46 protein-coding genes, 1 pseudogene and 1 riboswitch (1 of these 48 cut by a window edge) are annotated in these 48908 nt (G+C 62.9%); of the genes and pseudogenes, 19 read left to right on the plus strand and 28 right to left on the minus strand.

The window, feature by feature from the left end; translation table 11 throughout:
• The 7 genes from odhB to mdh all read right to left on the minus strand — a co-directional run.
• Positions 1-40, minus strand: partial view of a 2-oxoglutarate dehydrogenase complex dihydrolipoyllysine-residue succinyltransferase gene (gene odhB / locus KKP04_RS10825; protein ID WP_215030799.1) — the start only. Its footprint begins 1241 nt before the window's first position; only the first 40 of its 1281 coding nucleotides appear in the window; the start codon lies at positions 38-40; the stop codon falls past the left edge of the window.
• Positions 41-224: 184 nt separating this feature from the next.
• Positions 225-3221, minus strand: a complete 2997-nt coding sequence (locus tag KKP04_RS10830; protein ID WP_251134049.1) for a 2-oxoglutarate dehydrogenase E1 component — start codon at positions 3219-3221, stop codon at positions 225-227.
• 128 nt (positions 3222-3349) lie between these two features.
• The gene (sucD, locus tag KKP04_RS10835; protein WP_215030802.1) at positions 3350-4225 is read right to left on the minus strand and encodes a succinate--CoA ligase subunit alpha; all 876 of its coding nucleotides are present in this window, start codon (positions 4223-4225) and stop codon (positions 3350-3352) included.
• Positions 4226-4228: 3 nt separating this feature from the next.
• The gene (locus tag KKP04_RS10840; RefSeq protein ID WP_215030804.1) at positions 4229-4699 is read right to left on the minus strand and encodes a PIN domain-containing protein; all 471 of its coding nucleotides are present in this window, start codon (positions 4697-4699) and stop codon (positions 4229-4231) included.
• A complete protein-coding gene (locus tag KKP04_RS10845; RefSeq protein WP_215030806.1) occupies positions 4608-4922 on the minus strand; it encodes a hypothetical protein in 315 nt (104 codons plus the stop codon). The genes KKP04_RS10840 and KKP04_RS10845 overlap by 92 nt, the downstream gene beginning before the upstream one ends.
• A 54-nt stretch (positions 4923-4976) precedes the next feature.
• Positions 4977-6176 carry an ADP-forming succinate--CoA ligase subunit beta gene (gene sucC / locus KKP04_RS10850; protein WP_215030808.1) on the minus strand — a complete coding sequence of 400 codons (1200 nt, stop codon included), beginning with the start codon at positions 6174-6176 and terminating at the stop codon, positions 4977-4979.
• 109 nt (positions 6177-6285) lie between these two features.
• Complete coding sequence (gene mdh / locus KKP04_RS10855; protein WP_215030810.1) at positions 6286-7257, minus strand: malate dehydrogenase; 972 nt, start codon at positions 7255-7257, stop codon at positions 6286-6288.
• Between the two features lie 273 nt (positions 7258-7530).
• Here mdh and KKP04_RS10860 point away from each other — a divergent pair, with 273 nt between their 5' ends.
• The 4 genes from KKP04_RS10860 to KKP04_RS10875 all read left to right on the plus strand — a co-directional run bounded on the left by KKP04_RS10860 (position 7531) and on the right by KKP04_RS10875 (position 10278).
• On the plus strand, positions 7531-8157 hold the full coding sequence (locus KKP04_RS10860) for a WcaF family extracellular polysaccharide biosynthesis acetyltransferase (protein WP_215030812.1): 627 nt from the start codon (positions 7531-7533) through the stop codon (positions 8155-8157).
• Between the two features lie 130 nt (positions 8158-8287).
• Positions 8288-9202: a thioredoxin gene (gene trxA, locus KKP04_RS10865; protein WP_215030815.1), complete on the plus strand. Its 915-nt coding sequence runs from the start codon at positions 8288-8290 to the stop codon at positions 9200-9202.
• 21 nt (positions 9203-9223) lie between these two features.
• Positions 9224-9901, plus strand: coding sequence for an LON peptidase substrate-binding domain-containing protein (locus tag KKP04_RS10870; protein ID WP_215030817.1), 678 nt, complete (start codon positions 9224-9226; stop codon positions 9899-9901).
• Between the two features lie 185 nt (positions 9902-10086).
• On the plus strand, positions 10087-10278 hold the full coding sequence (locus KKP04_RS10875) for a Trm112 family protein (protein WP_215030820.1): 192 nt from the start codon (positions 10087-10089) through the stop codon (positions 10276-10278).
• Between the two features lie 299 nt (positions 10279-10577).
• Here KKP04_RS10875 and KKP04_RS10880 read toward each other — a convergent pair whose 3' ends face one another.
• From KKP04_RS10880 to KKP04_RS10890, 3 genes are read right to left on the minus strand one after another with little or no spacing between them, the layout of a single operon-like run.
• On the minus strand, positions 10578-11954 hold the full coding sequence (locus KKP04_RS10880) for a sensor histidine kinase (RefSeq protein ID WP_215030823.1): 1377 nt from the start codon (positions 11952-11954) through the stop codon (positions 10578-10580).
• Positions 11951-12616, minus strand: a complete 666-nt coding sequence (locus KKP04_RS10885; RefSeq protein WP_215030826.1) for a response regulator transcription factor — start codon at positions 12614-12616, stop codon at positions 11951-11953. Before KKP04_RS10885 ends, KKP04_RS10880 begins: the two co-directional genes overlap by 4 nt.
• Positions 12617-12925 (minus strand): PepSY domain-containing protein, encoded by a 309-nt coding sequence (locus KKP04_RS10890; protein WP_251134050.1) that lies wholly within the window; start codon positions 12923-12925, stop codon positions 12617-12619.
• A gap of 141 nt (positions 12926-13066) precedes the next feature.
• On the opposite strand from KKP04_RS10890, the gene KKP04_RS10895 reads away from it, so the two are divergent.
• Complete coding sequence (locus KKP04_RS10895; RefSeq protein ID WP_215030829.1) at positions 13067-13354, plus strand: PepSY domain-containing protein; 288 nt, start codon at positions 13067-13069, stop codon at positions 13352-13354.
• Complete coding sequence (locus tag KKP04_RS10900) at positions 13354-13935, plus strand: cytochrome b/b6 domain-containing protein (RefSeq protein WP_215030832.1); 582 nt, start codon at positions 13354-13356, stop codon at positions 13933-13935. Before KKP04_RS10895 ends, KKP04_RS10900 begins: the two co-directional genes overlap by 1 nt.
• Before the next feature lie 124 nt (positions 13936-14059).
• On the opposite strand, the gene KKP04_RS10905 is transcribed toward KKP04_RS10900, so the two are convergent.
• The gene (locus KKP04_RS10905) at positions 14060-15553 is read right to left on the minus strand and encodes a glycoside hydrolase family 3 N-terminal domain-containing protein (protein WP_215030835.1); all 1494 of its coding nucleotides are present in this window, start codon (positions 15551-15553) and stop codon (positions 14060-14062) included.
• A gap of 576 nt (positions 15554-16129) precedes the next feature.
• On the opposite strand from KKP04_RS10905, the gene KKP04_RS10910 reads away from it, so the two are divergent.
• Positions 16130-17503, plus strand: a complete 1374-nt coding sequence (locus KKP04_RS10910) for a 26S protease regulatory subunit (protein ID WP_215030837.1) — start codon at positions 16130-16132, stop codon at positions 17501-17503.
• Between the two features lie 554 nt (positions 17504-18057).
• Positions 18058-19194, plus strand: a complete 1137-nt coding sequence (locus KKP04_RS10915) for a tetratricopeptide repeat protein (protein ID WP_215030839.1) — start codon at positions 18058-18060, stop codon at positions 19192-19194.
• 30 nt (positions 19195-19224) lie between these two features.
• On the opposite strand, the gene ligD is transcribed toward KKP04_RS10915, so the two are convergent.
• Together ligD and KKP04_RS10925 are read right to left on the minus strand one after the other, a co-directional pair.
• Positions 19225-22011 (minus strand): DNA ligase D, encoded by a 2787-nt coding sequence (gene ligD / locus KKP04_RS10920; RefSeq protein WP_215030842.1) that lies wholly within the window; start codon positions 22009-22011, stop codon positions 19225-19227.
• Complete coding sequence (locus tag KKP04_RS10925) at positions 22011-22982, minus strand: Ku protein (RefSeq protein WP_215030845.1); 972 nt, start codon at positions 22980-22982, stop codon at positions 22011-22013. The genes ligD and KKP04_RS10925 overlap by 1 nt, the downstream gene beginning before the upstream one ends.
• A gap of 264 nt (positions 22983-23246) precedes the next feature.
• Here KKP04_RS10925 and KKP04_RS10930 point away from each other — a divergent pair, with 264 nt between their 5' ends.
• On the plus strand, positions 23247-23948 hold the full coding sequence (locus KKP04_RS10930) for an SDR family NAD(P)-dependent oxidoreductase (protein ID WP_215030847.1): 702 nt from the start codon (positions 23247-23249) through the stop codon (positions 23946-23948).
• A gap of 188 nt (positions 23949-24136) precedes the next feature.
• Here the strand turns inward: KKP04_RS10930 and cybH are convergent, their stop codons facing one another.
• Genes cybH through KKP04_RS10950 form a run of 4 tightly spaced genes read right to left on the minus strand, consistent with a single transcriptional unit; the run spans position 24137 to position 28373 of the window.
• Positions 24137-24910 (minus strand): Ni/Fe-hydrogenase, b-type cytochrome subunit, encoded by a 774-nt coding sequence (gene cybH / locus KKP04_RS10935; protein ID WP_215030850.1) that lies wholly within the window; start codon positions 24908-24910, stop codon positions 24137-24139.
• A gap of 10 nt (positions 24911-24920) precedes the next feature.
• Entirely contained in the window at positions 24921-25493 is a 573-nt protein-coding gene (locus tag KKP04_RS10940) for a HupE/UreJ family protein (protein WP_215030853.1), read from the minus strand.
• 13 nt (positions 25494-25506) lie between these two features.
• On the minus strand, positions 25507-27303 hold the full coding sequence (locus KKP04_RS10945) for a nickel-dependent hydrogenase large subunit (protein WP_215030865.1): 1797 nt from the start codon (positions 27301-27303) through the stop codon (positions 25507-25509).
• On the minus strand, positions 27303-28373 hold the full coding sequence (locus tag KKP04_RS10950) for a hydrogenase small subunit (protein WP_215030867.1): 1071 nt from the start codon (positions 28371-28373) through the stop codon (positions 27303-27305). Before KKP04_RS10950 ends, KKP04_RS10945 begins: the two co-directional genes overlap by 1 nt.
• Positions 28374-28765: 392 nt before the next feature.
• Here KKP04_RS10950 and KKP04_RS10955 point away from each other — a divergent pair, with 392 nt between their 5' ends.
• Both KKP04_RS10955 and KKP04_RS10960 read left to right on the plus strand, forming a co-directional pair.
• Entirely contained in the window at positions 28766-29080 is a 315-nt protein-coding gene (locus KKP04_RS10955) for a hypothetical protein (protein ID WP_215030869.1), read from the plus strand.
• A gap of 143 nt (positions 29081-29223) precedes the next feature.
• The gene (locus tag KKP04_RS10960; RefSeq protein WP_215030871.1) at positions 29224-29823 is read left to right on the plus strand and encodes an HdeD family acid-resistance protein; all 600 of its coding nucleotides are present in this window, start codon (positions 29224-29226) and stop codon (positions 29821-29823) included.
• A 106-nt stretch (positions 29824-29929) separates the two neighbouring features.
• Here the strand turns inward: KKP04_RS10960 and KKP04_RS10965 are convergent, their stop codons facing one another.
• On the minus strand, positions 29930-31972 hold the full coding sequence (locus KKP04_RS10965) for a TonB-dependent siderophore receptor (RefSeq protein ID WP_215030874.1): 2043 nt from the start codon (positions 31970-31972) through the stop codon (positions 29930-29932).
• A 105-nt stretch (positions 31973-32077) separates the two neighbouring features.
• Positions 32078-32269: riboswitch (cobalamin riboswitch) on the minus strand.
• A 186-nt stretch (positions 32270-32455) separates the two neighbouring features.
• Between KKP04_RS10965 and KKP04_RS10970 the strand changes: the two genes are divergently transcribed.
• Together KKP04_RS10970 and rph are read left to right on the plus strand one after the other, a co-directional pair.
• Positions 32456-32779 carry a hypothetical protein gene (locus tag KKP04_RS10970; protein WP_215030877.1) on the plus strand — a complete coding sequence of 108 codons (324 nt, stop codon included), beginning with the start codon at positions 32456-32458 and terminating at the stop codon, positions 32777-32779.
• A 257-nt stretch (positions 32780-33036) separates the two neighbouring features.
• Complete coding sequence (rph, locus tag KKP04_RS10975) at positions 33037-33750, plus strand: ribonuclease PH (protein ID WP_215030880.1); 714 nt, start codon at positions 33037-33039, stop codon at positions 33748-33750.
• 74 nt (positions 33751-33824) lie between these two features.
• Here the strand turns inward: rph and pyk are convergent, their stop codons facing one another.
• The 6 genes from pyk to KKP04_RS11005 form a co-directional block, all read right to left on the minus strand.
• A complete protein-coding gene (gene pyk / locus KKP04_RS10980) occupies positions 33825-35258 on the minus strand; it encodes a pyruvate kinase (protein ID WP_215030883.1) in 1434 nt (477 codons plus the stop codon).
• Positions 35255-35800 carry a DUF1036 domain-containing protein gene (locus tag KKP04_RS10985; RefSeq protein ID WP_215030886.1) on the minus strand — a complete coding sequence of 182 codons (546 nt, stop codon included), beginning with the start codon at positions 35798-35800 and terminating at the stop codon, positions 35255-35257. Before KKP04_RS10985 ends, pyk begins: the two co-directional genes overlap by 4 nt.
• A 38-nt stretch (positions 35801-35838) precedes the next feature.
• Entirely contained in the window at positions 35839-37143 is a 1305-nt protein-coding gene (locus tag KKP04_RS10990; RefSeq protein ID WP_215030889.1) for a glycerate kinase, read from the minus strand.
• A gap of 167 nt (positions 37144-37310) precedes the next feature.
• Positions 37311-38180 (minus strand): carboxylating nicotinate-nucleotide diphosphorylase, encoded by an 870-nt coding sequence (gene nadC / locus KKP04_RS10995; protein WP_215030891.1) that lies wholly within the window; start codon positions 38178-38180, stop codon positions 37311-37313.
• Positions 38181-38280: 100 nt separating this feature from the next.
• A complete protein-coding gene (locus KKP04_RS11000; RefSeq protein ID WP_215030894.1) occupies positions 38281-38805 on the minus strand; it encodes a DUF1499 domain-containing protein in 525 nt (174 codons plus the stop codon).
• 151 nt (positions 38806-38956) lie between these two features.
• Positions 38957-39520 carry a hypothetical protein gene (locus KKP04_RS11005; RefSeq protein WP_215030897.1) on the minus strand — a complete coding sequence of 188 codons (564 nt, stop codon included), beginning with the start codon at positions 39518-39520 and terminating at the stop codon, positions 38957-38959.
• Positions 39521-39868: 348 nt separating this feature from the next.
• Between KKP04_RS11005 and gap the strand changes: the two genes are divergently transcribed.
• From gap to KKP04_RS11020, 3 genes are all read left to right on the plus strand, one after another.
• The gene (gene gap / locus KKP04_RS11010) at positions 39869-40876 is read left to right on the plus strand and encodes a type I glyceraldehyde-3-phosphate dehydrogenase (protein WP_215030900.1); all 1008 of its coding nucleotides are present in this window, start codon (positions 39869-39871) and stop codon (positions 40874-40876) included.
• A 16-nt stretch (positions 40877-40892) separates the two neighbouring features.
• Positions 40893-41471 (plus strand): thiamine phosphate synthase, encoded by a 579-nt coding sequence (locus tag KKP04_RS11015; RefSeq protein WP_215030903.1) that lies wholly within the window; start codon positions 40893-40895, stop codon positions 41469-41471.
• An 81-nt stretch (positions 41472-41552) separates the two neighbouring features.
• Entirely contained in the window at positions 41553-42518 is a 966-nt protein-coding gene (locus tag KKP04_RS11020) for a tetratricopeptide repeat protein (protein ID WP_215030906.1), read from the plus strand.
• A 78-nt stretch (positions 42519-42596) separates the two neighbouring features.
• Here the strand turns inward: KKP04_RS11020 and KKP04_RS11025 are convergent, their stop codons facing one another.
• Positions 42597-43223: an acetate uptake transporter family protein gene (locus KKP04_RS11025; RefSeq protein ID WP_215030909.1), complete on the minus strand. Its 627-nt coding sequence runs from the start codon at positions 43221-43223 to the stop codon at positions 42597-42599.
• A 528-nt stretch (positions 43224-43751) separates the two neighbouring features.
• Here KKP04_RS11025 and rpmF point away from each other — a divergent pair.
• The 3 genes from rpmF (at position 43752) to KKP04_RS11040 (ending at position 46242) form a co-directional block, all read left to right on the plus strand.
• Positions 43752-43937, plus strand: a complete 186-nt coding sequence (rpmF, locus tag KKP04_RS11030) for a 50S ribosomal protein L32 (protein ID WP_013418306.1) — start codon at positions 43752-43754, stop codon at positions 43935-43937.
• A 342-nt stretch (positions 43938-44279) separates the two neighbouring features.
• Positions 44280-45347, plus strand: a complete 1068-nt coding sequence (locus KKP04_RS11035; RefSeq protein ID WP_215030912.1) for an NAD regulator — start codon at positions 44280-44282, stop codon at positions 45345-45347.
• A gap of 334 nt (positions 45348-45681) precedes the next feature.
• A complete protein-coding gene (locus KKP04_RS11040; protein ID WP_215030915.1) occupies positions 45682-46242 on the plus strand; it encodes a CarD family transcriptional regulator in 561 nt (186 codons plus the stop codon).
• Positions 46243-46541: 299 nt separating this feature from the next.
• Here KKP04_RS11040 and KKP04_RS11045 read toward each other — a convergent pair whose 3' ends face one another.
• The 3 genes and pseudogenes from KKP04_RS11045 to KKP04_RS11055 all read right to left on the minus strand — a co-directional run.
• Positions 46542-47381, minus strand: a complete 840-nt coding sequence (locus KKP04_RS11045; RefSeq protein ID WP_215030917.1) for a thermonuclease family protein — start codon at positions 47379-47381, stop codon at positions 46542-46544.
• Positions 47382-47626: 245 nt separating this feature from the next.
• A complete protein-coding gene (locus KKP04_RS11050; RefSeq protein WP_215030919.1) occupies positions 47627-48178 on the minus strand; it encodes a hypothetical protein in 552 nt (183 codons plus the stop codon).
• Between the two features lie 637 nt (positions 48179-48815).
• A pseudogene (locus KKP04_RS11055) lies at positions 48816-48908 on the minus strand (IS5/IS1182 family transposase); the annotation flags it as partial.

Consider the following 48908-nt stretch of genomic DNA (forward strand, 5'->3'; position numbering starts at 1 on the left):
CTGATTCGCCAAGCGTGGGAACGACGATTTCCGTGGTCATGCATAAATCCTTCAACAGCCTCATGCCGAGGCGCATTTGCCGCACCGAGCTGTATCGCGCCCGGAAGCCCCCTGAAAACCAGACCGCGACCGCCCCTCCACTGGAGAGCGCCCGCGGCCTCAAATCCCCCTGCCGACCGAATCGCGACGTGTTTCCGCTCGCGGATCGATCTCGTGCGCCGGCCTCAGCCTTGCAGCGTCAACGCCTCATCAAGAAATGCGTGCAGCTCCGCCGTGTGCTTGCTCATCAGACCGGCGGCCGTGGATGCGCAAGCCGGCCGCCCGATATAGCGGGGACGCCGCGTATCCGCGCCGATGTGGTCGAGCACCCACTCGATGTTGCTCTCGACGAAAGTCCAGGCGCCCTGATTCTTCGGCTCTTCCTGACACCAGACGATTTCGGCGTTCGGAAAGCGCGACAATTCCTGAATGAGCGCGCGCGCCGGGAACGGGTAGAGCTGCTCCAGACGCATCAGATAGATATCGCTGGTTCCGCGGCTCTCGCGCTCTTCGAACAGGTCGTAATAGACCTTGCCGCTGCACAACACGACACGCTTGATGTCCTCGTCGCGCACGAGCTTCACGGTCTCGCTCTTGCCGACCTGCGCGCTGTCCCAGAGAACCCGGTGGAACGTCGTCCCCGGCCCGAACTTTTCGAGCGACGAGACAACGCGCTTGTGCCGAAGCAGCGACTTCGGCGTCATCAGGATCAGCGGTTTCCTGAAGCTGCGATGAAGCTGGCGGCGGAGAATGTGGAAGTAGTTCGCGGGCGTGGTGCAATTGGCAACCTGCCAATTGTCCTCGGCGGAAAGCTGAAGATAGCGTTCGAGACGCGCGGAGGAATGCTCCGGCCCTTGGCCTTCATAGCCGTGCGGCAGCATGAGCACGAGCCCCGACATGCGGAGCCACTTGCGTTCGCCGCTCGCGAGAAACTGGTCGATGACCACCTGAGCACCGTTCGCAAAGTCGCCGAACTGCGCTTCCCAGAGCACGAGCGCGTTCGGCTCCGCGAGGCTGTAGCCATATTCGAAACCAAGCACCGCCTCTTCGGACAGCATCGAGTTCACGATTTCAATGCGCGCCTGGGAGTCGGAAAGGTGGTTCAGCGGCGTGAACGGCTCCTCGTTCTCCTGATCGGTGAGCACAGCGTGGCGCTGCGAGAAGGTGCCGCGCTCAACGTCCTGCCCGGACAGGCGCACGGGATAGCCTTCATCGAGAAGGGTGCCGAAGGCGAGCGCCTCCGCCATCGACCAGTCGATGCCCTTGCCCTCCTCGATCATCTTGCGGCGGTTGGCGAGGAAGCGTTCGATTGTCTTGTGCGCGGTGAAGCCCTTCGGCACCTCGGTCAGCGTCTCGCCGATGCGGCGCAGACGGTCGAGATGGACGCCGGTATTGCCGCGACGCGGACCTTCCTCGGGCAGCGTGATCGACGACCAGCGCCCGTCGAGCCAGTCGGCCTTGTTCGGCCGGTAGCTTTCGGATGCGATGAATTCCTGTTCGAGCTGGTCCCAAAAGGAAGACTTCAGCGCCTCGGCCTCTTCCTCCCTGACGAGGTTCTCGTCCGCGAGCCGCTTCGAGTAGATCGAAACCACGCTCGGCTGCTGGCGGATCTTCTTGTACATCAGCGGCTGCGTGAAGGACGGCTCGTCGCCCTCATTATGGCCATGACGCCGGTAGCAGATCATGTCGATCACGACCGGCTTGTGGAAGCGCTGGCGGAACTCGGTCGCGACGCGCGCGCAATAGACCACGGCTTCCGGATCGTCGCCGTTCACATGGAAGATCGGGGCCTCGATCATGCGCGCGATGTCCGACGGATAGGGCGAGGAGCGCGAGAAGCGCGGCGCGGTGGTGAAGCCGATCTGGTTGTTGACGATAAAGTGGATCGAGCCGCCGGTGCGATGCCCCTTGAGGCCCGAAAGGCCGAAGCACTCCGCGACAACGCCCTGTCCCGCGAAGGCCGCATCGCCGTGCAAGAGCAGCGGCAGAACCTCCGAGCGGGTCTTGTCGCCGAGTTGGTCCTGCTTCGCGCGGACCTTGCCGAGAACGACCGGATCGACAATTTCGAGATGCGACGGGTTCGCGGTGAGCGAGAGATGCACGGAATTGCCGTCGAACTCGCGGTCGCTCGAAACGCCGAGATGATATTTCACGTCGCCGGAGCCTTCGACGTCCTCCGGGTTGGCGGAGCCGCCCTTGAACTCGTGAAAGAGCGCGCGGTACGGCTTCCCCAACACGTTGGTCAGCACGTTGAGGCGGCCGCGATGCGGCATGCCGATGACGATTTCCTTCACGCCGAGTTGGCCGCCGCGCTTGATGATCTGTTCGAGCGCGGGGATAGCCGCTTCGCCGCCTTCGAGTCCGAAGCGCTTCGTGCCCGTGTATTTCTTGTCGAGGAAGCGCTCGAAGCCCTCGGCATGGACGAGCTTGGTCAGGATCGCCTTCTTGCCGAGCGCGGTGAACTCGACTTCCTTGTCCGGACCTTCGATGCGCTCCTGAATCCAGAGCTTCTGCTCCGGCGACGAGATGTGCATGAACTCGAAGCCGATCGTGCCGCTATAGGTGCGCTTCAGGATCTCGATGATCTGGCGCAGACTCGCGGTTTCGAGGCCGAGCACTTTGTCGATGTAGATCTGGTGATCGAGGTCGGCGGCGGTGAAGCCGTAGGTGTTCGGGTCAAGCTCCGGATGCGAACCGGGAGGCGCGATGTGGAGCGGATCGAGATTGCCGATAAGGTGGCCGTTCACGCGATAGGCGCGGATGAGCATGAGCGCGCGCACGCTTTCGCGCGTAGCCTTGAACGCCTCCTCGCGGGTGATCTCGACGCCCTGCTGCTGGGCTTTCGCGAGAATTTGCCGGTTGATCGCGAGGCCCTCTTCCGGTCCCCAGTCGGCGGCGAGAGCGTTCAGGATATCGCCGTCCTCGTCGCCATGCCCGTTTTTCGGCTTCCATGACGGGCCAAGAGCCTCGGCGTCGACAGTGTCGCGGCGTTCTTTCAGATCGTTGAAAAAGGCGCGCCAGTCCGCTGTAACCGCGCCGGGATTTTCCTGAAAGCGCTCGTACAGGTCTTCAATATAGGCTGCGTTCGCACCGTGGAGAAACGATGTCCTCGCGAACGCTTCGTTGAGGCTTTCCCGTCTCACTTCGATCACCATCACCCAAAAGGCTTTTAGAGCGGACATAGAGCAAATTTCGCGCGCAGTTGCGCAAAATTTGCTCTCACATTCCGGTTACCGAATAGGCGGCACACCGAAAGAAACGGGTGGTGCGCCGCCATCGGCGAATGGCTGTCCGCCCGCCTTCCGGCGGATCAGCCCTTGAGAACTTCGACGAGCGTGCTCCCGAGTGCGGCAGGCGAAGGGGACACCACGATGCCAGCGGATTTCATCGCTTCGATCTTGTCGCCAGCTGAACCTTTGCCGCCAGCAATAATCGCGCCAGCATGGCCCATGCGTCGGCCGGGAGGCGCGGTGACGCCCGCGATGAAGCCTACCACAGGCTTCTTGCGCGAAGATTTCATGTAGAACTCCGCCGCTTCCTCCTCCGCTGAACCGCCGATTTCACCGATCATAATGATCGATTGTGTCTCGTCGTCGGCGAGCAGCATTTCGAGCACATCGAGATGTTCGGTCCCCTTCACCGGATCGCCGCCGATGCCGATGCAGGTCGTCTGCCCCAGCCCCGCGAGCGTCGTCTGATGGACCGCCTCATAGGTAAGCGTGCCCGAGCGAGAGACAATACCGACACTGCCGCGCTTGTGGATATGACCGGGCATGATGCCGATCTTGCACTCGCCGGGCGTGATGACGCCGGGGCAGTTCGGCCCGATGAGGCGCGACTTCGAACCGGCGAGCGCGCGCTTCACCTTGATCATGTCCTCGACCGGGATACCCTCGGTGATGGTCACGATGAGCGGGATTTCCGCGTCGATGGCTTCGAGGATGGCGTCGGCCGCAAACGGGGGCGGCACGTAGATCGCGGTCGCGTTCGCGCCTGTCTTCTGGACGGCGTCGAGCACGGTGTCGAACACGGGGAGGCCGAGATGGGTGGAGCCGCCTTTGCCCGGCGTGACACCGCCGACCATCTTCGTGCCATAGGCGATTGCCTGCTCGGAGTGGAAGGTGCCCTGCGCGCCGGTGAAGCCCTGGCAGATCACCTTTGTATTCTTGTCGACGAGGATGGCCATGTTCTAATCCTTCAAGAGAAGCGACTGTTCGGTGTCGTGGAAGCCCGTCGCGCGGGGCGCGGGCAGAAAGGGGTTTTCGACCGTGACGGAGCCGTAAGCCTGTCCGTGACTCAGGTCTTCCGAGTAGACCGTGGTCGCGCCGAGCGCTTCGGCCGCCGCCAGGATCGCCGCATCCCAGTACGAAATTCGGTAGCGTGCCGAAAGCGCCACTGCCGCCTTGACGAGGTCGACATCGGTCGGGACGCATGCGAATTCCTCAAGGTTTTCGATCCATTCGAGAGCCTTGGCGGGCGGCATGTCGAAATCGGTCTTCCGGGTGGCGTTCACGTAGAATTCCTGCAGAACCTGCGCCGAAAGACCGAATTGCTCCTCCGCGATAAGTTTAATCGCTATCGTCTTTTTTGAATGGTGTGCCGGGTTCTTCGAGGCCGCGTAAAGCAGGACGTTCGTGTCGAGAAAACACTCCACGGTCATACAGCGCCTCCCTGTCCCACTTCCAGTTTTCGCCAGGATCGCAATTAGACTGTTCCGCGAGCGCGATCAGTTGCTTCCTGGCCTCCGCCGCCCGCCCATGATGACGGGCGAGCTTGCCGAGATATTCCCTTACGAGGCCGTTCACGGTTGTGTCGTTGGCGGCGGCGTATTTGCGCACCTCCGCCAGGACTTCATCCTCGACAGCCAGAGTTATATTTTTCATGGCGCACCTCCGCATATCCCGCACTACACAGGTTATGTGGAACTGCGTGCGCCGTCAAGCCGCCTTCTTCACCTCGGCGACAATCTTCTCGGCCGCGTCCGCGAGGTTGTCCGCCGGGATCACGGCGAGCCCCGAATTGCGGATGATCTCCTTGCCGAGTTCGACGTTCGTGCCTTCGAGGCGCACGACGAGCGGCACCTTGAGGCTCATCTCGCGAGCAGCGGCGAGAATGCCTTCCGCGATGATGTCGCAGCGCATGATTCCGCCGAAGATGTTGACGAGGATGCCCTTCACGTTCGGATCGGACAGGATGATCTTGAAGGCTTCCGTCACCTTTTCCTTCGTGGCGCCGCCGCCGACGTCGAGGAAGTTCGCGGGCTCCGAGCCATAAAGCTTGATGATGTCCATCGTCGCCATGGCGAGGCCGGCGCCGTTCACGAGGCACCCGATGCTGCCGTCGAGCTTGACGTAGGAGAGGTCGTAGCGCGAGGCCAGAACTTCCGCCGGGTCTTCCTCTTCGAGGTCGCGCAGCGCCACGATTTCGGGGTGACGGTAGAGCGCGTTACTGTCGAAGCCGAGCTTTGCGTCGAGGCACACGAGGTCGCCCTTTTCCGTCACGATCAGCGGATTGATTTCGAGCTGGCTCATGTCCTTCTCGACGAAAGCCTTGTAGAGGCTGCCGATCAGCTTCACGCACTGCTTGACCTGATCGCCTTCGAGGTCGAGCGCGAAGGCCACCTTGCGGCCGTGAAACTGGGAATAGCCCGACGCCGGATCGATGGAGAAGGTGAGGATCTTCTCGGGGGCGTCGTGCGCCACTTCCTCGATGTCCATGCCGCCTTCGGTTGAGGCGATCACGGCGACGCGGCTCGTTGCGCGGTCCACGAGGAGGGAGAGGTAGAGTTCGCGCTTGATCGCGGCGCCCTCTTCGATGAGGAGACGCTTCACCACGCGGCCTTCCGGGCCGGTCTGCACGGTCACGAGCGTGCGGGTCAGCATCTCGTCCGCGAAGGTGCGCACGTCGTCGAACGACTTGGCGATGCGAACGCCGCCCTTCTCGCCTGCTTCAGGCTCCTTGAACGAGCCCTTGCCGCGCCCGCCCGCATGGATCTGCGCCTTCACGACGCTGATGGGGCCGCCGAGTTCCTTCGCAATTGCGAAGGCTTCCTCCGGCGTGAAGGCGGCATGGCCCTTCGGTACCGGCACGCCGTATTCTTTCAGGATGGCTTTCGCCTGATATTCATGAACGTTCATGATGCACTCTCGAATGGGTGGGAGTGGGCCGGCGGCATTGTGCACCGCAATAAATCCGGGATACACAGCCGCAAAAAAAAGCCGCCCGCAAGGACGGCTTTCGTCTAGGTCAGGCGGTTTGGGCGAGGCCCGGCGCGATGCGGACGCAAGCTTCGACGAGGTTCTTCACCGCTTCGACGGAGCGGTTGAAATCGAGGCGCTCGTGCGTGTTGAGGTCGATCTCGATGACGCGTTCCATGCCCTTCGCGCCGATCACGGTCGGCACGCCGATATAGAGCCCCTTCACGCCGTATTCGCCAGTCAGATACGCGGCGCAAGGCAGCACGCGCTTCTTGTCCTTGAGATAGGATTCGGCCATCTCGATCGCGGAAGCGGCGGGGGCATAATAGGCCGAGCCGGTCTTGAGCAACTTCACGACTTCGGCACCGCCGTCGCGCGTGCGCTGCACGATCTCGTTCAGACGCTCATGCGTGATCCAGTTCATCTTGATGAGGTCGGGAAGCGGGATGCCCGCAACCGTGGTGTAGCGCGTGAGCGGAACCATGGTGTCGCCGTGGCCGCCGAGCACGAAGGCCGTGACATCTTCCACCGACACGTCGAATTCGCGCGCAAGGAAGTGGCGGAAGCGCGACGAGTCGAGCACGCCCGCCATGCCGACGATCTGGTTCTTGGGCAGGCCGGAAACGCGCTGGAGCGCCCACACCATGGCGTCGAGAGGGTTGGTGATACAGATGACAAAGGCGTCGGGGGCGTACTTCTTGATGCCCGCGCCCACCTGCTCCATTACCTTGAGGTTGATTTCGAGAAGGTCGTCGCGGCTCATGCCGGGCTTCCTCGGTACGCCGGCGGTCACGATGACCACGTCCGCGCCCTTGATGTCGGCATAGTCGTTAACGCCCTGGAAGGCCGCGTTGAAACCGTCGACCGGCGCGGATTGGGCGATGTCGAGCGCCTTGCCCTGCGGCAGGCCCTCGGCGATGTCGAACAGCACAACGTCGCCAAGTTCCTTGAGGCCGATCAAATGGGCGAGCGTGCCGCCGATCATGCCCGACCCGATGAGTGCGATTTTGGCCCGTGCCATGCCGTTCTCCTGTCTAAGTGTGGCTCGCGTGCGTCTCCGCCGCGTGAAAATGCTGCGCTCGCGTTCCGTTACTCGCATTTCGCGCGTGCGGCAAGACAAGCGACCGCAAGTTTACCACTGCGCGAGCGGTGCCCGGTAGGACGAATTGAAGCCGCGTCGCCCGATGAACGCCGCCGTTATTCACAATGAAATTGCAAAAGTGTTTCGCCTTATCCTCAATTTCGCCGAAAATGCCCGCGCGATTGGCATGATATGGAGCGGGGGACTGACACGATGACGGCAGCCAAAGATCGCTTTCCGAATCTTGCCGACTTCAGCGCGCCCGGCTTCGTTCGGGGACGCTCACGCCCCGTCGAGGCCCTTTGGCTCGCGGTCCAATGGGCTCTCATCTCATCATGGTTGCCGGGTTCGGCGCATCGCCGCGCGGTCCTGCGCCTGTTCGGGGCGAAGATCGGCGCGGGCGTCGTCATCAAGCCCGGCGTGCGCGTGAAATTTCCCTGGCGGCTTGAAATCGGTGCCGATAGCTGGATCGGCGAGGACGTCTGGATCGACAATCTCGCCCCTGTCGCCATCGGCCGCGATTGCTGCCTCTCGCAGGGCGCGTATCTCTGCACCGGCAGCCACGACTGGACGAGCCGCACCTTCGATCTCATCACGAAAGGCATCCGCGTGGAGGACGGCGCGTGGATCGCGGCGAAAGCTGTGGTCGCGCCCGGCGTCGTTGTCGGCGAGGGCGCGGTGCTCGGGCTTGGCGGCGTGGCCATGCGCGATCTCGCTCCATGGGGCATCTATCGAGGCAACCCGGCCGAGCGCATTGCAGAGCGGCGGCCCGACACGTTCGCTTTTCCGCCCGCGGAGCTTCGGCGGACAGCCGAGGGTGCCGAATTCGACGCGGTCTGAGGAATGTCGCAAATGACTTTCCGCCGGATTTCGCGCTTGTCGGCGGTTCGTGAAAAGCCCATGTAAGACGCGAAATTCCCGGCGGTTGAACTGCCGCTCATCAGTTGCACAATTTTCAGGTGATCCAGCGATGGCGATTTCGCTTCTCGGCGGCGGTGCCGCTCAACCGGCGGACAACACGAGCGACATCATCAAGAACACCACCACGGCAACCTTCGTGGCGGACGTGATCGAGGCGTCGCGCAAGGTGCCTGTGATCGTCGATTTCTGGGCGCAATGGTGCGGTCCCTGCAAGCAACTCACACCCATCCTCGAAAAGGTCGTCCGCGCCTCCAAGGGCAAGGCGCGGCTCGTCAAGATGAACATCGACGAGCACCCGGAAGTGGCGGGCCAGCTTCAGATCCAGTCGATTCCGGCCGTCTTCGCCTTCTCGCAGGGCCAGCCCGTCGACGGGTTCATGGGCGCGCTGCCCGAAAGCCAGGTGAAGGCTTTCGTCGACCGGCTCATCGGTCCCGATGCGGACGATGTGGCGGGCATCGAGGAAGCGCAGCGTGTGTTCGACGAGGGCGATATCGCTGGCGCCGCGCAGCTTTACGGCGCCGTGCTCAAGAACGATCGCGAAAACGTGGACGCCATCGGCGGGCTGTCGAAATGCTACGTCCGCCTCGGCGACCTCACCCGCGCCGAGCAGGTGCTTTCCATGGCGCCGCCCGCGAAGCAGACCGCCGAAGCCTACCTTTCGGCAAAAGCGGCGCTTGAACTGGCGAGAAAAGCCGAGCCCTTGGCCGACACCGCGCCGCTGGAACAGGCAATCGCGGCCAATCCGCGCGACTGGGATGCGCGCTTCAAGCTCGCGCTCGCACTCGTCGCGAAAGGCAAACGCGAGGCTGCCCTCGACCATCTCTTCGAGATCGTGCGAAAGGATCGCGGCTGGAACGACGATGCGGCAAGACAACAGCTTGTGGAACTTTTCGAAGCATGGGGCCCTAAGGATCCGTTGACACAAGCCGGGCGTCAGCGTCTGTCATCGATTCTTTTCGCCTGACGCGTGAAGAGGGAGGTTGCCGTGGGCATCACCGAAAGATACCGGACGCTCTCCGACCTCCCGGCGCGGATCCCCGTATTCCCGCTGCAAGGCTGCATCCTGCTGCCGCGCTCCAATCTGCCGCTGAACGTCTTCGAGCCGCGCTATCTCGCCATGGTTGAGGATGCGATCGCGGGCGACCGCCTCATCGGCATCGTCCAGCCGCTTCCCGCCGAGGAAGAATCGCCATCGGCGAAGGGATTCCCGCTGCGGGCGACCGGTTGCGCCGGCAGGCTCTCCGCTTTCTCCGAAACCGACGACGGGCGCCTCCTCGTCACGCTGACGGGCGTTTGCCGGTTCGATATCGTGGGCGAAGCGCAAACCGCGAAGCCCTACCGGATCTGCGACGCGAATTATCGCCCGTATGCGAACGATCTCGTTCGCGGATACGGTCAGGACGCGGTCGACTGGCCGAAATTCGTCGAGGTGCTCCGCGCCTATCTCGATGCGAGAAAGCTCACCGCCGACTGGGACAGCATCCAGCGGTCTCCGACGGAACTTCTCATCAACACGCTGTCGATGATCAGCCCATACGGCCCGGAAGAGAAACAGGCGCTGCTCGAAGCCGCCGATCTCAAGGCGCGCGCCGAGGTTCTGATGGCGCTGGCGGAGATGGAAATTGCCGCACCCGGATCGGGCACCGGTACGAGTCTGCACTGAAGTCCGACGCAATGCACATTTCTGTGCTGTGACCTGCTCCTATCCAGCGCTTTTTAAGCGAGTGCGCCTGCGTTAAGCACGAACATCTGGATATTCGCTCGCAAAATTGCGTAACTTGTGTCGTAGAGCTATTCTAACGCCAGCTTCGGGCCCCGCCCGACTGAACCGAGCTGAAAGGGTCAACGATGGACGTCGCAATAAAAGAAGAACTCGATCCCGTCCTCCTCGAAATCCTTGTGTGCCCGATCACCAAGACGCCTCTCGTTTACGACCGAAAAGCGGAGGAACTTGTAAGTCAGGCCGCGGGGCTCGCCTATCCCGTGCGCAAGGGCATTCCCGTGATGCTCCCCGAAGAGGCGCGCAAACTCTCCGCCTGAATTCGCAACGAGCAGCGGACGTCCATTGCGATGGCGCCCGCTTCATGGTTCGCGGCTTGTGGCTCGCGCGGCTATTGAAGTTCGACCCAGCTGGCCGAAAGCCACCCATATCAAGCTCGCCGCGTTGTGACGCCACGAGCGTCCGCCACCGGCTTTCTGTGAGAGGGAGGCGGTTCCGCGCGCCAGTCAGCCGCAGCGATCGCTCGGCTGACGATCACGATCTTGCCTCTGCACCTATGCCACGCTCACGTCACAGATTTGCGACACCGCAGCGCGGCGGCGCGCCGCACGCTTGCCGCTCATAGTCCAGCTTGCCGCCCGCTCTCGATCGTCGCCCGCAATCCGCCAAGCGCCGACGATGCGTCGAGCGAAAGCCGCCAGCCATAGGCATCGAGCACGTCCTGCACGATGGCGAGGCCCAACCCCGTGCCCCGCTCTCGCTCGTCGAGGCGGACACCGCGCGCCATCACCCAGTCGCGCACCTCCGGCGCGATCCCGACGCCATCGTCCTCCACTGTGATCAGCACCCGCGCGCCTGCCTCATCGGCAGCGGCCGATACGAGCACGCGCGTCGAGGCGTGCCGCGCAGCGTTCTCAAGCAGATTGCCGAGCACTTCCGCAAGGTCGGTCCGGTCCATGGGAATGGCGAAATCGCGAGGGAGGCTCGTATCGAAGACGACGCGCGCACCTTCGGGCGTTCGCCCGAGCGTTGCGATCAGCGACGCCAGCAGCGGCGCCAGCGGGGTCGGGCGGCTCGCGCTGCGTCCGGCGACGCCGCGCACCCGCGCCCGCGCCAACTCGCGATCCACGTGACGCCCCATCGCCGCCACCACGCTTTCGATGTCGTCCGCGATATGCTTTTCGCCCTGCCCTCGCAAGCGGCGCGCGTCAGCCGAAAGCGCGGCGAGCGGGGTCTTGAGGCCATGAGCGAGGTCGGCGGCACGACCGCGCGAGCGCTCGATCTCGCGCTCCTGGCTGTCGATCAGCGCGTTCATTTCCTCGACAAGCGGATGCACCTCCGAAGGCACTGTCGTCGGCAGGTTCACGATGCGGCCCGCGCGGATGTCCGCCACCCCGCGACGCAGCCTGTCGAGCGGGCGAAGCCCGAGACCCACCTGAAGGATGGTTGCCCCGGTCAGGACCGCGCCGAGAATTGCAAGCGCGATGGCAAGGTCGCGCGTGAAGGCCGCGGAAGCTTTCGAGACGCCGTGGAGGCTCGCCGCCACGGCGACGCGCACCGGCATCTTGCGGTCGCCCACGGTGAGTACCACGCTTCGCTCCACCGCGAGCACTCTGTCCCGCCCCGGCCCCGGCATGACATGGCGATGTTCCTCCCCCGGCGAGATGGCGTCGGCCGCGATCGGCAGCGTCGCGTCCCAAAGCGAGCGCGACCTCAGAAGCTGTTCGCGGTCGTCGCCGACCTGCCAGTAAAGGCCGGATAGCGGCACCTCGAAGCGAGGATCGCCCGGCTTCCTCGTCAGCACGAGCGAACCGTCGGGGTTCACGTCGAGCGCCGCGAGGATCTGGCTCAGATGCAGGTTGAGGTCGTCGGCGATGGTGCGCGCGACATGACGCTTGAAAAGATGCACGAGCCCGCCGCCCGCGACCGTCAGCGCGAGGAGAATGGCCGCCATCCCGCCGACGATGAGCCGCAGTCGAAGCGACGATCCCGTCATGGCCCCGGTTCTTCGACGATGTAACCGAAGCCGCGCCGCGTTCTGATCAGCGGCACCGCAAGCTTGCGCCGCACACGCCCGACCAGCACTTCGAGAGCGTTCGAATCGTGGTCCTCGTCGTGGCCATACACCGCTTCCTCAAGCTCGTGCTGCGGCACGACGCGACCGCGATGCAGGACAAGATAGGCGACGACGCGATATTCCAGCGCCGAGAGCCCCACGGGCACGCCGCGCACGCTCACGCGCATCTGGCGGTCGTCCACGGTGAGGTCGCCAATGGTCACGAGCGAGGACGCAGCCCCCGCCGAGCGGCGGATGATCGCGCGCAGCCGCGAGAGAAGCTCCTCCATGTGGAACGGCTTCGGCAGATAGTCGTCCGCGCCCGCGTCGATGCCGTCGACGCGTTCGGCCCAGCTTCCGCGCGCGGTGAGGATGAGAACCGGCATGCGACGGTCGGCGGCGCGCCAACGCTTCAGCACGGAAAGCCCGTCCATGCGCGGCAGGCCGAGATCGAGAATCACGGCGGCGTAATCTTCCGTGTCGCCGCGAAACCAGGCGTCTTCACCCTCGCCCGCCGTTTCAACCACATAGCCGTTCGCCTCGAGCGCCCGCTCCACATCCTCGGCGATCCGCCTGTCGTCCTCGACAAGAAGCACGCGCATCTACTTTTCCTTGATCTTCGCGATTTCGGCGGTCTTCGCATCGACATAGACCTCGAAAATCCGGCCCGCCTTGTTCACGGTGCGAAATTCATAATACCACACGCCGTGCTTTCGTTCGATCTCGATGCCAACCACTTCGCCCGGAAGCCGGTCCTTTACGGCGCCCAGAATATCGGCGAGTTGCCTGATATCGTTCTTTTCGACGGCTTCGCGCGCTGTGTCGTGATCGTCGTCGGAATGCGCGTGCGTCTGCACCGGCGCGGCGAACGCAACCAGAGCAGCAAACAGAAACCGAAGCGGCGACATCATGAGAGGTTCTCCGGTCTTATTCATCGCATTTGCCTGCTGACAAACCACTGACATCGCGCAACAGGCTTGGGTCACCGCCTCTCTGCCATTGATCGTCCATCGCCGGGCAATAGTGCCCGTGCAATCCATCTGGAGACCGAGATGCGGAAAATTCCTCTTGTTCTGTCTGTCTTTGCCGTCTGCGCCGCAGCCACCGCCGCCAATGCGAGCGACCCGTCCCGCGCCTGCACGACAGCGCCCGAAAGCCAATGGCTCAAGATCGCCGATCTTCAGGCGAAGGTCGAGGAGCAAGGCTACAAGGTGCGCAAGGCCAAGCTGAAGAAGGGCTGCGGCGAGTTGTACGCCGTCGACAAGTCCGGTGAGCGCATCGAGCTGTTCGTCGATCCGACGAACGCGAAGATCGTCGAGACGAAGAAGGACGAGGACTGATGTCGCTCGCCCATCAAACGATCGAAGCTGGCGGCGTGACGCCGCCAGCAACGGTCAAGGTGTGGGATCCGTTCGTGCGGGTCTTCCACTGGTCGCTCGTCGGCTTGTTCATCGCGGCTTTCGCGACGGGCGACGAGGTCGAGCGCGTCCATGTGTTGGCAGGTTATGCCATCGCGGCGCTGGTTGGTCTGCGCATCGTGTGGGGCTTTATGGGCCCTAAACACGCGCGCTTCTCCGATTTCGTGAAATCGCCCGCGACCGTCGTCGCCTATCTTCGCGGCGCCACTTCGCTCAACGGTCGGCGCTATCTCGGTCATAATCCGGCGGGCGGCATCATGGTCGTGTTGCTGCTGGCGGCGCTCATCGGCACATGCGCCACGGGTTACATGATGACGACGAAATCGGGCTGGGGCTCGCATGATCTGGAAGAAATGCATGAAGCCTTCGCCAACGGCATGCTGGTGCTGATCGGTCTCCATATCGTCGGCGTCATCTGGGCGAGCGTGGAGCACGGCGAAAACCTCGCCCGCGCGATGATCACCGGCCGCAAGAAAAGCGAATCGGACGGTTCGAGCGCGTAGCGCAGAGTCAGAGCGCTAGAGCCCATTCCGATCTGATTGAATCGCAGTCAGATCGGTAAAACGGTCTCTTCTTCGAAGTTTAGAGCCGGATCCGCTCGGGTTGAGAGCCTGAGCGGCTTCTGCCCTATCGCGAGACCGTCGCAGTTTGCATCCGCCGGCGGAAGGTGTCGAGGCGCGCTTTGAGCGAAAGCACGTGACGCCACGCATCCTCGACCCGCGCGCGAGGGAGCCGGCCTGACACCACCGCCGCTTCCACCGCTTCATAAACGGTCTCGTCGAGGTCTTGCGGCACGTCCGGCGTTGCGCGGACGAGCACGAGATCTGCGCCTGCGATCAGTGCCGACGCGACCGCATCGCCGTGATGCAAGGGGGCGCCGCCGAGATCGAGGTCGGCGATGATCGCGCCGCCGAAAGCCATGTCGCGCCGGACTGCGCTCTCGCCGAGCCGCGAGGCTGACGACGGGCTCGACACGGTTGCCGTCAAAACCCGCTCTCCCGCCCTCAAGCGCAGGATTACGGCGTCAGCCGCGTCGAACTTCACCACATTTCGCAGCATTGCCGCGCTCGCGCGCTCGCGCCGCAACGATGCCGCGCGGCGAGCGCCGAATGCCTCCGCGCGAAGCGCCGTCAGAACCCCCCGGTCATGATGGCCTCGGGTGAATGCGGCCGCGAACGCTCTGGCGCGAGGCTCGGCCGCGGCGAAGCAGGGCGCGGAAAAATCCGCTCGCCTGTCGTCGCAAGCGCCGAGCGCCGGGCCGAGATTGAGGGTGACGCCGAGCGAAGACATCTCGGCCGCCATCTCCCGATAAAGCGCCCGCGCCTCGCCAAGGCTGCGGCTCTGCCCGACGGTCTTGGCAGAGGGATAGAATGAAAAGCCTTTTTCCTCCCCGAGAGCGGCTTCCGGGCCGCCTTCCTGATCCAAGGCGACGAGCGGAAGCGTGGCTCCGTTGCCTTCTGCCAGATAGCGAAGCAGTTCGCGAAGCTGTTCCGACGATGAGATGTTGCTGGTGGCCACGATTACACCCGCGAGCCGCCCGGCCGCCAGCGCCGCGCGAACCCGGACAACGTCCCGCTCGGTCGCGTGTCGCCCGGAAAAGCCGGAAATAAGCAGGTGCCCCGTCATCGCGCGCAGTGAGGCGGGCGGCCTTTGCACGGCGGCTTTCCCGGCATCGCTTTGCCTGGTGCTGACTTTAGACGCGCTGGCTTTCAGCATCTCGGTTTTCGGCGGCGCAGTCACGACCCGCGAAGTCTGCATCACCAACGGCTTTGCTGCCGGAGCGACACCGTGGCCTACGGCGGCGGCGCGCGAAGGGCCGACACCCGGAGCGTTCGGCTTGGGCGACGCCTTCGGCTTGAGCGCCGGAGCCGCTGCTTTCGGCTTCGGGGCGCGCGGCGAAACCGCTGTCTTCGGCTTGGCCTGCGGCTGGATTGGAGGCTTTCCCTCTGACGCGACGGGCGGTCTCTCGACCACGCAAACGCCGCTGCTATAGTGCAGCGCGCGGGCGCGGCATTCAGCGGGCGTAGCGCGGCGCGGTGCCGCCGTGCCCATCAAACCGTCGAGTTCGTTGACGAAGGCGACGGTGGCCGGAGGAACGCCGAGCGGCATCGGGGCGGGCATAGCGGCTGCCGCACTCGAAAAACCGAAAACTCCAAGCGCGATAAGCCCTGATCGCACCGTACCCCCCCAGACGCCTTACCAGCTTCTCAACCTGCGGCACGATATTGCATGGCTGGGTTGCGTTCCAGCACGCGGGACGGGAGATTCATACTTCTTTTGCCGTAGATGCGTTTGTGTTTCGCTTCAGATCGACACAGTTGCTTCGCATCTCTTGCGGTTGATAGCCCGATCCGACCGGCGCGAGCGCGGCAGCGAATGTATCCGCGCCGAGACACGCTGTCTCACCCGAGCTTAGTCCCCCGTTTTCACGGTTCACGCCTTGAGACCGACACCATCGCGTTTGCATGACGTCTCGGACGTGGACGGGAAATGCTTCCGGTCATTGTGCAGCGGGGGTTGTGGTTGACGAGCCACAAGGCGGGCGAAAACGAGAAGTTCCCCTCCTTTATCGGTTCGGCCGCCTTGCGTTTTGCACGTTTGGCCTTTGTTATCTGCGGTAAAGACGGGGTAGTGGTAAATGTCGCTCAATCTGCAACGCAGCGCGGGCGTGCCCAGAAGGTGATGGGCACTCCGCATATGGATCAAGAGACGCTGCAAGCGCTGATCAAGGTCTACAGGGCTCGCGCGAGCAGCGACCTGCTCTCGATCATCATGGACGAAGCCGAGGGGCAGGAAGGGCAGTCGGCCGTTCTTGAACTGCTTCGCGCGCTTTCGCAGGACACGCTGGCGAGCGAGCGCTTCGCCGGCGTCAGACGCAAGGCATGCCGTTTCAGCCTGGATGCCGAGGATTTCGACCTCGCGGAAACGCTTGCCCGCGCTTCGGATCATCCGGAGGAACAGGCGCTCCGGGCGCGCGCGCTGTTCGCGCTCAACCGCGAGCAGGAGGCGCAGGCGCTTTACCGGCAGGCGGTGCAGCAGGACGCTGCCATCCGCAATCGCGATCTCGAGCGCCTTCTCGGCATTCGGCCCGGCACCCCGATCGTGGCCACGCCCGCCAAGGTCATCTCGTTGAACACATATAACCTGCGCCGGGAAGCGAAAGCCGAGCAGGAGCGCCGCGAGGTTTTCTCCGACGTCTTCCTCGACGATTTCGACGACGTCGCTTTCACATTCGGCGATGTGGCCGGTCTCGACGACGTCAAGATGGAGGTGCGTCGGCGCATCGTTCTTCCCTATTTGAAGCCGAGCATTTTCGAGCGCTACAAGCAGAAGGCCGGGGGCAACATCTTCCTTTACGGCCCGCCCGGCTGCGGCAAGACGCTGGTCGCCCGCGCCACCGCAGGGGAGAGCGACGCGCGCTTTCTGTGCGTGAACCCGGAAGACCTCATCGACAAATATCCGGGCGAGGCCGAGAAGCGTCTGCGCGTGATGTTCGACGAAGCGCGCTCCGACACACCCGCCATTCTCTTCTTCGACGAATTCGATGTCGTCGCTCAACGCGCGAAGTCTTCCCGCGAGAGCGTGAGCGCACTCGTTTCCGCCTTCGCTTCGGAAATCGACGGGACTCAGCGCAACAACAGTGGCGTTCTGGTCATCGTCGCATCGAATGCACCCTGGCTTCTCGACCGCGCGCTGTTCCGCTCGATGCGGCTGGAGAGCCTTTTTTTCGTGCCTCCGCCAGACTATGAAGCACGCAGGAAAATCCTGTCCATGGCCGTCGCGGGCATACCCGGCGCGGAAACGGTCGCCACCGATCGCATCGCGCGGAAGACGGACGGATTTTCAGGAGCGGATCTGCGCTCGCTGACCGACCTCGTCAGTAACGCGTCGTTAACGAAGGCGTTATCGGGTTCGGGCGAGGGGGCGCTTTCCACCGCTGCCTTCGAGGATGCACTGAGGCATTTCGCCCCCTCCACGACTCCATGGCTTTCGCAAGCGCGCGAGGAGTTCAAGGCGCTTCAGCGTCATGACGTGTTGTCGCGGCTGTTCGTCCCGCTCGGCAGATTTTGATTTAAAGCTTTTACGACACGGTTCCGCAATGGTTACCGTTTAGTCGCTCCTGTTGCCCAAACAGCACGGGAAGAGACGTCCCTGCCCCGTTTAGGCCATAAACCCGAACCACATTGTTCTAAGTCGAAAACGAAAGCAATCCGCCCGGTTTTCTAGAAGAGGCTCAGAGTTTGTAGAAGTTGCCGTCTGTTATGCGTTCGCGGTGCTTCCTCCCCATCAATAGCAGACTTTCCGAAGCGCCGGTATAGCCGGTGAGAGGATGGTTGCGGTGACCGCAAGCACATTCAACACCATGAACTCTACAAGGTTTACCCTCGCCGCCGCGGCGCTCGATCCCCTTGATAAGTGCGCGGCGTCCCTCACGACTGCGGGCTGCACTGGAATTGCGACGTCATGGAGAAAAGCGACCTGCCGTCAATATGTCGGAACTTCGCCCAAAAACGACTACAGCTTCCATGCATTGAAGAAAAACGGGCGGCGTGTCGGATGGCTCAGGAACACTTCGTCGGGCGCCTGCGAGCGTCGGTTGAAATCACATGAAGATCTTTAAAGTAATGCGCGCTCTCAGGGTGTTATCCATTCCGCTGCTGTTTTGCGGTGTTGCCATTGGCCTCGTCGCCTTGCAGTCCGGCTTGCAGCCGAGGCGCGCGGCGCTCACACCCGCGCCGGCGGCGGAATCGCTTGCGCCCATCGCGAACGCGCAGGCGGCCATCGCTTATCCGCAGACCAAATATGGCGATCTCGCCGCGGCCGCCGACAAGGGCGATCTTGCAGCGCGGCTCGAACTCGGTCGGCGCTTCGCAAACGGCAACGGCGTGAAGAAAAGCGAAAGCCGCGCGGCCGAATACTTTCAAGGTATCATAGCCGAATTCGGCGAAACGGGCGCGCGCGACGTCCGCGCACCGCTCATCGCGTCGGCCTTTCTGCAAATGGCGCGGCTTTACCAGCAAGGCATAGCCGATGCGGATCTGGACCCCGATCCGGCCTACGCCTTCAGCCTCGTACACCACGCCGCGAGCTATATTGCCGATCCCGCCGCCCAGTTCGAGCTGGCGAGGCTTCTCATGGACGGTGACGGCATTACGAAGAACACGCGCGCCGCCGCTCAGTGGCTGTTGTCGGCGAGCCGCAAGGGCTATGCTCCCGCTCAGGCTTTGCTAGGGGAAATCCTCTGGACCGGCCGCGATGGCGTGAGGCGCGTGCCCGGCGACGGACTTGGATTGCTCGCGATCGCGCACCGCAACGCGTCGAACGAAGACAAGGCGTGGGTGGGCAGGATCTTCGAAAGCGCGCGCGATCAGGCAGCGCCGAGCGAAATTCTCGAAGCAAACGCTTTCATCGTGCAGGAAGCGAGCGCCGCCCGTTTCCCCGTGTCCAACGATATCCTGATCAATGGCGCCAGGCGGGATGAGGTTGCCACGACCTTGCCTGTGGCGCCCTCTTCCATTGCGCCGCTGACGCAGGGGCCGTTCGCCTCGCCGCTGATCGGCACGCCGATCATGGGAACGTCGAAAGCCCTCACCGAGCTTGAAGCCACGCCGATGTCTGCCCCGGACCCCACGACACCGCTCTACAGCGTCGATCAGAAGGATGGCGGGGCTGCCGGTATTATCGAGATGTATCGCGCTCGCACCACGGATGCGCGCAGCGAGTTGGCGTCCAAGACGAAGCTCGCCGGCGTCGGCGAGTAGAGCAGCGGGCTTGCGAAGCGCGGCCTCGGCTCAGGCCGTCTTCCTCCTGCGATTTGATTTCCTTGCGCCTTGCGCGCCGCCGCTGCTTTCGATGCGCTGCGGGTTCTCGAAATAGCCCGCCCACGGGTCGGACTTCAAGGCCGCGAGCCGTCTGCCCATCGTTTCGACAGTAAAGCGTTGAGGCGCAAGAGCCGGGCCTAGTTCCTTCCAGCCGAGCGGGGTAGCGACAGGCGCTCCTTCACGCGCTCGCGTGGAATAGGATGCGATCCCCGTCGATCCACGCCCGTTGCGAAGGTAATCGACATAGATCTTCCCGTCGCGCGCCTTCTTCGCCATGGTCGAGACGAAGCGTTGCGGCGCATCCCGCTCCATCTCTTGCGCGATGCCTTGGGCGAACGCCTTCACCTCGTCCCATCCGAGATCCGGCACCAGCGGCGACACCACATGCAGCCCCTTGCCGCCCGTAGTCTTCACCCACGACTCGATGCCGAGGGCTGCGAGCCGCCGACGCACCTCGCGCGCGCCATCCATCACCGCCTCGAAGCCGACCCCATCGCCGGGATCGAGATCGAAAATCAGCGTATCGGGGCGCTCAAGGTCGTCGGCTCGCGCGCCCCAGGGATGGATTTCCAGCACATTCGCCTGAACGAGATTGATGAGACCGCGAAGATCGTGGATGACGAGCGCCTCTGTGTCGCCGTCCTTGTCGGCGACGCGGACCACCTCCACGGCGTCCGTGAGGCCCGCGAAGGATCGTTTCTGATAGAAGCACTCGCCGCCCTGTCCGTTCGGGCAGCGGACGAGCGCCAGCGGGCGGCCGGTGACGAACGGGAGGATGTAGTCGGCGACTTCCGCGTAATAGTCCGCGAGGCCGAGTTTCGTCAGCCCCTGCGCCGCCCACAGTATGCGGTCGGGGTGCGTGAGTCGGATGCCCTCGAAATCGACGGTGCCGCCCTTTCCGGGGATGGCAAGGGAGCGTGGCGGCGCTTTTTTTTCCGGCTTATCGGATGCATTGGGCGCTGTGTCATGGCGCGGCATTTCGAACAGAACCTCCGGAGCGGGCTTGTCTTCGCGCAAGCCCTTGAATGCGGCGTGGCGCAAGTGGCGGTCGCCCGTCCACCCGCGAAACTCGACCTCGGCGACAAGCTGCGGCTCGACATAAACGAGCCCGCGCTTTTCTTCTGACGACAACGCATTGGCAAAGGGCGAGGTTGCACGTCGCAAGGGCTGAAGCTGCTTGAACAGCGCCTTCGCCATCGCTTGCGTGAAACCGGTTCCGGTACGGCCCACATGCACGAGTTTGCCGCCGTCGTAAGCTCCGAGCGCGAGGCTGCCTATGGCGCCGCGCGTCGCCGTCGACGGTGCGTAACCGCCGACGACGAATTCCTGCCGGTTCGTGCATTTCGTCTTCAGCCACGCGCCGTGTCGGCCGGATCGGTAAGGCGCGTCGATCCGCTTCGACACGATGCCTTCGAGGCCGAGACGGCAGGCGTTCTCGACCATCGCGGGGCCGTGGCCGATGACGTGGTCCGAATATCGAAGCGCGGGCGCTGCGGCGCCTTCGATGAGCGGCGCGAGCGCGGCCTTTCGCGCTTCGAGGCTCGCGCCTCTCAGGTCGGACCCGTCGAGATAGAGGAGATCGAAGGCGAAGAAGATGATTTCGGCGGTGCTTTTGCGCGTCGATAACGCCTCCTGCAACGCGGAAAAGCTCGACACGCCCGCGTGATCCTCGACCACGGCCTCGCCATCCACGATGGCTGATGCAGCGGGAAAGGTTGCGAATGCGGCGGCGATGGCGGGGAAACGCTCCGTCCAGTCGAGGCCGCTTCGCGTCATCAGGCGCACACGTCCGTTCCCGATCAGCGCCATCAGGCGGTAGCCGTCGAACTTGATTTCGTGGAGCCAGTTGTCGCCGCCGGGCGCGCGCTCGCAAAGCTGCGCGAGACACGGTGCGACGAAGCCGGGGAACGGCGCTTTCTTTGCGCCCGCGATGGGTTTCGTACCGGCGGGTTTGCGCGAAGCTCCGCGCGTCGGGGCCGCGCGTTCCGCCCGGATCGCTCCCGCCGCGCCCGTTGCGTCCGCCATCGTGCGCCGCCGCTTGGCTTTTGGCGCTTCTGCGCCATCGGCGGGCGAAAGATCGCCCTTAACGAGCCCAGCCTTGCCGGACCACACCGCCTCGCCGTCGCGCGCGATTTCGTCGATACTGCGCCCGGTCGCCACCGAATCGGGCGCGTCTTCGAGGATGTCGCCATCGGCCTCGGCTCGCGCATATTCGTCATCGGACTTGAACAGAAGCCATTGCTGGTCCTTCTCGCCGGGCCTCGGCTTGATGTGGATGAGGTGCCAGCGGCCGTTAAGCTTCTCTCCGTGCAGCGTGAAGGCCAGATGGCCTTTGGCGTAGCCCTTCTCGGGATCGCTCTCCGGCTCCCACGTGCCGCGATCCCAGATCATCACCGTGCCGCCGCCATATTCGCCAGGCGGAATGATGCCCTCGAAATCGCCATAGTCGAGCGGGTGGTCCTCGACATGCACCGCAAGCCGCTTCTCGGCGGGATCGAGGCTCGGGCCTTTCGTCACCGCCCAGCTTTTGTAAACGCCGTCGAGTTCAAGGCGCAGGTCGTAATGCAATCGCCGCGCCGCGTGCTTCTGGATCACGAAGCGCAGCGCGGGAGCCCTGGCGGCTTGTTTCGTGCCCGATGGCTCTCGCGTCTTCGAGAAGTCGCGCTTCTGCCGGTAGCGTGTGAGGTCGCCTTTCGCGGAGACGTCCGGCGCGCCGCGCTTCGATTTCGCCGGTGCTGAGGCGGCTGCCTTCGGCATCAGTGAATGCCCGCCCTCTTGCGTTCAGTCTTCGAGCGCGGCGACGGCGGAACGCGGGCGGGCTTCGCCTTGGCCGCGCGCGGCTTGCGCTCCGGCTCGGCCCGCGCCTCCGCACCGCGCGGCGCTGCTTTCGCAGGCGATTTCCTGGCCTTCGGCTCCTCGCCTGAAGCGGGCGCGGCCGCAACCCTCGTACCCTTTTCGGCTGCAACCGATTTCCGCAGCGCTTCCATGAGGTTTATGACGTTGGTCGGCTGCGCGGGCCGGGTGGCCTCGATCGGGCGGCCCGCCTGTTTCGCCTTGATCATCTCCGCCAGCGCGGTCTCGTAGCGGTCGTCGAAGGCCGCGATGTCGAAATGCCCGCGCTTCGTGCCGATGATATGCTTTGCCAGATCCAGCATTTCGCCGGGAATCTTGATCTCGGGAATGTCCTCGAAATAGGCTTCGTCGCCGCGCACCTCGTAATTGTAGTGCAGCGATGTCGCCACGATGCCCTTATCGCGCGGTTCCAGCATGAAAAGCCGCTCGCGACGGTTGATGACCGCGCGGCCGAGCCCCGCGACATCCTCAGCCGCCATGGCGTCGCGGATCACGGCGAAGGCTTCTTCCGCCACCTTGTCGTTCGGCGCGAGATAATAGGGGCTGTCGAGATAGACCGGGTCGATCTCCGATTTCGGCACGAAACGCTCGATCTCTATGGTGTGCGAGCTTTCGATCTCCACCGCGTTAAGGTCGTCGTCCTCGATGAACAGGTAGTCGTTCTTCGCGACCGGATAGCCGCGCACGCGATCCTCGCGCTCCACGGGCTCGTTCGTGTCCGAATCGACCATGAGCTGCTTGAGCCGGTTGCCGGTCTCGCGGTTCAGCCAGTTGAACGAAATGCGTTCCGCGCTCGATGTCGCCGGATAGAGCGCGACCGAGCACGAGACGAGCGAAAGCTTGAGATAGCCTTTCCAGTAAGGGCGCGGGGCCATACGCGGAACTCCGAAGGCTTGGGGCGTGAAGTATTCAATGCCGGGGGGCACGTTTCACGGTGGAAGAGAACGCCACGCTCGTTCAAGAAGTTCCGTATCGGCTCGCGTTCAAGGTGTTAGTTTCAAGAACAAAAGGCGATCAGCGAAGTTTTTCAACGCATAGTTCTTCGATGAGTAAAATTGTATGTGACAAGAGCGCCGGTCGATGAAGCCCAAAGTGCGCTGGCGTGTTATCTGCGAGAAGAGGAACAAGGGAGAGTTGACATGCCGCTACCCGTCGAGCCGATTGCGGGAAAAGTCATCTTGCTGACAGGCGCCAACCGGGGCATTGGCCTCGCCACGGCGAAGGAACTCAAGGCGCGGGGCGCGAAAGTTGTCGCAGGCGTGCGCGAGCCGTCGAAGATGACGCCGCTCGAAGGGATCGCCGTGCTTCCGCTCGACGTGGCGAACGCCGAAAGCTGCCGCGCCTTCGTGGATAGCGTCGAAAAGCGCGAAGGGCGCATCGATGGCCTCATCAACAACGCGGCGATCCTGCTCAATGCGAAAACGCCGGTGCTCGACATGGCCGAGAGCGACCTGTTCAGCACGCTCGACGTCGATCTCGGCGGCCCGATCCGCCTCAGCCAGCTCGTCGTCCCGCGCATGCTGGCGAACGGGTATGGGCGCATCGTGAACGTCTCCTCCGGCCTCGGCGCGATCTCCGACATGGCGGGCGGCTACGCGGCCTATCGCATGGCCAAGCTCGCGCTGAACGGCTTCACGAAGATCCTTGCCGCCGAACTTGGGCCGAACAGCCCCGTGAAGGTAAACAGCCTTTGCCCCGGCTGGGTGCGCACCGACATGGGCGGCGCGGAAGCGAACCGCGACCCATCCGAACCGGCGCGGGAAATCGCGGACCTTGTGGCGATTTCAGCGGATGGGCCGACGGGCGGCTTCTTCCGGCGCGGCGAGCCCGCCGACTGGTAGGGCGCGCTGGGCGGATCAGTCACCGCCCAGCCGGCATCATGAAGCAATGTTCGCGAGACAGTCACCCGCGAACGGATAATCAGGCTCTAACCTTGCTCCTGGTCTGAGAAAGACCAAGAGCAAGGACCGGGCATCGTCGACGCAAAAACATCGCAGCGCCCGCAGCGTTTCTTGGAGTCCCTTGCGAATCACGCCCGATCCAGATCCTCCGGCTTGCCCGGCGATTTGAAGGTTCGGTAGCCCGAGACGATGGTGCTGAAGATGCTCTGATGGCCGAGCAGTTCGTCGCGCACCGCGCCGTAGACGTGGATCATCACGAAAATCAGGATCGACCAGGCCGCGAGGTGGTGGAAAGTGTGCAGGTTCTGGCTGTTGCCGAAAATCGGAATGACCCAGCTCGTGAACAGCGTATATTGCCAAGACCCCATGCCCGTGCCTTCACCGTAAAGCGCAAGCCCCGTGAAGATCATGAAGGTGATCCCCCACAGGAACATGAAGTGCATCGTCAGAACGGCAATGGGATTGTGGCAAACATATTTGCGCCCTTCCTTTTCGAGGAAGGCGTAACGCTTGAACTCGTGCCAGGTATCGCCCCAGAACTTCGCTTGCAGCAGCGGGGGAGCGAAGATCTCCAGCGCGTGCTTGTTACCGACGAAAGCCCAGTAGGTGCGCGCGGCCATGCCGATGATGAGGATGTATCCGGCGGCGAAATGCGTGAAGCGGATATAGCCCATCAGAAAGTGGTCGCTCGCCTCGCCCGAAAGCGTGGGCGGCGGGCTGCCGATGAAATAGCCCGAGACGAGAAGTGCCGCGATCGCGAAGGCGTTCACGAAATGCCAGATGCGTACCGGAAATTCGTAAACGTAGATCGCGGGCTGGAAGCCGTTGCCGTTGCCGTTGGCGTTACCGTTCGGTTTCGCCTCGGGCTTGGGCGGTGGATCGAAGTCGGTTGCGATGACCATGATGCGCTCCTTAAATCGCGAGCAGGCTGACGCCCGCAAGCGTCATTGCGGCTCCGGCCGTGCCGCTGACCCAGCGCGAGGCAAGAAGGAAGCGCCCCACGCCGATGCCGGCGAGATGAAGCGCCGCTGTGGTGAGGGTGAAGCCCGCCATGTAGGCGAGAACGCCGCCTTCGGCTTCCGCGCCGTGCGCATAGCCGTGCATCACGCCGAACGCGCCGATGAGGGCGGCGGCGAGCGCCACGGGGACGCTGACGCGGAAGGTGATCAACAGACCGATTGCGATGACGGAAAGCGCGATGCCGACCTCGACGCCGGGAAATTCGATCCCCGAAACACCGAGCCCCGCGCCCGCGAGCATCGCCGCCACGAAGGCGAGCGGCGCGATCAGCACGCGATTGGCAGGCATGACAAGCGCCGACCAGATGCCGACGCCGAGCATGGCGAGCACATGATCCAGGCCCGTCACCGGATGGGTGAGGCCGTTCATGAAGCCGTGCGTATGCGCCGCGTCCCCGGTATGAGCGAGCGCGGGCGTGGCAAGCGCAGCCGCCGCGAATGCGAGAACGATGGAAGACTTATTCATTCGGATCTCTCCCTTAGCGGACGGTGACTTCGGCCAGTTCGCGGCCGTCTTCGCTCATGACATGGGTGGAGCAGGCGAGGCACGGGTCGAAGCTGTGCAGCGTGCGCAGGATTTCGACCGGTTCTTCGGCGCGCTCCACCTTCGTGTTGAGGAGTGCGGCTTCGAACGCCCCGATGTTGCCTTCATTATCGCGAGGCGAGCCGTTCCATGTGGTCGGCACGACGCACTGGTAATTCTCGATCTTGCCGTTCTTGATCTTGATCCAGTGGCCGAGCGCGCCGCGCGGCGCTTCGGTGAAGCCGACGCCCTTGACCTCGGCGGGCCAGGTCGACGGATCCCACGATGCGGTGTTCGCGGTGGCGGTGTCGCCCGCCTTTATGTTTGCGATGAGCTTGTCGAGGAAATAGCTCATCTTGTGCGCGGCCCACTGGCATTCGAGACCGCGCGCGGCCGTGCGTCCGAGCGTGGAGAACAGCGCGGACACCGGCACATCGAGCGTTTTCAGGACGAGCGTCAGTTGCTCGGTGATTTCCTTGTCGCCCTTCGCGTAGCCGATGACGTAGCGCGCGAGCGGGCCGACCTCCATGGCATGGCCCTTCCAGCGCGGCGCCTTGATCCAGGAGTATTTCGCGCTTTCGTCGATCTCCTTGATGTTGGTCCGTGTGCCGACGAGCTTCGGCCCGAGCTTGAAATTCGGCTCGGTGACGCCGTCCCAGGGATGAAGGCCCTTCTTCTCATCCGCGTAGGCGTACCAGGAATGCGGCACGAACTCCTGAATCTCGTTCGGGTCGCGAAGGTCGACGGGGAAGACTTCCTTCAGATTGCCGTTGATGATCGCGCCGCGCGGCTGAAGCAGGTTTTCCGCCGAGTAGTCGTTCGCGCGGTCCGGGATGTCGCCGTAGGACAGCACGTTCTTCGACGACAGTCCGCCGCCGTAGAGCCAGCCCTTGTAGAATTGCGCCACAGCGAGAAGGTCGGGGATGTAGACGTTTTCGACGAACTCGATCGACTGGTTGATGATGGAACGCACCATGTTGAGGCGTTCCATGTTGATCGACGTCGACGCGCCCGGTCCTTCCATGTTGATCACCGACGGCACGCCGCCGACGAGCCAGTTCGGATGCGGATCCTTGCCGCCGAAGATGGTGCGGATGCGCATGATGTGCGTCTGGAAGTCGAGCGCTTCCAGGTAGTGCGTCACCGCCATCAGGTTCGCTTCCGGCGGAAGGAGATAGGCGGGGTTCGACCAGTAGCCGTTCTTGAACGGCCCGAGCTGGCCCGACTCGACGAACTTCTTGAGCCGGTTCTGCACATCGCGGAAATAGCCGGGCGACGATTTGGGGTGACGCGGCGAAACCTTCTTCTGAAGCTCGCTCGTCGCCGCGGGGTCTGCCTTGAGCGCGGAGACGGGGTTCACCCAGTCGAGCGCATGGAGGTGATAAAAGTGCACGAGGTGGTCGTGCGTTTGCAGCGTGAGCTGCATGATGTTGCGGATCGTGTTCGCGTTTTCCGGGATGTCGATTTTCAGCGCATCTTCCACCGCGCGCACCGAGGTGAGCGCATGCGTGCCGGTACAGACGCCGCAGATGCGCTGTGTGAAGGCCCAGGCGTCGCGCGGGTCGCGGCCTTTCAGGATGACTTCGAGGCCGCGCCACATGGTGCCGGTCGACACCGCGTTGCGGATGACGTTGTCGTCGTCGACGTTCACCTCGCAGCGCATATGACCTTCGATGCGCGTGACGGGATCGACGACGACGCGCTTGCCGCTGTTATCGAGCGTGAAGCCGTTGGGTGTGCTGATCGTCGCCATTATTCGTTATCTCCCTTGGAGCGCGCGTTCTTGATGGCGCTGACGGCCGCATGGGCCGCGATTGCGGCGCCCACGACGCCGGCGGCCGTCGCACCGATGACGTCCGCGTTTTCTTCAACGCCGAACTGTTTGATTTTTGTCAGCCGGTCGTAGAACGAGCCGTTGTCCCAGAAGCCGTCTTCCGAGCAGCCGATGCAGCCGTGACCGGCCTGGATCGGGAAGGACACGCCGCCGTTCCAGCGCGTCGTCGAGCAGGAATTGTAGGTCGTCGGCCCCTTGCAGCCCATCTTGTAGAGGCAGTAGCCCTTCTTGGCGTTGTCGTCGTCCCACGCCTCGACGAACTGGCCCGCGTCGAAATGCGGACGGCGATAGCACTTGTCGTGGATGCGCTGGCCGTAGAACATCTTCGGACGGCCCTGCCGGTCGAGTTCCGGGATGCGCTCGAAGGTGAGGATGTAGGTGATGACGGCGGTCATGACCTCCGGGATGGGCGGGCAACCGGGCACGCGGATGATCGGCTTGTCGTGGATGACCTTGTGGACGGGCACCGCCTGTGTCGGGTTCGGCTTCGCGGCCTGCACGCAACCCCACGACGCGCATGAGCCCCAGGAAATGACGGCCTTCGCGTTCGAAGCGGCGTATTTCAGCTGCTCGACGAAGGGCTTGCCGCCGATGATGCAATACATGCCGTCCTCGTCGAGCGGCGGATTGCCTTCCACGGCGAGGATGTAATTGCCTTTGTGCTTGGTGACGATCTCTTCGACGATGGCTTCGGCCTGATGACCCGCCGACGCCATGATGGTGTCGTCGTAGTCGAGCGAGAGCATGGACAGGATGACGTCGGACGCGAGCGGGTGGGCCGAGCGGATGAAGGCCTCCGAACAGCACGTGCATTCGAGGCCGTGCAGCCAGAGCACGGGGATGCGCGGCTTGGTTTCGAGCGCATGCGCGAGCGTTGGCGCGAGTTGCGGACCGAGGCCGAGCGCTGCCGCGGTCAGGCTACAGAATTTCATGAAACTGCGGCGGGACACCCCTTGCCGCCGCAAGACATCGTAGAAAGTTTCGTCCATGACCGGCGTTTCCCTTCGCGATGGTTCGTTGACCGGCATCCGTTCGGCCCGGCTTTCGTCATTTAAAGCAATCGCCATGCCAACGGTAATATTATTTTTTAAATCAATCTGTTAATGCGAAACTTGCGCCATTTCCAGTTTCGACTTCCTCTATTTCCAGGGTGTGGGGCTTACCAAAGCGGTCACTCTTCTTCCACTTTGTCGCAGGCGGTTCGCAGCACTCGCCTACATGCCGCGCGCGAGGCCCGTCGATCGCGCGCGGTCGCATTATCTTGGCGCTAACGGCGTGAGACAAATAGTAGCGGATGCATACAATCCTGCGTCCGGAAAAAACGCAATATTTCCCGCGAAACGTTGCGCACCCATGCGCATTTCCAAAAAGGTTGCAATCCATGTGCGAACAAACGTCGGATCTGGCCGATCGGCATGACTGCGGCTTCAAGGAAAGCCATCAGTATACGCTCGTCCAGAAGATCCTTGGCATGATCGATGAGCACCTGCAGGAGACGAAAGTGTGCGCGTGCCCAAGTTGCCTCAGGGACGCGATGATGGTCGTCGCGGCGCTCCTGCATTTCGAAGCCGAAAAAACCGCCCGCGCGCCGATGGATTTCGACGTCGCCGATACGTTTGCCGATGTCGCCCGTGAGAAGATGGAAACCGTGGTCGAGGCAATCGTCGAAATCGGTTCCGGTGGGCGCGTCATGTGACGGCTCCCCGATTTTATTAAGTTTTTCTTGCCTCCCTTACCTTCGCTCTAACCCGAATGCGGCAGCATGACGCGGGCAGCGGCAGCGATTCCGGTAAGGCCCCGCGAAGCCGCATCACGAAGCGTAATCGCAAGGTGTAACCAATGAGCAGCGCAAGTTCCGACTTGAACGTCGCCCCGCAGCGTGAACGGGAGGTCATTCACGATCACTGGATTCTCTTTCTCATTCAGGGTGTTCTGCTGGCCGTGCTTGGCGCCCTCGCCATCGGCGCGCCCTATCTCACGACCGTCGTCGCCGTGAAGCTGACGGGCTGGCTTTTCATCTTCGGCGGCATCATCGGCCTCGCCACGTTCTTCACCGGCCGCGACGTTCCCGGCTCGATCTGGTCTTTCCTCGGCGCGGCGCTCGCCATCGCCGTGGGCGTCTATCTGCTGCGCCAGCCGCTTGTGGGCATGCTGTCGCTGACGCTCGTTCTCGCCGCCTTCTTCCTCGCGCAAGGGATCACGCAGATCTTCGCGGCGCTTTCCCACCGCCGGGTGCTCAACTCCTGGGGCTGGGTGCTCTTCAGCGGCGTGGTGGATCTGATCCTTGCGGGCATCATCATCAGCGGCTTCCCGCTGGATTCCGCGTGGGTGCTCGGCGTCCTCGTGGGCGTTTATCTTCTGATGTACGGCATCGCCCTGATCATGACGGCGCTCGCCAGCCGCGACGTCGGCGCGGAGCAGGCCGAGTATCGCGCTTGATTGTATGCAAACGGCGGGAGGCATTCGCCGGAGCCATCGCCAACAACCCGTACGCCAACCGGCCTGCGGATTGTCGGCTTTCTGGCGGCGATCCCCCCGGCGGCTGTTACTTCAGCGACGCGTAAGTGTTGGCGTCGACGTTGAACGTCAGGCCGCCATAGATCGAGAGGCCCGGCGTGTTGTAGCCGCGCACCGTCTGATAATCCTGATCAAGCAGATTCTCGCCGCGCACATAGGCCGTGAGACCGGGCCGGATGTCGTAGCTGAACTTGGCGTTCAACAGGACGTAGTCTTCGAACTGGTAGTTACTCGAATCCACGGTGTCGAGTGCGAAGCGTGTGTTGACGTTCGCCTTCACCGTGTCGAACAGCAGCGCGTCCGCGCCGAGCGTGATGCTGTTGCGCGGGATGCGGACGAGACGCGAGCCGTCCTCCGCCCGCGCATCGACATAGGTGTAGCCCGCCGAGAGCGTGAGCCACGGCGTGATCACCGCCGCGCCGGAAAACTCCACGCCTTCGCGATGGGTCGTGCCGGGGATCTGCTGGTAGACCCACTTCCAGTTGGCGTCATAACCCCCGCCGATCTCGTTCGTCGTGTCGACCTGGAAATAGGTACCGCTTAAGCGGATGCGCCTGTTATCGAACCACTGATCGAAACCGACGTCATAGCTTTCGCTTTCCTCGGGCTTAAGCTCGGTGTTCCCGGAAACCCACTCGTTGTTTGCGTAGAGTTCATAAAGGCTCGGCGCGCGGAAGCCCGTGCCGGTGCTCGCGCGCAGTTTTGTCTGCGTGGGTTCATAGAAGTACGCAGCGGTGAACCGGTAGGTCTGGAAGTCGCCGAAGGTGCTGTGCTCATCGTTGCGGCCGCCGCCGGTGACCGTCAGCCCTTTCAGCGGTTCCACCGAAAGCTGGGCGAAGACGCCCGTCAGATCGATTCCATGCTGGGAGTAAGCGCCGGTCTCAGCGGTTTCTTCCATGTAATCGGCGCCTGCCGTAACGGTCGCCCATTTCGTGATTTTCGCCGTGCCGAGATAGTCGACCTTCCAGCGATCGCCGGTATAGGGGTCGTTGACAGCTGAACCAGCGGACCATCCCCACTGGTCGCGATCAAATTTCATGCCCTGAATCGAGATCGTGTTGACGAAAGCGCCGTCGAAAAGCTTGACCTCGGTGCCTACGCGCCCGGCCTGCTGGCTGGTTACGCCCCGCGTGCCTGGCCATCCGTCTGTCGCCAAACCCCAATTATCGTAGGTGCTATCGTAGCTGTGCCTTTCCTCCAGAGCGCGGGCGGCGAAAAAGACTTTAACAGCGCTGGAAAGCTTGTACTCGCCGGTGCCGCTGAAGGTCAGGTTCCGGTAACCGTCGTCTTCATGTCCGATCGCCAGAGCCGAATAGCCGTCGCTTCTTACGCTCTGCACCGTGAAACGCGCATAACCGCGATCCGTGCCATAGGCCGCGCTCGCGGTTCCGCGCTGCGTGTTGTAGGAACCCGTCTCGCCGGAAGCCGTCATTGAAGCGCCGAGAACGGGGCGCGCAGTGTCGATAGCGATGACGCCGCCGATTGCCTGACCCCCGTAGAGCAGGCTTTGCGAACCCTTCAACACCTCGATGCGCTCGACATCGGTGGCGAGGATATTTTCAAGCGCCGTCGTGACCTGCGTCCCGGTGGGATCGGCAACGTCCAGTCCGTCAACCTGCACCTTCACATATTTCGAAGCCGCACCCCAGATGAAATAGGACGTCGTGCTGGCGGGCCCCGATTGCGCCAAGGAGACGCCCGGCACCTGCGCAAGATAGTCCTGCACATAGGTGCGCGACTGCGCCTCGATCTCTTCGCGCGTGACGACCGACACCGCCGAGCCGACCTTGGTGATGTCGGTCGGCACGCGGTTCGCGGAATAGATCACGTCTTTCGACGGCTCGCCGGGAAGCGCCTCCGCGGGCTCGGCCGCACCTTGCGCAACGGTCGGGGCTTCCTTCTTTTTCTTCGGAGCGGCCGCCCTTTTCTTCTGCTTGTCGGCCTCGTCCTTCTTGACGACGACGGGCGGCAGGGTATCGGGACGGGCGGTTTGCGCCTGTGCGTTCGCGGTGAGCGCAACAAGGCTGACGAAGGCGACGCATGAGCGGACGCGCGGGTAGGAAACGGGCATTATGGCCTCGCGATAACGTGTGACACGTCACCACGAACCAAAGTCTGGAAACCGCCTTGCGAGCGGAGTCCGGCCTCCATCAGGACACCCCGCCCGACGTGTTCGCGCGTGACCACGGCTGATGGCAGGTCTCCTGGCTCGCGGGTCAAAACTCCACGCCGCCTTCCCGGTTTCCCAGTGGCCTTTGGCGCTTCGCTCGCCGCTTACAGTTGCGGGGGCAGCCGCAGCATTGGGGCGAAAGCCCCTCACCGCGTTCCCTATTATCCTCCTGTGAGGACCATCGCGTTAATGCATAGCTTGCGCGAAGCCTGCGCGGCAATCCCGCAAACGCCGCAAAATGGTAAGTCCCGCGCAAGATGTGGCGCGACGGCAACAGCCAGCGATCACGGTCCCGATGCCGTTAACCATGCGCGTGCACGCCTGATTAACGGTGCCCTGCTATTTTTATGAAAATCGTTCGTTGCGTGGAGGGAGGCGCGGGGCATGACATCGGCCGATATCATGCGTTTTGTGATCATCATCAGCCTCGGCGTGCTTGCGTTCATTACCTTTCTGGTCGCGGGCACCCTTATCGGGCTGATGTGGCTCGACAGCTGGTCTTGCGGGCATTGCAAACAATATCCCGCCGGAATCTACATCCTCGGCGTTCTCGGACTCCTGATCCTCGGCTCCATGGGTCAGGAGGCGGGCGAAGCGCCGGAGACGTGGCGCAACTGGGTCAACGCCCATATCCAGACGCTGATCATTCTCGCGATGATCCTCGTCACGTTCATGCTCGTCGTGAACTGGTGGTGGTGGTTCGGGTAGCTTCCGGTCAGCGCTGGCGAAATTGCCGCGCGACAGGCAGAGAGACGTTCCCATTGCTGCGGCATTTGGCGAAGGATCAAAGCGACGCGGGGGCACCCGAAAGCCGTTGATCCTCGAAAAACGCTGGCCTAGTGTCCGCTACGGTGTCGCGAGACGCCCAAAATTCACCACCGCGCCGCGATCGACGTCCGGCAGCGGCAAGGTGATCATTATAAAACGGGCGTGGTCAGCTTCGCGCCCGAAATGAGAGAAATTCCATGCGCCCCTCGAAACGGCAGGCCGACGACCTCCGCCCCGTGAGTTTCCAGCGCGCCTTTTCGCATCACGCGGAAGGATCGTGCCTCATCAAGTTCGGCAACACGCATGTGCTGTGCACGGCGAGCCTCGAAGACCGGGTGCCGCCGTGGCTGAAAGGGCAGGGGCGCGGCTGGATCACGGCCGAATATGGCATGCTGCCGCGCGCCACGTCCGACCGCACGCGCCGCGAGGCGACGACCGGCCATCAGTCCGGGCGCAGTCAGGAGATTCAGCGGCTGATCGGCCGCTCGCTCCGTGCCGTGGTCGATCTTCAGGCGCTGGGCGAACGCCAGATCATGGTCGACTGCGACGTGTTGCAGGCCGATGGCGGCACGCGCACGGCCTCGATCACCGGCGCGTGGGTTGCGCTGCACGATTGCTTCCAGTGGATGCGCGCGCGCGACATGCTGCGTGGCGAGCCCATGAAGGACAACGTCGCCGCCGTGTCGTGCGGCATCTACAGGGGTGAAGCGATCCTGGACCTCGATTATCCCGAGGATTCGGACGCCGAGGCGGATGCAAATTTCGTGTTCACCGGCAAGGGGCAGATCGTCGAAATTCAGGCCACCGCTGAGAAGGGCGCGTTCTCCGAGGAGCGCATGGCCGAATTGACGGCGCTGGCAAAGAAGGGCATCGCCGAACTCGTGAACTTGCAGAAGCTTACGGTGCTCTGAACGAAAAAACCGCGCCGCATGGTGTGGCGGCGCGGCTGATCTCTCCGGGCGAGTGCCCACAAATCAAGAGTTTCTCAGTGCGGCTTGCCGCTGTCCTCGCCGATGGTGAAGATGCGAAGCATGTTCGTGCTGCCCGGACGCTTGAACGGCACGCCCGCGCAGACGATGACCCGGTCGCCGTCGTCGGCATAGCCGCAAGCGCGCGCGACCTCTTCCGCGCCGCGCACCATCTCGCCCGTATTTGCAGGGTCGGACGTCTGCACGCAATGCAACCCCCAGACGAGGTTGAGCCGTCGCGCTGTCTCGATCACGGGCGTCAGGACAACGATGGGCTGAGACGGCCGCTGCCGCGCGACGCGAAGGCCGGTCTTGCCGGTGGCCGTGTAACAGAAAATCGCTTTCAGCTTCAGCGTTTCGGCGATGGAGGCGGCGGCGGCGCTGATCGCGTCGGCGGCGGTCTTTTCGGATGGCGTGCCGCGAAAATGCAGGATGCTCTCGTAATTCACGTCCTTCTCCACCTCGCGCGCGACGCGGTCCATGGTGGCGACCGCCTCGACCGGATAAGCGCCGGTCGCGGATTCGGCGGACAGCATCACGGCGTCCGCGCCCTCGAAGACGGCGGTCGCGACGTCGGACACCTCGGCGCGCGTCGGCACGGGCGAGGATGTCATGCTTTCGAGCATCTGCGTCGCCACGACGACCGGCTTGCCGAGGTCGCGGCCGGCGCGCAGAAGCTGCTTTTGAAGGCCCGGCACCTGCTCAAGCGGCATCTCGACGCCCAGATCGCCGCGAGCGACCATCACGCCGTCGCTCTCGCGCAGGATATCGTCAATCTCGGCGATAGCGGAGCGGCGCTCGATCTTGGCCATGATGGCGGCGCGATCGCCGACGATGGCGCGCACGTCGCGCACGTCATGGACGCGCTGCACGAAGGAAATGGCGATCCAGTCGACGCCCGCCTCGATGGCGGCTTCGCAGTCCAGTCGGTCCTTCGGTGTCATCGATGCGAGCGGCAGGATGGCGTCAGGGAGGTTGACGCCCTTGCGGCTCGACAGCACGCCGGCTGTGATCGCTTCCGCGAGGATGCGGCCGGGGCGCGCTTCGAGCACGCGCATGTGAAGCTTGCCGTCGTCGATCAGGAGAGTATGCCCCGGCTCGGCCGCGGCGTAGATTTCAGGGTGCAAGAGCCCCACGCGCTCTACATTGCCGGGAGTATGGTTCGCGTCGAAAACGATGGTCTGGCCGCGTTCGAGCGGGATGGTTCCTTCCGCGATGGAGCTGATGCGCAGCTTCGGCCCTTGAAGGTCCGCGAGGATGGCGATGGGGCCATATCTGCATTCGAGGTCACGCAGCGCAGCGATGTACGTGCGCATGTCGTCGTGATTCGAATGGCTCATGTTGATGCGGAAGACGTCCGCACCCGCCACGACGAGGCGTTCGAGTTGCTCGGGTGTACTCGTTGAAGGTCCGAGCGTGGCAATGATCTTGACGCGGCGTTTTCTTTTCATCGGCGGTGCGTTCCCGGCGCGGTGGCTGCTGCGGCTTGCGCGGGAGCATCGGCACCGGGCGGCGCGCCGCCCGTAGCCATCGGCGTTGCTGGCGCCGTCTCGGGCTGATCGGTGAGTTTCACCGTCCAGTCCGTCTGCTCCTGCGTATCGACTTCGAAGAACCCGCTTTTCTTGAAGCCTCGCCCATCGCAATTATCGATGCCCTTGATGGTGAATTCAACGTCGTTGGTGCACATGGCGATGGCACCGCCCCACTCGCCGCCCTTGTCGTAATCGAACGCGTAGACGTAATAGAAGCGCGCGCGGAGTTTGTCCTGGATGAGAAGGGCGCAGGACTGGCTGTCGACGTTCCACCAGCCTTCGCTGACCCAGCCGTCCTTGTCCTTGTAGCCGATGGCGACGCCAATGCGGCTTGCCGTACTGTTGCAAAGCTTGAGTTCAGCATTCGCCGGAGCGGGCAGGGCGAGCCCGATGCAGAAAGCGCCCGCCAAAGCCATCGTCCGCGCCAGCCGTGGCGATATGGGAAGCCGTTGCAAGATCATCCGTGTGTTCCAGGAATCACGTGAGTCGCTGGCCCACACTAATCTCTGATTGAGCTGTCGACAACAATAGCCCTGAAGTCATTCACATTTGTTCCCGTGGGGCCACATACGACGAGATCGTTCGTGAGCCGAAAAAAGCCGGTGGCGTCGTTATTGGCGAGAAATGTGGCTGGAAGGAGATTGAGCGCCGCCGCGCGCCGGGCCGTGCCGGGATCGACGATCGCCCCCGCCGGGTCGTTCGCGCAGTCGCCGGTTCCGCCGTCGATGCCGTCCGTGTCGCCCGCGAATGCGGCAATGCCGGGTTCGCCGTCGAGGGCTGCGGCAAGCGCGAGCGCGTATTCCTGGTTCGGTCCGCCCTTGCCGTTGCCGCGCACGGTTACGGTGAGTTCGCCGCCCGAGAGGATCACGGCGCGCCGTCCGTCCGCCAGGCAGCGCCGGGCGAGGCGGGCGTGCATCTCGGCCACGTCGCGGGCTTCGCCTTCGAGCGAATCGCCCAGCATGATGACCTCATAGCCGAAGCCGCGCGCCAGTTCGCCCGCCGCGTGCAGCGAATCGCGGCCGGTGGCGACGAGTTCATAACGCGCGTTGGCGAAGATCGCGTGTCCCGGCTTCGGGGTTTCGTTCGCTGGATCGTTCAGCGCCTCGATCACCGAACGGGGCGGGTCGATGCCGTATTTCGCAAGGATGCGCCGCGCGTCGGCCAGCGTCGTGGTGTCCGGGCAGGTGAGCCCGGAAGCGATTGTCGCCGGTTCGTCGCCCGGCACGTCGGAGATCGCAAGCGTGACGAGAATGGCCGAAGGCGAGGCGCATGCGGCGAGGCGACCGCCCTTGATCCGGGAGATGTGCTTTCGGACGCAATTGATTTCGTGGATACGCGCGCCGCATTTGAGAAGCGTGCGGGTCAGATCCTGTTTCTCGGCGAGCGCGATCCGGCCTGCGGGCGCGACAAGGAGCGCGGACGCTCCGCCCGAGATCAGGGTGAGGATGAGGTCGCCCGCCTTGGCGGAATGCGCGGCCTTGATCGCCTCGGCGGCGGCGATGACGCTGCTTTCGTCCGGGATCGGGTGCGCCGCCTCGATGAGTTTCAGTTTGCTCAGAGGCTCCGACTTTTCGCCGTGCCGGGTGATGGCTACACCGGTCAGGGTGTGAGACGAGCAGATGCGCGAGAAATGGTCTTCGGCGGTCCGCGCCATGCTCGCCGCGGCCTTGCCGCAGGCGATGATGACGATCTGGCCGTTCTTCGGGCATTCCGGAAAATGGCGCGGCAGACAACGCCCCGGCTGCGCCACGGCGACGGCCGTCTCGAAGAGCGTGTAAAGGAAGCGTCTCGCGTTGTATGACACGTCGCAACATGGGTGTTGATGGTCGACCACCGCACGTTACTGCTTCGACTGCGCCGGTCCAATTGGCTTTAAGTCTGTCGCCCAAAGTAGCGGGGTGCCATGCATTTACTGCATGGCTAGTTTCGCCGTGCGGATGCGCCTTTGCGCCTCGCTTGCGCTTCAGCTTTTCAGAAGTCGAGGCCGATATCGAGCGCCCTCACCGAATGCGTGAGCGCGCCGACCGAGATCATGTCCACGCCCGTTTCCGCGATGGCGCGCACCGTCACGAGCCGCACGCCGCCCGACGCCTCGCAAAGGATGCCGGGCTTCGCTGCCTTCGCGCGCGCGACGGCGTTCTTGAGTTCCGGCACGGCCATGTTGTCGAGAAGCACAGCGTCGACATCGTGCTGAAGGGCCTCTTCGAGCTGCGTCAGCGTATCGACCTCGACCTCGATCTTCACCATGTGACCGTTTGCGGCCCGCGCCCGCTCGATCGCCGCCGAAACGCCGCCCGCCGCCGCGATGTGGTTGTCCTTGATCAGCACGGCGTCGAACAGGCCGAAGCGGTGATTGTATCCGCCGCCCGCGCGCACGGCGTATTTCTCGAAGGCGCGAAGGCCGGGCGTGGTCTTCCGCGTGCAGACGATGCGCGCATGCGCGCCGTGGACGGCCTCCACGAAATGGCGCGTGGCGGTTGCGATGCCGGAGAGATGCTGCACGAGGTTCAGCGCCACGCGCTCGGCCGAGAGTATGGCGCGCGTGCTGCCCGACAGGCGCGCGATGACGCTTCCGCCATGGGCGGTTTCGCCGTCGCGAAGCTCCGCCTTGAAGGATATGCCGGGATCGAGCGCGCGAAACGCGGCTTCGGCGAGCGGCAGCCCCGCGACGCAGCCGTCTTCGCGAAACGCAAGCACCGCCTCCGAGACATGGTCCGGCGCGATAATGGCGTTGGTCGTGATGTCGCCCGCGATGCCGAGATCTTCCGCCAGCGCGTCCTCGATGAGAGCGGCGACGAGATGGTGGGGAAATTGAAGGTTCGAGGGGGCGTGTCCCGTCATGTGTTTGCCAAGCTCGCATCGTCGGAAATGAACCCGGAGATTAACAAGGAATGCCGGGGGCGCAAACGTCTCTTGGGAAAAGCAAGCGCTTTCCGACGGCTCAGGCGACCTGTACGACGGGCGCGAGCTTGGCAAGTTTGTCGATCCAGCGCTGAATCCGCGCCTTGTTCACGCCGAGATCGCCACGGCCGACCAGCGAGCGGCTGTAGATCGCGATCGTGGAGCGGCCGTCCTCGACATCGACAAAACGCACTTCGATGGTATCGGGGAACCGCCAGAGGGCTGACCGCTGCACGTAGCGCGCGCTGAGTTTGCCTTCGTCGGCATCGACGAGTTCGAGGTTCGGCTCGGAAGCGACGGCCTTGCCGAACGCCTTTCTCAATTCGTGTGCGCTCACCGCGAAGACGGGCGGCTTGATGTCACTGCGCGCCTGACAGGTATCCGGCGGGCAGGCGAGCGAGTCGTTCGGCGTCTCGCGGCGGTTTAGCGTTTCGAAGTCGACCGGCCCCTGATCGGCCGGACCGGCCATCGACCAGAGCCTCTCGGGACCGGCGATGAAGAGTGCGGCGAAGATTGCAATGGGGATGGCGGACAAAGCGACGGCGACGACGGTTCGTGCTCTCATTATATATCTCCGATGACAGCGACACGAGAGAAGGTAGACGGCCCGTTCGCGAAGGCAAGCGCTTGGCGCGGCGTTCGTTTCGGCAGCAAAAGAAAAAGGAGCCTTGAGAGGCTCCCGGGCGGGCGGATGGTGAGAGCCGTCGCCTTTATCGTCAGCGAACGAGGCGCCCGATGCGTGTCACGCCGAACGCAAGCGCGCCAAGCGCACCGAGAAGCAGCAACACGCCGACCGGCATGGAGGCCTCGGAGGGCTTCGCTGTTTCGGATATCGCCAGCGGTGTCGCCTGCGCGGGCGCGTCGCGTTCAGCTTTCGTGGCATCGAGCGGCGCGGGAGACGATGGGCGCGCCGACGCGGCCGTCGGTCCGGAGAGCAGGTCCGAAACGAGTTCCTGCGTGCCGATCAGGGCGATTTCGGCCGATTTCTTCAGAGCGCTTGTCTCATCGAGGCTCGCCTTGAGTGCGGCGACTTCACCGCGTGCGTCCTTCTCGGCAACCTCCGCGATGTCGCGGGCCGCTTCGGCGAATTCGCGGGCGCGCACCTCGACTGCATATTTTTCGCGGAGCGTGTTCACCTTGTCTTTCGCGTCGACGAGTTGGCTCGACATCGCAAGATTGGCCTGGAGAAGTTCCTGCTTCTCGGTCGTACTCGCGACAAAGGCGACGAACAGCCCGAAGCTCAAAGCCCCGAGCATGTAATTGAGGTAATGGCTGGGCATGGCGTTTCCTTAAGGGAAGGTTAACGGATCAAACGCGCATATCTTCTTCTTCCTTTCTCGTAGCAGAAAATGGTTAACGTAGCTTTCCTTGCTCATTCGAGGATCGGTACCAATTGAGAGATTGCCCAGTTTCGGCGTCGCAACTTTCGCGCGATGCTTGGCGAACACTCGCCTGTTGGTTCGCTCGTCGAATAGCCCCGGAACATTTGCTGGATTTCCGCGCAAGAAAAAATCTTTAACGGAGGGCAAAATCGTTTGCCTCTTGCGTTCCGTGGCGTTAGCGATCAAGGTTGCGCCCGCGCAACAGATGCAAAAGATTGCGAACTCGTTTCCAGCGGAAAACACACAATGACTGTCAGGGTAGCTATCAACGGCTTCGGCCGTATTGGTCGAAACGTTCTCAGGGCCATCTCCGAATACAATCGTCAGGATATTCAGATCGTCGCGATCAACGATCTGACCGACGTCAAGACGAATGCGCATCTGCTCAAATACGATTCCGTTCACGGCAGGTTCCCCGGCGAGGTTAACGTTACCGGCGACGGCATCGACGTCGGCTATGGCCCGATCAAGGTTCTCGCCGAGCGCGATCCTTCGAAGCTTGCCTGGGGCGACCTCGGCGTCGACCTCGTGATGGAATGCACGGGCGTATTCTCCGACCGCGACAAGGCAGCGATCCATCTGCGCTCGGGCGCGAAGAAAGTGCTCGTCTCGGCGCCGTCCAAGGGCGCGGACCTCACCGTCGTCTATGGCGTCAATCACAAGCAGCTCGAGCCCTCGCACGAGATCGTCTCGAACGCGTCCTGCACTACGAACTGTCTTGCCCCGGTGGCGAAGGTCATCAACGACCTGTGCGGCCTGAACCAGGGCTACATGACGACGATCCACTCCTACACGAACGACCAGCGCATCCTCGACCTGCCCCACAAGGATCTGCGCCGCGCCCGCGCCGCCGCTCTCTCCATGATCCCGACCACGACCGGCGCGGCGAAGGCCATCGGCCTCGTCCTGCCTGAACTCGCGGGCAAGCTCGACGGCACCTCGTTGCGCGTGCCGACGCCGAATGTGTCTTGCGTCGATCTGGTGTTCATCCCTGGCCGCGAAACGAGCATCGAAGAAATCAACCATGCGATGGAGCGCGCCTCGCAGGAAGAGTTGAAGGGTGTGCTCGGCGTGACGAACGAGGAACTCGTTTCCACCGATTTCAACCACAACCCGAACTCGTCGACCTTCGATCTCACGCAGACGCAGGTCGTGAACAACAAGCTCGTGCGCGTGCTGTCGTGGTACGACAACGAGTGGGGCTTCTCGAACCGCATGGTCGACACGGCCGTTGCCATGGGCAAGCTGCTCTAAGGGAAGCGATCACACCATGAACGAAAAGCCCTGCGGGCTGATCGTTGCCATCCCGCCCGCTCTTGAAACGGAGTGGGCGGCGCGCCTTCCGGAACTCGTGGCAAGCTTTCGCCCCGCCGCGCTGATCGTCCATGCGTCGCGCGAGAACGCAACCCTTGTGAAGGCGGCGGCTCCGCTCGAACTCGCCGTGCTCGTCGCGGGCGAAACCCGCGAAGCCGCGCGCGCCGGAGCGAACGGCGTCTGGTTCCCGTCATCGGCCGACGCGGACTTCGCTGGCGCGAGGAAAGCGCTCGGTGCCGACGCGATTTTTGGCGCGGGTTGCGGCGTGAGCCGTCATGCGGCCATGGAAGCGGCCGAGGCCGGCGTCGATTTCCTCGCCTTCGACGCTATCGCCGATTTCGATGCAGCCGCCGATGTCGCGGCATGGTGGGACGAGGTGGCGGAAGTGCCGGTCGCGCTGATCGTCGGCGCGACGATACCGGATCGCGCCCGTGTCCTCGATGCACGGCCGGACTTTCTTCTTGTCGAAGAAGCGCTCACGGCGGGCGAGAGCCTTATTTTCGCAACAGAGTTCGGCTTGCAAAGCCAGACCTAGTGCCGTGAAAGGCGTGACCGCCTGCCGGACGGTTTGACGGGCAATCCATCGCACCGGCGATGTCTTCGGAGTTTTTCTTCCGTGAAACGAACGCGAATTCTTGCCTTCGCCCTGACTGCCGCCCTTATCGGCGCGCATGCGCCGGTCTGCGACGCCTCACCGCCCAAGGGTGGCTGGTCCACGAGCGAAGCGCCTTCGGATACGGGCGATCCAGCCTACGCAGCTTTCGAAGCCGGGAATTATCAGGAGGCTTATCGGCTCGCGAACGAGGCAGCTCAACGCGGCGAGCCTCAGGCGAATACGCTCATCGGCGAGCTTTACGAGCAGGGCCACGGCGTCAAACAGGATCTGAAGAAGGCGGCCGAATGGTTCACCAGGGGCGCGGTCGCGGGCGACATGCACGGGCAGTTTCGCCTTGGCGTGATGCTGGCGGAGGGGCGCGGTCTCAAGAAGGATCGCCGCAAGGCGGCCGATTTCTTCGAGGCGGCCGCGCAGCAGGGTCATACGCTCGCGGCCTATAACCTCGCCCAGATCTATGTCGAGGGCTTCGCGCGGCCGCAGGACATGGGCCGGGCCGCCTATTGGCTCGGCATCGCGGCGGAGAAGGACCACGCTCCGGCGATCTACGACCTTGCAACGCTGCTTCGCCACGGCGACGGCGTCCCGAAGGACGAACCGCGCGCGGCTCAGTTGCTGGCCAAGGCGGCGGATATGGGCCACGTCGAAGCGCAGGTCGAATACGCGATCATGCTCGGCAACGGCAAGGGCGTGCCGAAAGACGAGGCGGGCGCGGTGAAATTGCTTCGCGTGGCGGCAGAGCGGGGCAACCCGATCGCGCAGAATCGCCTCGCGCGCGCCTATTCGGCAGGCTTCGGCGTAGAGAAGGACCGAATCGCCGCGTCTAAGTGGCATTTGCTGGCGCGGGCCGCAGGGCAGAGCGATTTCAGGATGGACCTGTTCGTGATGTCGTTGAAGCCTGACGAGCGCAAGAAGGCGGAAGCCGAAGCGCAAGCCTGGCGCGATGAGGCCGCCGCCGTCGTACGCTGACAACCACTCCCCTTGAACGAGAGCGCCGGACCAGGTGTCCGGCGCTCCGAAGGCTGACGGCGGAATCGGTGAGGCCCGTCAATCGACGAGCGGCCCCGGCAGCGGCATGACCTCTCTGCCAAAAGCCGTATTCACCACAATCGCGCCGCTGAGATAAATTCCAACGGCTCCAGCGCCGAGCAAGGCCCAGGCGGGGATGAACGCGTTGGACTTTTCGATAAGGCCGAGATCCATCAACGTCACGAAAGGCAAGGCCACGTCGAGCAGCACGACAATGGCAAAAAGAAGCGCGCTGTTCTTGAGGAAGGCTGGCGTCCAGAGCCAGAGGACCAGCGTCAGCACGGCCCATGCCCACCCGTCGATGCGCGCATCGAACGGCACCTGCCGCACAATCATGTCGTACTTCATCAGCATCTCGACGCCGCCGACGAACATGAAGAAAGCCGCGAAGAACAGAAACGTGTTCCCGCCCGTCGAGTTATTCGACTTGTAGTCCAGGATCGCAACGGTGAACTGGATGATGAAACCACCCAACAGCCAGAGACCCAGCAGCGGCATGGCTTCCTTGGTGACATTGCCGCTCAACAACGCAAAAAAGCAGAAGCAGGCGACCGCCAGGCCCACCAAACCCGCCGGCGTCGGATTTGCCCACGGCGATGGGGTGAGCTGAACGGTCTTAGAATTCGGATCTACTCGCTGGTCCATGGAGTTCCTCTATCGAATGTCGACATGACTTGATTGCGGTTAGCCCGCCACTGAGGCATGCCTCCTCGATACGTACCCATCCCATTCACGATCGAAGGATTGCCGATTCTGTCGTCGTCGTTTCGCGAGAAGCCCATCGAGACCGCGCGAGATGTCCATCGTTTCGAGAATTCCAATCTGGCGGACTAATACCGGGGAAGAGGATCGCGCCACTAAACTAAAGTCTTCCATCATGAGAATTGCGCTCGGAGCGAATGACCTCGACTGCGGAAAGCCCTGAAACACAGCGGGGTTTGGCGTGCCGGCGTGGCGAAACGACGCCCGGAAATGCAAAGGCAGCCCAGCGGACCGGACCGCCTCAGCGAGAACGTCAAGCCATCGCGAAAACGCCGCCTTTTTTGTCAAGCGGGGTAGCCAAGCGTCAAAAGGGCATGTATAGCTGACGCCGATTAACTCACGATAGGCTTCGCTTCTTCGGGCTATGCGACCGAAGGACGGGGCTTGTTGCATTCTATCCGGAGAACGACGATGGCAGTCCCCAAGAGAAAAGTCTCGCCCATGAAGCGCGGTTTCCGCCGCTCGGCCGACGCGCTTGCCGCCCCGACTTATGTCGAGGACAAGGAGTCGGGTGAACTGCGCCGTCCGCACCACATCGACCTCAAGTCGGGCAAGTATCGCGGCCGCCAGATTCTGGAACCGCGCGAGGACATCTAGTCGTCCGATTCCGACATTTGCTTGCCTACGCCGCATCCTCGCGAGCAGCGTCGGAATCCAAACTGCATCTGGCAACTCGCTGAGTCCGGTGGAGCTTTTTAATTTGGCAATTGAGCGAAAACTCGCGGCGAACGGGCCTCAAAATGTCGAATTCGCATTGGTAGCCGGTCCGGTGGAAAGCGTCGCATAGGCTCATCGCCTCGTCCGGATCTGTGCTCTTGCCTCAGGCGCTGCGATCAAACGCGGCGCTATCGGCGTTTTTGCGCCCGCGTCGGTATGCGCCACAAGCGCGCGCCGAGGGCATAGCGTATTGAAGCCCGATCTGGTATTTCATTGGTTGCGATGACGCCCGAGGATCTTCTCATACGGGAAAGCACAGCACAGGACGGCCGCGCTGCCGCCGCGCCCGTAGACGAAACGGCTGCCGTCGAAATCGGGCTGAATGCCGCCATCGTGTCGATGGTTTCCGGCGAACCCCAAATTCTCGCGGTCTCGACCGGCAACGGCGGCGATGGCGAATCGCCCCCGGCTTTGCCTTTCGGCCTCTTCACGCCGCTGAAACACCGCACGCTCGAAATCGGCCTGCGCGACTGGGTGAAGGACCAGACCGGCGTCGACCTCGGCTATGTCGAGCAGCTCTACACTTTCGGTGACCGCGGACGCCACGCCCGCCTCGGTGACGAGGGCATGCATGTGGTATCCATCGGCTATCTCGCGCTGACCCGCAACGAGGAGGCACGCGCAGGCGGCGATGCGCGCTGGAACGCATGGTATCGCCATCTCCCCTGGGAGGATTGGCGCAACGGCAAGCCGCAGATCCTGACGCAGGAGATCGAGCCGAGGCTGGAGGAGTGGGCCCATCGCCGCGAAAGCGCGGGCACGCCGAGGCGCCCGCTCGCGCGCGGGGATCGCTTTCGCATGTGTTTCGGCCAGTCCGTGCCGTGGGACGACGAGAAGGTTCTGGATCGCTACGAACTCCTTTACGAAGCCGGGCTGATCGCGGAGGCGTCTCGAGACGGCCGCGAGGCGGCGCGGACATGGACGGACCTGCCGCAACTCGGTCGTCCGATGATGTTCGATCACCGTCGCATCCTCGCGACCGCCATGAGCCGGCTTCGCGGTAAACTCAAATATCGGCCCGTGATATTCGAGTTGATGTCGGAGACGTTTACCTTGCTTGATCTTCAACGGGTTGTCGAAGCCATCCTCGGTAGCTATCTGCACAAGCAGAACTTCCGCCGTCTTGTCGAGAACGCGGGCCTCGTCGAACTGACGGGCCAGCAGGCGTCGAGAACCGGCGGCCGCCCCGCCCGGCTCTACCGCTTCCGGAAAAGCGTGCTGCTGGAGCGTCCTGCACCTGGTTTCAGAGTTCGCGTGCAGAACATAGCGAGAACAAACGCGAGCGGTTGACCGTGTCCTCGTTAACACTACCCAGAGGAAAGAGCAGAAATCCCCAGAAAGAGAGCGATTAAGCTCTTTGAATGCTTCCTAAAATCGGCGCATTTTGATAATATTTCCCTGTCGGTAGAGAAGACTCATTGCGGCGATTGAGTCTGATCGGCCTCGGCAATGACCCCATTGGCAGGCGTGTATCAACCGCCCTGCAACGGATCACGATTAGGCATGGCGTCAATCGGCTCAACAGGGGGCTGAGTGGAATGTTTGTTTCGTCATGCGAAGCGCGCGAGGCTGCGGCAAGTTGATGAGAACCCTCTAACCAAGACAAAGCAAAGTGAGAGCGAGTATGCCTGATAATAATAAAGATCAATGCTTCGGTTTCAAAACCAGCGAATACGTGGTTTATCCGACGCACGGTGTAGGGCGTATCGTTGCGATAGAAGAACAGGAAATCGCCGGCTGCAAGCTCGAACTCTTCGTTATCAACTTCGAAAAAGACAAGATGACGCTTCGCGTGCCGACGTCGAAGACGCAGAGCGCCGGTATGCGCAAGCTCTCGGATGCGGCGGTGCTCGCCCGCGCCATGGAGACGCTTCGCGGACGGGCTCGCGTCAAGCGCACGATGTGGAGCCGCCGCGCGCAGGAATATGAGGCGAAGATCAATTCCGGCGACCTGATCACGATTGCCGAGGTCGTGCGCGATCTTTACCGTTCGGACGCTCAACCCGAGCAGTCCTATTCCGAACGTCAGCTTTACGAAATGGCGCTCGACCGCATGGCCCGTGAGATTTCCGCCGCCCAGGATGTCGACGAATCGATCGCCGTTCAGAAAGTCGCCGAGGCGCTGACGAAGGCCGGTCGCCTTCGCAAGCAGGATGTCGAGGAAGACGACAAGAAGGCTGCCTGACAGGCTTGCGGTTTTTCGTTGCGTCGCGTCCTCTTTCGCTCGGAGCCGCGATGCCGCGAATTTGCATGCCATTCTTTGTAAGCTGAACGTGACGCAGGCGCGTTTCCGATTAGCGCGCTAGATCAGCCTGCTTATAATCGGACTCGATTTGACGCAGAAAAGCTTATCGACAACAGATATCAACAGCTTCGTGCCGCGTCTGATTTGTGGCACGAGGCTGCGGAGCCCGTTCCGATCTGATTGAATTGCAATCAGATCGGTAAAACGGTTCTTCTTGACGTTTAGTCTAGAGGACGGATTCACCGGTCAGGTTGGGTCAACCTGATCGGATCCGGCTCTTGCGCGCCTCCCTCGTTGACGATTTCGATTTGCTCGGGCAGAGCCGCCGTAATCGACGGCCCGCGCTTGCGCTCGACCCAGCCCCGGATGCGCACGGTTTTTCCCGAAAGCGCTGCGGCGTCGCTGCTGAGACGTTTGGCCGCCGCTCCTTCGGCATAGGCTCGGAATCCGAACTTCTTGCCATCGCCAAAGCTTAACGTCAGACGCGAACCGCTTCGGGCAGCGCTTTTCACCTCGCCCTGCACGATCTGATAGGTCTGCATGAGGTTAGCGATGAGACGCGGGGCGGATGCCGGCAGGATCTTGAAAATGGCAGTGCCCCAGTTTCCGCGCCTTTCGCCACTGGCCGTTGCCTCGGAGGCCCGAAGCGCGGCGAAGCAGGCCTTGTTGTCCGCTTGCGGCGCGGCAAGCGCGAGCCCGGCGGATACAAGCCCTTGTTGCAGCCACAGCGGCGGATCGCCCGCGACGAAAAGATGTGCGGTGGTCACGCCATAGCGATCGCGCTCCGCGCCGCCAAGTTTCACCTCGACCTTCTTTCCGAGCGCGGCCTTCAGGAACGAAGCCGCGTCCTGCCCGGCGTCGCCGCCTTGTTGCGGCAGGGGAGGGATCGCGATGATTTCCGCGAGGCGAACCGTGCGCCCGTCCGCAAGGCGCAGCGTCTGCGGCCCGGTGACGGCGGCAACGGCGCTTTCGCCCGCGCTTCGGAGCGTGCAGGTGGGAGTGGCGACGCCAGCCTGCTGCGCTCGCGAAGGCGTCACAGCGATCTGCGCGACCAGGAGGCCCATTGTGACAGCGGCCAAGCGGGCCTGATTCGATGACGGAAGTCGCGGGGCGTATGCGATAGACAGACGTTTACCACGCAATCGCTCGCGGCGTTCACGTCCGAAAGGAGGAGAATCGCCGATGGCTGTTTGCGCGCGGGAAGATGAAAAAATCATGCTCTTTCGTAGTGCCGCGCAGCGCCGCGCTCAAGCCTTTCCCGGAAGGCTCTCGCATCGCCGTCGCCGTGCCCTCCCCCGGCTCGCGCCCGCGATGATGACGCGGCTTACACGCGCGGCGTCCGCGCTTTCGTCTTCAGATAAGCGTCGTAAAGCACGAAAAGCGCCAGGATCTGGACGAGGATCGTTGTAATCACGCCGCGAATGAAACTGAGCGTGAAGTCCTGCGTGAAGAGAATGTAAGTCTTGAGCGCAAGCGCAAACGCCTGATAGCCAAGCAGAAACAGGAGCGGCGCGCGTCCCGGCCGTTGGAACAGCCAGACAAGGCCGACGACAAGGGCGGTAAGGTCGGGCGCGACCTGCGGCACGGCGTCCGGTCCAAAGGCAACGACAGACATCAGGAGCGAGATCACCTGAGCCGCCGGAACACCAGCTGCCAGCGCCAGGAAACGACGATCCCGCGGGAGCAGGTGCCGCATGGCGAGGACGCTCGCAGCAAGAAGCGCGACGGCAACACCGTAGCTGATCACGAGCATGCGCGCGAAGTCTTCTGATACAGTCGCGACCGCATAGGCGCCTACGGAGGCAAGCACAATGATAATCCCGCCGCCGATGACAAGCAGCGGTGTTTGTTGCACGCGAGCGTCTTCCTTCAGCATGGTTCCTTCCCTCCGCCCTATAGTTTTACCTTGACTATAACACGAAGTGGAAAGAGCCGTGACCAAGCTTTCAGGCCAGCAAAATCAGATACTTGCGGGCGCATTGTGGTTTTGCCCCACATAAAACCCCTCAAACGATAGCGCATTGGCTCTTGTTCCAGTCATCGTCCGGCATAGGCCTATCGGCGTTCTTGCGGCGGGCCTCGGCGCTCTCGCCACGGATGGTTTCCTCGACTTTGTAAAGCGGTCGGGATGCCGGCCTCGATCAGACGCGTTGGCGCCCGAGCCTGAACCACAGCGCCTTCGCAGGCTGCGGAATCAGGGATGGGCCTCTGCATGTCCCCTGGCCTGCAGCTTTCCGAAAGCCGCGGGCGGTGCGGTAATTGAAGCGAGCGGCTCAACGCTCTTGCGCTCGCAGCCGACGAGCAGGCCATCGCGCGACGACCCGATCCGGTCGCGACGGCCGATAACCTCAATCAAAACCCCGGCTGCAAGACGCGATTCACTTTCCTCCAAAGCCCAAGCGATCCATATCCGCCATTCTGTCCCGGCGCGTTGATCGCCTTCATGGATCTGTTCGCAGCCCTCGTGCAGCCTCAAAAAATTCTGACGCAGCAGGACTAGGAAGTGTGGACATTTATCGGATCCACAAGATGGTTGCTGCGAGAGCGATCATGGAGCGGTAGTTTCGGGCGGTTTTTTCATATCTCGTAGCGATGCGTCGAAACTG

It is taken from the genome of Rhodomicrobium sp. Az07 (genome assembly GCF_018619475.1).
In the GTDB taxonomy this organism is placed as follows: Bacteria; Pseudomonadota; Alphaproteobacteria; order Rhizobiales; family Rhodomicrobiaceae; genus Rhodomicrobium.

What these genes read in the sequence shown, in the direction of transcription:
- KKP04_RS10830 (WP_251134049.1), bottom strand. Translation starts at nt 3,221, where the DNA reads ATGTCCGCTCTAAAAGCCTTTTGGGTGATGGTGATCGAAGTGAGACGG.
- sucD (WP_215030802.1), bottom strand. Translation starts at nt 4,225, where the DNA reads ATGGCCATCCTCGTCGACAAGAATACAAAGGTGATCTGCCAGGGCTTC.
- KKP04_RS10840 (WP_215030804.1), bottom strand. Translation starts at nt 4,699, where the DNA reads ATGACCGTGGAGTGTTTTCTCGACACGAACGTCCTGCTTTACGCGGCC.
- KKP04_RS10845 (WP_215030806.1), bottom strand. Translation starts at nt 4,922, where the DNA reads ATGAAAAATATAACTCTGGCTGTCGAGGATGAAGTCCTGGCGGAGGTG.
- sucC (WP_215030808.1), bottom strand. Translation starts at nt 6,176, where the DNA reads ATGAACGTTCATGAATATCAGGCGAAAGCCATCCTGAAAGAATACGGC.
- mdh (WP_215030810.1), bottom strand. Translation starts at nt 7,257, where the DNA reads ATGGCACGGGCCAAAATCGCACTCATCGGGTCGGGCATGATCGGCGGC.
- KKP04_RS10860 (WP_215030812.1), top strand. Translation starts at nt 7,531, where the DNA reads ATGACGGCAGCCAAAGATCGCTTTCCGAATCTTGCCGACTTCAGCGCG.
- trxA (WP_215030815.1), top strand. Translation starts at nt 8,288, where the DNA reads ATGGCGATTTCGCTTCTCGGCGGCGGTGCCGCTCAACCGGCGGACAAC.
- KKP04_RS10875 (WP_215030820.1), top strand. Translation starts at nt 10,087, where the DNA reads ATGGACGTCGCAATAAAAGAAGAACTCGATCCCGTCCTCCTCGAAATC.
- KKP04_RS10880 (WP_215030823.1), bottom strand. Translation starts at nt 11,954, where the DNA reads ATGACGGGATCGTCGCTTCGACTGCGGCTCATCGTCGGCGGGATGGCG.
- KKP04_RS10885 (WP_215030826.1), bottom strand. Translation starts at nt 12,616, where the DNA reads ATGCGCGTGCTTCTTGTCGAGGACGACAGGCGGATCGCCGAGGATGTG.
- KKP04_RS10890 (WP_251134050.1), bottom strand. Translation starts at nt 12,925, where the DNA reads ATGATGTCGCCGCTTCGGTTTCTGTTTGCTGCTCTGGTTGCGTTCGCC.
- KKP04_RS10895 (WP_215030829.1), top strand. Translation starts at nt 13,067, where the DNA reads ATGCGGAAAATTCCTCTTGTTCTGTCTGTCTTTGCCGTCTGCGCCGCA.
- KKP04_RS10900 (WP_215030832.1), top strand. Translation starts at nt 13,354, where the DNA reads ATGTCGCTCGCCCATCAAACGATCGAAGCTGGCGGCGTGACGCCGCCA.
- KKP04_RS10905 (WP_215030835.1), bottom strand. Translation starts at nt 15,553, where the DNA reads ATGCCCGCCCCGATGCCGCTCGGCGTTCCTCCGGCCACCGTCGCCTTC.
- KKP04_RS10910 (WP_215030837.1), top strand. Translation starts at nt 16,130, where the DNA reads ATGGATCAAGAGACGCTGCAAGCGCTGATCAAGGTCTACAGGGCTCGC.
- KKP04_RS10915 (WP_215030839.1), top strand. Translation starts at nt 18,058, where the DNA reads ATGCGCGCTCTCAGGGTGTTATCCATTCCGCTGCTGTTTTGCGGTGTT.
- ligD (WP_215030842.1), bottom strand. Translation starts at nt 22,011, where the DNA reads ATGCCGAAGGCAGCCGCCTCAGCACCGGCGAAATCGAAGCGCGGCGCG.
- KKP04_RS10925 (WP_215030845.1), bottom strand. Translation starts at nt 22,982, where the DNA reads ATGGCCCCGCGCCCTTACTGGAAAGGCTATCTCAAGCTTTCGCTCGTC.
- KKP04_RS10930 (WP_215030847.1), top strand. Translation starts at nt 23,247, where the DNA reads ATGCCGCTACCCGTCGAGCCGATTGCGGGAAAAGTCATCTTGCTGACA.
- cybH (WP_215030850.1), bottom strand. Translation starts at nt 24,910, where the DNA reads ATGGTCATCGCAACCGACTTCGATCCACCGCCCAAGCCCGAGGCGAAA.
- KKP04_RS10940 (WP_215030853.1), bottom strand. Translation starts at nt 25,493, where the DNA reads ATGAATAAGTCTTCCATCGTTCTCGCATTCGCGGCGGCTGCGCTTGCC.
- KKP04_RS10945 (WP_215030865.1), bottom strand. Translation starts at nt 27,303, where the DNA reads ATGGCGACGATCAGCACACCCAACGGCTTCACGCTCGATAACAGCGGC.
- KKP04_RS10950 (WP_215030867.1), bottom strand. Translation starts at nt 28,373, where the DNA reads ATGGACGAAACTTTCTACGATGTCTTGCGGCGGCAAGGGGTGTCCCGC.
- KKP04_RS10955 (WP_215030869.1), top strand. Translation starts at nt 28,766, where the DNA reads ATGTGCGAACAAACGTCGGATCTGGCCGATCGGCATGACTGCGGCTTC.
- KKP04_RS10960 (WP_215030871.1), top strand. Translation starts at nt 29,224, where the DNA reads ATGAGCAGCGCAAGTTCCGACTTGAACGTCGCCCCGCAGCGTGAACGG.
- KKP04_RS10965 (WP_215030874.1), bottom strand. Translation starts at nt 31,972, where the DNA reads ATGCCCGTTTCCTACCCGCGCGTCCGCTCATGCGTCGCCTTCGTCAGC.
- KKP04_RS10970 (WP_215030877.1), top strand. Translation starts at nt 32,456, where the DNA reads ATGACATCGGCCGATATCATGCGTTTTGTGATCATCATCAGCCTCGGC.
- rph (WP_215030880.1), top strand. Translation starts at nt 33,037, where the DNA reads ATGCGCCCCTCGAAACGGCAGGCCGACGACCTCCGCCCCGTGAGTTTC.
- pyk (WP_215030883.1), bottom strand. Translation starts at nt 35,258, where the DNA reads ATGAAAAGAAAACGCCGCGTCAAGATCATTGCCACGCTCGGACCTTCA.
- KKP04_RS10985 (WP_215030886.1), bottom strand. Translation starts at nt 35,800, where the DNA reads ATGATCTTGCAACGGCTTCCCATATCGCCACGGCTGGCGCGGACGATG.
- nadC (WP_215030891.1), bottom strand. Translation starts at nt 38,180, where the DNA reads ATGACGGGACACGCCCCCTCGAACCTTCAATTTCCCCACCATCTCGTC.
- KKP04_RS11000 (WP_215030894.1), bottom strand. Translation starts at nt 38,805, where the DNA reads ATGAGAGCACGAACCGTCGTCGCCGTCGCTTTGTCCGCCATCCCCATT.
- KKP04_RS11005 (WP_215030897.1), bottom strand. Translation starts at nt 39,520, where the DNA reads ATGCCCAGCCATTACCTCAATTACATGCTCGGGGCTTTGAGCTTCGGG.
- gap (WP_215030900.1), top strand. Translation starts at nt 39,869, where the DNA reads ATGACTGTCAGGGTAGCTATCAACGGCTTCGGCCGTATTGGTCGAAAC.
- KKP04_RS11015 (WP_215030903.1), top strand. Translation starts at nt 40,893, where the DNA reads ATGAACGAAAAGCCCTGCGGGCTGATCGTTGCCATCCCGCCCGCTCTT.
- KKP04_RS11025 (WP_215030909.1), bottom strand. Translation starts at nt 43,223, where the DNA reads ATGGACCAGCGAGTAGATCCGAATTCTAAGACCGTTCAGCTCACCCCA.
- rpmF (WP_013418306.1), top strand. Translation starts at nt 43,752, where the DNA reads ATGGCAGTCCCCAAGAGAAAAGTCTCGCCCATGAAGCGCGGTTTCCGC.
- KKP04_RS11035 (WP_215030912.1), top strand. Translation starts at nt 44,280, where the DNA reads ATGACGCCCGAGGATCTTCTCATACGGGAAAGCACAGCACAGGACGGC.
- KKP04_RS11040 (WP_215030915.1), top strand. Translation starts at nt 45,682, where the DNA reads ATGCCTGATAATAATAAAGATCAATGCTTCGGTTTCAAAACCAGCGAA.
- KKP04_RS11050 (WP_215030919.1), bottom strand. Translation starts at nt 48,178, where the DNA reads ATGCTGAAGGAAGACGCTCGCGTGCAACAAACACCGCTGCTTGTCATC.